A 56,458-nucleotide genomic window follows, 5' to 3' on the forward strand; every position below is an offset into this window, starting at 1 on the left:
GAACAGGCCGATCCGCTCGGTGCCGAAGGCCCGGAATGCCTCGAGGTACGCCAGGCTGGAGGTGGTGGCGGGGATGCCGGTGGCGTCGGTGATTTCCCGCACCAGTTCCTCGTCGTGGGCTGATCCCAGCCAGGAGCCGGAGGTGCCGTTCCAGGCAATGACGTCCACATCCGCCGTCGCCAGGAGCCGGGCAGCCTCGCGCATCACGGCGGGGTCGAACTGCCGGTCGGAGGAATCATCCAGGGCGATGCGGGTGACGGGGATCCGGGTGAAATGGACGGTAACGTCGGTGCGGGAGCCCAGGATCCGGTAGGTCTGGGGCTCAAGGCAGGTGTTGGAGGACGGCGCGATCATGCCGATACGGATGGGGCGGGTTGTTGAGGGCACGGGGACTCCTAGAGGGCTGCGGCGGCGTGGGCGGGGACGGCGGGAGTGGCCTGGTGCTTTCGGAAGCCGTTGCGGGGGATGAAGCGGCCGGCGGCGCCGGGGTCGTGGAAACCTTCGCTGTCCAGCACCACCCGGCCGTTGGAAACAACGACGGCGGGCCAGCCGGTCAGGGCCTTCCCGTCAAAGGGCGAGAAATCCGTTCCCATGTGCAGGGCGGTGCCGTCCACCACACGTTCTTCTGCAGGGTCGAAGACCACCAGGTCGGCGTCGAATCCTTCGGCAATGCGTCCCTTGCCCGGGACAGCATTAATCCGTGCCGGGGCAGCCGAGAAGGCTTCAACGAAGTCCTCCACTGAGGCGCCGGCGGAGGTCATGGCCGTAAACGTGACAGGCATCCGGGTTTCCACACCGGGCAGGCCGTGTGGCATGGCCCGCACGTCGTCGGTGCGCTCCCGTTTCTGGGACAGGTCGTAGCAGGAGTGGTCCGAGGACATCGTGTGGATGGCCCCCGAGGCGAGCCGCTCCTTGAGGGCGGCCACCGTTTTGGCGTCGCGCATGGGCGGGCAGCAGGCGAACCATTCCGGGAAGGCTGACCCGTAGACGGAGTCATCCAGCGTGACGTAGTGCGGGCAGGTTTCCGAGAAGGCATCCAGGCCCCGGGCCCGTGCCTCCGTCACCAGGTCCACGGCGCCCGGTGTTGACTGGTGGACGAAGTAGACGGGAGCGCCGGTGTATTCGGCCATCGCCAGTGTTTCCTTGACCGAAATTTCCTCGGCGAGTTCGGGCCGGGTCCGGTGCAGGTGCGTGATGCCGATACGTCCGTCCTGGGCGTGCTGCTCCGTGCAGTCCGCAATGATCGGATCGTGCTCCGCATGGATGTACGTCAGCCCGTCCAGGCGGACCATCTCCCGCATGACTTTCAGGATGGTGTCCCCGTCCGCCATGGTGGTGCCGCGGTTGGTGGTGTACATCTTCACCGAACGCACCCCCTCGGCGGCGAGTTGCTCCAGCTGCCACGGCACCGTTTCGTCCCAGCTGATGACGGCCCCATGGAGGGCCACATCGCACCTGGATTCGGTGGCCAGTTCCTTCTTGTGCAGGACGGCGGCAAGGGGTGTTTCCTGGGCGTCGCGGGGGATGCCGAAGTCGATGATGGTGGTGGTGCCGCCCCACAGGGCCGCGGTGGAGGTGGTGCGGTAGTCGTCCAGGGTGCGGAACCGGCCCGTTACCTGGGCTACGTGGCAGTGGCCATCCACTCCGCCGGGAATCACCAGGCGGCCGGCGGCGTCGATGATCCGTGCAGCGGGCGGCACGGCTTCGGTTGCGTCGAGGAGTTGGGTGATGAGGCCGTCCTGCACCAGGATGTGGGCGTTCCGGCGGCCGGAGCTGTTGACTACGGTGGCGTTGGCAATGACGAGGTCTGGCTGGCGGGACATCGGTGTCCTCTTTCTCGAAATGAGGCGTCGGGGTTAGGCGGTTGGTGCCGGATGGGCGGCGTGCTGGCGGGCGGAGAGGGCGGCGTCCAGGTTTTCGCTTAGTCCATTGCGGCCCTTGACGGGCGGCGGAGCGAAGGCGCCGGCGCGGTGTGGTCCGGACTGGAGCCCTGCCACCGCCTCGGCCATCCGGATGCCGGCGGAGATCCCGTCCACCACAGGCACGGGGATCTGCCCTGCGAGTTCCCGGGCGAGTCCCGCGAGCGGGGCTCCGGCGAGGATAACGACGTCGGCTCCGTCCTCCGCGACGGCCTGCCGGCTCAGTGCCAGGAGGGTTTCCTTGAAGTCCTGCTGGACGGAGCCGATGCTGTTGAGCGATTCGTTGATGGACCTGATGGAGGCCAGCCTTCCGGCCAGGCCGAACCGCTCCACGCAGTCGCGGTACCAGGGTTTGATCCGGTCCGAGATGGCGATGATGGAGAAACGGTGGCCCTGCAGCGCAGCCGCGCACAGGGCAGCCTCGGTGATGCCGACGACGGGAACGCCAGTGAGTTCCTTCAGCGCCGGCATGCCGGGGTCGCCGAAGGCTGCCACCACAACGGCGTCCACGGACTCGGCTCCCGGGCGGGTGTGCTCCGCGATGATTTCGGCCACGGCGCCGGCGGCGAGCAGGGATTCAAAGCGCGTCTCGATGTACTCCACGCCGTGGCCTGCGGTACGCACCAGCAGTTCGGTGCCGGCCGCGGCCGAGCGGAGGGCCTCGGATTCGATCAGGGCGGTGACATCGTCGCTGATGTTGGGGTTGATGACCAGGAGTCGCATTATTTCTTCCGGTGGAGTTGGGGTTCGGTTTTCTGGAAGTCCTCGGGAAACTGCTCGCGGTACTTGCCGATATGGGACGCGGATTGTGCTGCGGCCCGGTCCGGGTCTCCGCTGGCGATTGCCGCGTACAGCTCGCGGTGTTCGTGAATGAGTTCGGGCAGGTCGCTGACATGGCGGAACAACCAGTGCATCCGGCCCTGAAGGGGCTCCAGGGCCGACTTGAGGAAATTGTTGTCCGCGATGCCGGTGATGGCATCGTGGAATTCACTGTTGGCCCGGTGCGCCTCCATGACGGCCCCTTTGGCCAGGAAGCCTTCGGCGCTGTCCAGGAGTCCCAACAGGTAGGCGAGGTCCTTCTGGGTGGCCCGTTGTGCTGCAAGCCGGCACGCCAGGACTTCCAGGGACTGGCGGACGTCGAAGAGGTCTTCCACATCCTTGGGGCTCAGTGAGCTGACTTCGGCTCCGCGCGCCCCGCGGTCGCTGATGAGGCCTTCCTGGCGGAGCATGCGCAGCGCTTCACGGACCGGCAGCCGGGACACGGAGAATTCTGCTGCGAGGTCGCGTTCCACCAGCCGGGTGCCGGGAGCGTAGTGTCCTTCAAAAATCCGGGTGCGGAGGGTGTCCCGGACAGTCTCGCGAAGGGGGCGGTCCTTGTCCTGGGTCTCTTCTGCGGTCAGCATGATGCTCCATTTTCGATTCTTGGTATGACACGGCTCCCGGCAGCGGGGCGCGGATTGCGTATTGCCTCGGATGGCCAGCTTAGACAGGAAGCCGCTTGTTGTAATTCAGGGTCAGGACGGAAGCGCCCATGATGATTGCGGATCCCACGAAGTACAGCAGCGCCCAGGTGTAGGAGCCCGTGGCGCCAACAATGAGTCCGACGGCGATGGGTGTGACGAAGCCGGAAATGTTGCCGCTGAAGTTCATGGCGCCGCCCAGCACGCCGGCGTTGGTGCGCCCGCCCAGGATGGAGGGGATGCTCCAGAACAGGCCAACCCAGCGCAGGAAGAACATCACCAGGGAGAGCAGTACGACGGCGGTGGTGGGGTCTGCAACAACCGTGACGCCCACCAGGCCGCCGATGACCACGGCGCTGGAGATGCCCAGGAGCGTGCGCATGACGAGGTTGGCCGAGGCGCCGGCTGCCCGCCATTTATCGGCGATGGTGCCGCCGATGATTTCGCCGACGAAGCCTGCACCGAAGATGACGAAGGTGGACCAGCCGATGGTCTTCAGGTCAAAGCCCTTGGCCTGGGCCAGGTAGAGCGGGCCCCAGGTCAGCAGGCCGTAGAACACGCCGTTGAATCCCAGCCAGCCCAGGCACATCGCCCAGAAGGAACGGAACTTGAGGTAGGGGAGCAGTGCCCGCTTGCCCTGACCGCCGTCGAGCTTTGCCTCGGCGTCCTCTGCCGCGTGCGAGGCCTCGATGTAGGCGGCTTCCGCCTCGTTGACGCCGCGGTGCTCGCGGGGGTTGTCGCGGACGTACCACCAGACGGCCAGGCCCATCAGCACGGTGGCGGCACCGGCGACGACGAAGGACCAGCGCCAGCTGCCGGTGGAAGCGATCAGGGCTGCAATGATGATGCCGCCAAGCCCGGCGCCGAGTGGCGCACCGGCGTCCAGGATGGTGGCGCCGCGCCCGCGTTCGGACTTGTGCATCCAGATCGCGTTGAGTTTGCCGCCGGCAGGCATTACACCGGCTTCGGTGACTCCAATGCCCATCCTGGCGATGAACATGCTGAGGAATCCGCCGGCCATGCCTGAGGCGGCGGTGGCGGCGCCCCAGCCGATGCAGGAGGCGGTCATGACTTTGCGGGGCCCGAACTTGTCGATCAGCCAGCCCACCGGGATCTGCATCACGGCGTAGGTCCAGAAGAAGGCCGAGAGCAGGAGGCCCACCAGTTCAGGAGCGAGGTTGAACTCCTTCTGGATGATCGGGAGCGCAACGGAAATCGAACCGCGGTCTATGTAATTAACCGCAACCAGGACCAGCAGCAGCAGGAAGAGCTTCCAGCGGACGGCAGTGCGCCGTTGCACGCCGTCCTTGCCGGGTTCGCTTGATGGTTTGCCGGTAGTGCCTTCGGCAGCTGCCGGCGTTGTTTCAGTGTTGGGGATGGACACAGCTTCTCCTTCACGGGGAAGTTTACGGATAGGGAAAGTACGAATTGTGTGTGCGGACCGGGATGGCAAGGTGAAAGGCCCGCAGAGAGTAAGACAGGATCAGTACGGCGATCCGGAGCGCCGGACGGATGATCTCTTTTGGGATCCCAATTTGGGATCCCAAAATCAAAGGTAGGAGTGACCCGCGCCACTGTCAAGGGTTTTCGCATTCTGCGGGTGGAGACCCCGCTAAATACCGATTGTGACTGCCCCAAATCCCAACCAGGTAGCGCCAAGTGTCGTTATGAAGCTCGAAAACGACACTTAGCGCTACTTAGTTGGGCGGGCGGCTAGTGGGGAGAGCCCGCCCGCCTGTGCGCCAGGATTTCGGCGAGCTCTGCGAGCCGGTGGGCGCGGGCCGATTCCGCCGGCGTGAACGGTTCCCCGGGCCGGACGAAGGTGATGGGGCCATGCCAGGCGGTGGGGATCTTCAGGAGGGTCCCGGCGTCGTGCTTCTCCAGCGCCGCCTCCGCAGGGGTGAGGATCCTTGCCTGCAGCAGCTCGGCCACCGCCAGCGGAAGCTCGTCCGGCGCGTCCGCGATCCGGGCGGCGAGGCTGAGAGCCTTGGTCTGCCCGTCGGCCATGGCGAGGGCGGTGGTGGGCCAGACATGGGTGCGGGTGCCGCCGCCGTCCTCCAGCGCGTCCAGGAGCTCGCGTTCGCCCAGGTGTCCCGGAGCCGAAAGGACAAACTCGTCCAGGACACCGCCCGCCACCGGGTGCACGTGGATGCTCAGGATGTTGGTTCCTGTCCTGGCCAGCGCCCGGGTGAGCTTCTGCAGGGAACCCGGCTCGTCGGGCAGGACGGTCCGGGCCCGCCAGAGGGCAGCGGCCGCCCCCAGTTTCCGCCGGTGGCGCAGCGCCGGCGCGTGCAGCCAGCCGCGCAGGATCCGGGCTGCCGACGGCTCTGCCACCCAGATCACCAGCACGGTGGCAGTAAGGGTGAGCACCAGCACCTTGGCCACGTACGGCAGGTGGGTCTCCACCACCACGGCGTGCACCAGGAGCTCGATGGGCAGCATCACGGCCACGTTGGCCAAGGTCAGCCGTGCTTTGGGAGGTTCGGGCATCATGCCGCAGACTTCGCAGCTCAATTCTGCCGCGGGCGTGTTCCGTGCGGGAGGCTTCATGCCTCAAGCATCGGACGGGGCTGTTTCGGTGGTGTTGCCCCATGGTTCCATTCATGGGAACGCCATATCCGGCTGCGGAGGGCTGCGCCGTAGGATTTAGCAGGAACGTCAGCGCGGCCGCCCGATAGAAATCCACCCGCCCCGCAGGAAGGCGCCGCCCCTTGAAGCTGCTCGCCGAGATGTTCACTATTGGTCCCGGCAACAAGGACCACCACCCCGCGCTCCGGTGCGCCGTGGGAGTCTTCGTTCCGCTCCTCACGCTGGTGTTCCTGGGGCGGCTGGACCTGGCCATCTTCGCGTCCTTCGGCGCCTTCACCGGCATCTACGGCCGCGGCGAGCCCCACGGCACACGCTTCGCACTTCAGTTGCGCGCCGGTCTGCTGATGCTGACCGTCATCCTGCTGGCCACGCTCGCGGCCCGGACTGCAACAGCCCTCAACCTCGACAGTGCCGGCACGGCCTGGCTCCTGGTTCCCGCCACCACCCTCGTGGCCGGCGCCTGTTCCCTGATCATCTCCTGGTGGCGGATCCGTCCCGCGGGCTCGCTGTTCCATATCTTCGCGTTTGCGGCCATCGCCTCCATTCCCAACCAACCGCCGCTGTGGCAGGCCATGCTGGTGGCCGTGCTCACCTCTGCGTTCTGCCTGCTGATCGGCTTCTCTGCCAGGGTCCTGCCCAGCCACCGGACCCCGTGGGTCCGGCCCCGGCGCGTCCGTCGCACGCCCAACGAGAAACGCGCGGCCTGGCTGGAGGGCCTGGGCTACCTCATCGCCGCCGGACTCGCCGGCTCCCTGGCCACCTGGGCGGGGGAGCTGCTGGGGTTCGGGCACAATTACTGGGCCATGGTCGCTGCCGTGGTGCCGCTGGTGGGGCACACCACCCGGCACCGCGTCCGCCGCGGCATCCAAAGGATCATCGGCACCATCCTTGGACTGGTGATCCTGGCCGGGATTGTGCTGCTGCACCTGGAGCCCTGGCAGACCGTGCTGGTGATGGCCCTGTGCCAGTTCGGGGCCGAAATGTTCATCATCCGCCAGTACCTGCTCGCCCAACTCTTCGTGACGCCCCTTGCCCTCATTTCCACCCTACTCGTGGTGCCGTCCCCGCCCGACATCCTGCTCCGGGACCGCATCATCGAGACGGTGATCGGGGCCGCCGTCGGCATTTCCGTAGTGCTGGCGCCGGGAGCCTGGCGCCGGTTCCGGGAACGTACGACGACGGGTCCCGGCAAGGTGGCTCAGTCTCCGCCGGCGCGGCAGGGGTAGGCTGGAAGCAGTCCATTGAACGGAAACGGGGTGCGTGGTGGCCAATTCCCCTTCCGGCGACTCCGTGGTGGACCGGATTGTCCGCCTGATCGCGGCTTTCCCCCAGGACGTGGGCGCGCTCCAGCTCTCCGAACTCGCCGAACGCGCCGGGCTGCCACTGACCACCACCCACCGCCTGGTCCGCCAACTCGCCGGACACGGACTGCTCGATACCGGCCCCGGCGGTACGGTCCAGCCGGGACTCCGCCTCTGGGAGCTCGTGAACCGGACGTCCCCGGCGCTGGCGCTGCGCCAGGCCGCGATGCCGTTTATGGAGGACATCCAGCACGTCCTGAACCAGAACGTGAACCTGGCGGTGCTGGACGGCTGGGAGGCGCTTTTTGTGGAGCGGCTGTCCCGGCGCGGTTCGGTGGCCAACCGCGCCCAGGTGGCGGGCCGGATGCCGGTCCATATCTCGTCCGCGGGGCTGGCATTGATGGCCCACCAGGACAGGTCGCTCCAAGCCGAATACCTGGACCAGTTCGTTGATCCCGACGGGAAGCTCACCAAGGAGGACGTCCGGACCCTGCTGGCCGAAACGTCCCATCAGGGCTTCGCCCAACTGAAAGGTGTGGTGGATCCGGACACTTGGGGGATTGCTGTCCCCGTGCTCAACCGCAAGCAACGTGCGGTGGCATCGCTCGGCGTCGTGGTTCCTTTGCGCGAGATGCGCCTGCAGGCGCTGGTGCCGGCGCTGCAGACAGCTGCCCGCGGCATCGCCCGCCAGCTGGCCAACTCCTAGCGGACCATTCAACGGAATTTCCGTGTCGGGAATCACCGTCGGTGGAGCACACTGATGGCCAGACCCACCAACCCGGCACCGCCCCCGCGGAGCCCCGCAACGAAGCGAGACACGCCATGCCAGCACGCAAGACCATCACCACCCAGGTGGCCATCATGGGAGCCGGGCCCGCCGGGCTGATGCTCTCCCACCTGCTGGCGAAATCGGGCATCGAGTCCACGGTCATCGAAGTCCGCAGCCACGAGGACATCGCCCACACCGTCCGCGCCGGCATCCTGGAACACGGCACCGTCAACCTGCTGGTGGACAGCGGAGTCTCGGACCGGGTGCTGCGCCAGGGCGACCGGCATGACGGCATCGAACTGCGTTTCAACGGCGAGAGCCACCGCGTGGACTTCAAGGACCTCGTGGGCGAATCCGTGTGGCTTTACCCGCAGACGGATGTCTTCCTGGACCTCGCCGCACGCAGGAAGGACGACGGCGGCGACGTCCGCTACAGCGTCACGGACACTTCCGTCCATGATCTTGAGGGCAAACCCAAGGTCTGGTTCACCGACGCCGACGGGGTGGAGTTCGAGATCCAGGCGGACTTCCTGGTGGGCGCGGACGGTTCCCGCAGCCACTGCCGGTTCCAGATTCCGGAGGCGCACCGCAAGTGGTACTTCCACGAGTACCCCTTCGCCTGGTTCGGGATCCTCGCCGAAGCGCCGCGCAGCTCGGATGAGCTGATCTACGCCAACTCGGACAACGGCTTCGCCCTGATCAGCCAGCGCACCGAGACGGTGCAGCGGATGTATTTCCAGTGCGATCCCAAGGAGAACGTGGCGGAGTGGGATGACGACCGGATCTGGGCCGAGTTCCGCAGCCGGGTCAACGGCAACGGCTTTGAGCTGAAGGAGGGGCCGGTCATCGAGAAGATGGTGCTGCCGTTCCGCAGCTTCGTCCACACTCCCATGCGGCACGGCAACCTGTTCCTTGCAGGGGACGCCGCGCACACGGTTCCGCCCACCGGGGCCAAGGGGCTGAACCTGGCCATCCATGACGTCAAGGTGCTCTTCGAAGGGCTGGACAGCCACTACAACTCCGGCTCGGACCGGCTGCTGGAGACCTACAGCGACCGCGCGCTGGAGCGCGTATGGAAGGCCCAGCAGTTCTCCTACTGGATGACCACCATGCTGCACACCCCCGCCGGCGCCGGCGACTTCTCCCGCGCCCGGCAGCTGGGTGAACTCCACTCTGTGGTGACGTCCCGGCACGGCATGGCCTACCTCGCCGAGGCCTACACCGGCTGGCCGGGCGCGAGTTAACCCAGCAGCCGCCGGACTGCTGCAGCGATGGCTGCAGCATCAGGCTGCTCATCGCGCCTGACGGTGAGCAGATGGAGCAGCACGCCGTCACCGTAATCAGCCACGTCCCGGGCACGGGCCGGTGCGTCGGCCATCCCCAGCGCGGCGAGGGCCTGTTCCAGTCCGCCGACCAGCCGGAAATGCCCGGCTGTTACCGACTCGGGCTTGTCCAGCGAGAGGGCCAGCCGGGCGCGGGTGAGGCCTGCGTGCTGGCCGGCCAGGGCGGTCACCAGGGCGGACAGTTGACCTGCCAGCTCCTCAATGTTCTGCGGGGGACCGGCCGGCCCCTGGTCCTGGAGGAGTGCCGCGTCCAGCTGCTCCAGGCGGTCCAGAACCGCTTCAACGAGGGTGGCGCGGTTCCGGTAGTAGTTGGACGTGGTGCCTTCCGTCAGGTTCGCTGCTGCATCAACCGCCCGGTGGGTGAGGCCCTTCATTCCCTTGGCAGCCACCACCGTGAGGGCAGCATCCAGCAGTTGGGTCCGGCGGTCAGGCATGCGCTCAGTGTAGTTGCCTCTTCCGGTTCACTACAAAAGTAGTAAAATCGCTGCCATGGAGACCATCTCGATTGTTGGCGGCGGCATTGCCGGCCTGGCGCTGGCCTCGTGCCTGGACCCGAACCGCTTCGAGGTGACGGTTTACGAGAAGCGGCCGGAGCTGCCCAGCGTGGGGAATGCGCTGGGAATGTGGCCGAATGCCCAGCGGGCCTTGGCCCGGATTGGCGTGCTGGAGGAGGCCCGGACGGTCAGCCCGGTGATTGGCAGCGGCTCGGTCCGCAACGCCGCTGGCGAGCCCTGGGTCACCGTAAGTGCCGGGGACATGTTCGCGGTTTCCCGCATCGAGCTGCTGCGGCTGCTTGATGCGGCCGTCCCCGCTACCGTCCGCCGGGTCACGGACCATGTCCAGGCGCTTCCGGACAAGGGCGGCCTGGTGGTCGGGGCTGACGGCGTGCACAGCCTGGTCCGCCGCGAGGGCTGGGGCAGCCGCAGCGCGGCCAAACTCACGCCCTATCTCGCCCTGCGGGGGACCCTTCCCTCGACAGTCAGCCCGGACGTGGTCGGCGAGTACTGGGGCCGCGGCGACTTGTTCGGCGTCGCCTCCGCAAGGGGCGGAATGTTCTGGTACGCCAGCTACCGGTCCACGCTTGGCCCTTACGGCATCGACGCGGCGTCAGCCCTGGAGCAGACCCGGGAGCGCTTCGCGGCGTACGCGCCGGCCGTCCGGGAAGTGCTGGCCGCCGCTACTCCTGAGGCCTGCCTGGTGCAGCGCATCTGGACAACTCCGGGCGTCCGTTCCTTCGTTCGCGGCAGGACCGTGCTCATCGGTGACGCTGCCCATGCCATGGCCCCCACCCTCGGACGTGGCGCCTGCGAATCGCTGGTGGACGCGGTAACACTGGCTGACCTCCTCAACACGCTGCCTGAGGAGCAGGCACTTCAGGCCTACGACCGGCAGCGCCGCCTGCGGACCCGTGCCCTGAGCGTGGCCTCCTCCGCGCTCGCGCGCGTTGCGCTGGCAGAAGGCGGGCAGCCCCTCCGGGACCGGCTGCTCAGCCTGGCGCGACGGCGGCAGCTGCGTGCCGCCGTCGGCAGCGGTTCTGCAGGCTGATCAGCGGACGGGAGCGGCGGTCTTCGCTGCGTCGTCGTCGGACATCATGCCAAGTGCGGGGCCGGGAACTGCCGCGGGAGGAGGCGCTGCACGCAGCCGCTTTTTGCCCAGCCCTTTCCGCCCGGACCGGCCGTACACCAGGTACATGGTGATACCAGTGATGACCATGAGCAGCACCGTGTAGACAAAGGTGTTGGCCACGCCCTCCACACCTTCTGCTCCGTCAGTGTTGGCCTTGATCACCAGGCCCAGGGGCTGGACGAGTGGGTGGGCGAGGAAGATGGCGGTGTCGTAGTCATCCAGCAGGCTGTTGAAGTTCAGGGCGGTGATGGCGGCGGCTGCCGGCAGCACCAGCGGCAGGAGGATCCGGCGGAACACGTAGAGGGTTTTGGCGCCCATGATGGCCGCCGCCTCCTCAAGCGAGGAATTTACGGAGGCAAAGGACGCCTTGAGCATCCGCAGCGTAAAGGGGATCTTGACTGTCACAAAGGCGATCAGCAGGATTACCGTGGTGCCCGTGAGGACGGCGCCGCCCACCAGCGGATTGGGGTGGTCGTAACTGATGATCAGGCCCAGTGCGAGCAGTGCCGAGGGCAGGATCCACGGTATGTGCAGCAGGTATTCGAAGGCAGTGGACACCCAGTTCCGATACTTCTGCAGCAGGCGGGCCACGAACAGCAGGCCGCCGACGGCGATCAGGGCTGCCAGGGCGCTGTACACCACACTGACGACGAACGGCCGCAGCCCGGATTGCTGCGTCAGGACCCGCGCGTAGTTCTCCAGCGTCAGGCTGTTCAGGGAAAGCTGCCCGGTCTGGATGGCGGCGCCGTCGGCAAAGGAATACAGCACAATCAGGAGTACCGGCAAGGTGTATACGGCAAAGAGCAGGTAAGCCAGGGTGTGGACCACCACGTTGGCTACCGGGTTGGTGATCTGCTGTTTCTGCAGCGCCGAGGACACCTTTGACACCGAAAAGTACGTGCCCCCTTTTTCGAGCCGGGACATCACGGCGAGCATCAGGATGGTGGCCACGCCCAGGATGACCGCCAGCAGCGCGGCGAGGTCGCGGGAGGTGGGGCTGTTGGTGAAGGTCAGGATCATCGGCGTGATGGTCTGGAAGTCCCGGCCGCCCAGCACCTGTGGGGCGCTCAAAGCGCCGAGGCCGGTCAGGAAGGACAGGATGGTGACGGCGAACAGCGTGGGCTTGAGCATGGGCAGGACTATCCGGCGGAGGATGGTCCAGGTGGAAGCGCCAAGGTTCCTGGCCGCCTCTACGGTTTGGTAGTCGATGCCCTTCAACGCGTTGGCCACAAACAGCATGTGGTTGGTGGTGGTGGCAAAGGTCATCACCACCAGGACCGCGAAGAAACCCGAGAACCAGCCCGGGTCCAGGCCAGGGAACACCTTGACCAGCAGGGACGTGACAATGCCTTTGTCGCCGTAGATGAACTTGTACCCGGCCGCCAGCACAATGCCGCCGTAGATGAACGTCGAGGCGTAGCCCAAAAACAGGATCCTGGATCCCCTGATCCGGAAGTAGTGCGTCACCAGGACAATGAAGACTCCCACCAGGTTCACCGTGATGGACAGTGCCACGGCGAGCAGGAAGCTGTTCCCCAGGGCTTTCATGGCCCGTTGGGAGGAGAACAGTTTCTCCGCGGCCCGGCCGGAGAAACTGCCGTCCGGGAAGAACGTCGCCATCAGGATATTCACGTTGGGCCACACCAGGAACGCGGCGATGAACCAGGTGAGGACAACACCCACCACCAGGACGAAGGGGGAGCGGGCCATGCTGCGGACCGGCGTGCCGCTCATGGCAGCGGTACCGCCTGGTCTTCCCGCTCCAGCGCCCTGCCGGTCGCAGGGTGGTACTGCAGGACGTGTTCAGGCCGGAGATACACCGTGGCATCACTTCCCGGCTCCGGCTGCGGCCCGCCGTCCTCCCGGACCAGGAGGCGGATATCCGAGCCGTGGCTGCGCACCACGTAGCGGCTGTGCAGGCCGTGGTAGGTGCGGGACAGAACCGTGCCGGGAAGTCCGACGGCGGCTCCCCCTTCCGCCCCCGAATGCAGGGACGCTTTTTCCACCCGCAGGTAGGAGCTGGCGTCCGTGCTGAGCGCAGATCCCGAGCGGCGGTTCACCTCCGCGACGAACTCCGGAGTCAGCGCCGAGCTGTCGCCGATGAAGTTGCAGACGAACTCGGTCGCGGAATGGTCGTAGATCTCCTGGGGCGTGCCCACCTGCTCCACCACGCCCTTGTTGAACACCGCCACCCTGTCGCTCATCGCCAGCGCCTCGTCCTGATCGTGCGTGACGTAAACAGTGGTGATGCCGAACTGGCTTTGCAGGTCCTTGAGCTGCTGCCGCAATTGGTGCCGCAGCTTCGCGTCCAGGTTGGACAGGGGTTCATCCAGCAGCAGGATCTTGGGCCGCAGGACCAGTGCACGCGCCACGGCCACCCGTTGCTGCTGGCCTCCGGACAGTTCTGCTACGTTCTTGGCCAGCTGATCATCACTGAGCTCCACTCGCCGGGCGATGTCCCGGACCATACGATCGCTGTCCGCCAGATTCTCTTTCCGTACGCGCAGGCCGAAGGCAATGTTTTCCCACACGCTCATGCTGGGGAAAAGGGCATAGTTCTGGAACACCATGCCCACCTGCCTCCTGTCGCTGGGAAGCCTGGTGACATCCTTGCCGTCCACCCGCACTGTGCCCTTGGATGGCTGGATGAAACCGGCCAAGGTGCGCAGCGCCGTCGTCTTTCCGCAGCCCGACGGTCCCAGCAAGGTGAAAAACTCGCCGGGCCGGACGTGCAGGTCCAGGTTCGGGATGGCGGTGAAATCGCCAAAGGAAACTTCGATGTTGTCCAAGCGGATCATGGCTAACCTGTCTGGTGGAACCGGAACCGGAAGCGGGCGGGGCGGACCCCGGTTATGTCATGTACTCGAGCTCGATCTTCTCCACCCAGGCGCCCATGTTTTCCTGCACGAATTCCCAGTCGATGTCCTGCTGCTTGAGGTCGGCGAAGAAGTTCACCACGTCCGGGTTGGCTTTGGCCTGGGCGGTCTTGTTCACCGGCATGGAGTTGAACTTCTGCGCAAACTCTCCCTGCACGTCCGAGCTGCCGAACCAGTCGATGAACTTCTGCGCCTCATCCTTTTTCTTGGTGCCCTTCACTAGGGCTATCTGCTCCACGGCAAGGGGAACGCCGACGGAAGGGATCACGGTCTCAACGTTGACGTTGAAGGACTTTTCGCGGTCGGCAATGATCGATGACGGCATCTGGCCCATATCCACTTCGCCGGAGGCGATGCGGGCAAAGAGGTCAGTCTTGGCAACAGCGGGGCTGCCGTTCTGGAAGTACTGCTCCACCTGCTTCCAGCCTTCATCCGAAATGCCCAAATCACCGGAGTCATCGCGGTAGCGGCTAAGGATGCCTGCGAAAACCAGCTGCGCTGTGGCAGTGCCCAGACCCGTCACGCGCTCGTAGCGGGCCTTGAATTCGTCTTTAGTCCAAAGATCAGTCCAGTCCCGCGGCGCGGCATCCTTGGAAAATTTGTCGGAGTTGTAGCCCAGGAGGATGGCCTGTTTGACCAGGGGCCAGTAGGCTTCACCGTCCGCCAGTTCCTTATCAACGTCCCCGGCCCAGGCCGGCTCGTACGGTTCCAGGACGCCTTCGGCCTTGATCTGGGAGAAGTACATGTTGTTCAATCCGAACGCGATATCCGCAATCGGATTGTTCTTCTCGGCGATCAGTTTGTTTGTGGCGTCCGCGCCGCCTGCGCCCACAATTTCGATCTTGAAGCCTGCTTCCGCAGCCTTTGCGCTCAGCCAGTCGCCGCGGCCTTCGCCGTTGGAGTTGGTGTAAACCACCAGTGTTTCGCCGGAACCACCGGCGGCAGCCGGTGACGAATCGGCCGGGGCAGCGGGGGACGTTCCGCCCCCGCCGCATCCCGCGAGCAGGGCAACGGCGACGGCGGCGGCAGCCAAAGTGTGGAATTTACGCACGATCAGGACTCATTTCTGGACTGGAATCGGAGCATGTCCGGCCAGCCTATAGCTGGGCATGGCGAAAATCCGGCTTTATTGCTATCGATTCGATAAACAGCCGGACTGTCCACTGTGGTCTAGCTCGAGAAACGGCTGGCGCTCCGCGCGTAAACCTGGGGTTAACTCTCGTTGCTGCCGGCCGCCGTCGTGCAGTCCAAGAGTCAGTCCTGTTGGAGCGCGTCCGACAGGTGGTGCGTGGGAATCCTGTCCCGGTCGTAGGTGATTTCGGTGTAGCCGTGCGGCTCCGGCTTGCCGGAGGCGTCGAGGTTGACGAAGACGATCTCCTCAATGGTCAGGATGCTTTGGCGTGTGATCATGTTCCGGACCTCGGCCCGCATGGTCAGCGACGTCCGGCCGAAACGGGTGGCGGCCAGCCCCATCTCGACCAGGTCGCCCTGGACGGCGGAGCTGACGAAGTTGATTTCCGAAATGTACTTCGTGACCGCGCGGCCGTTGCCGAGCTGGAGGATCGCATAAATGGCAGCCTCCTCATCGATCCACTTCAGCAGGCTGCCGCCGAACAGCGTGCCGTTGGCGTTCAGGTCCTCGGGCCGGACCCACTTTCGGGTGCGGAAGGTGATGTCTGCTGATTCCATAGGCAGAGGTTAGCTGAGGAGCGTCGGCGCCAACGAGTATGACGGCCAGGTCCCGCTGCTACGCCATTGCTGTGTGCGCTGCGCTGCGCGCATGGATGGTCTTCGCGTAGCAATATGAGTGTTCAACGCCTACGTAGGGGCCAAAGTTGGGAACGGGTTCAAAGCCGGAGTTCTCGTAGAAGTTCCGTCCGTCGGGCTGGGCGGAACCGGCTTCGGCCTTGATGCGGGTGATTCCCTGTTTGAAGGCTTCGGCTTCCAGGGCAGCAAGGATGGAGCTGGCCACGCCCGAGCCGCGGGTGTAGGGCAGGACGTAGAGGCGCTTGATTTCCGCCGTCGTCGGGTCAAGGAGCCGCAGGCCGCCGCAGCCCACGGGCTGGCCGGAGCCTTTGTCGTACGCCACGAGGAACACTGCGCAGTCAGCGCTCGACGGCGGCGGGCCGGGTTCGTGGTCCGGCGTGCCAAAGCGGGCGTCGAGTTCGGCCTGCTGGGCGTGGCGAAGGTCGGCGCCCACCGGGTTGGACCAGGCGACCTGCCGGATGTTCAGCCGGGGATTGGTCTGCATGTCTGCCTCGATTCGCCGAAGGGATATGCCTAACAAGGCTAAGAGGCGCGGGTTACGCGGGTGTTTCTTTCCCGTAAGCGGCCGGATAACGCTGCCCCCTAATTCGCTTGGCTGACTAGTTATTAGTTGGTCTAGGATATTTTTATGCGCTCCACAGGCAATGAAGGCTCCGGATATTGGTATGGCCCGGACGGGCAGCTGGACTACAGTGCGGCGGTGCTCAAGTCGCTGCGCGACTATCGCGCGGCCGAGACCGCTGTCCGACGGTCCACGCGCGACTCCATGGGCATGGGGGAGACGGACATTCTCGCGCTGCGCTACCTCCTGCGCGCCCAGGCTTCAGGCAGGAGTGTGGCCCCCAAGGACCTGAGCCAGTTTCTGGGAATCACCAGCGCTTCCACCACTTCGCTCATCGACAGGCTTGCAGCGAGCGGCCACGTCCGCCGTGAGGCGCACCCCACGGACCGGCGCTCGGTAGTAGTGGTCCCCACACCAGAGTCGGACCAGGAGGTCCGGGTGACTCTTGGTGCGATGCACCGGCGCATGATGGCGGTTGCGGAAGGGCTCAGCGCTGAGGAGGCCCGGGTGGTGGTCGACTTCCTGCAGACCATGACCGAAGCCCTCGAGCATCTCGATGAAGGGCATAAAGAAAGTAACTAGGCGGGCTAGCTAGATGGCCTAGCAATATGTATGCTTACGATCAGTTCCTGAACCCCAGCAGACCGGAGTCGTGAGTGCGTTGGTTACTTTTACTGAGCTTGGTTCCCCTGACATCTTTGCGGGCCGGACATCGCTGAACGGCTTTCCGACGACTGATGGGCCCGGCGGGCTCGCCGCCGTCCACTGCGGTACCAGCATGGAGCTGGTTACCCCGGCGGTGGGCCCGGCCGCCGTCGGCTACACCTTTGGACCGGACGACGGCGGCCCTGTTCAGCTGCCGCCCGTGTGGCGCTGCGGCTGTGGCTTCCAGCTGGACGCAGGTCTGGGTGCAGCCCACATCCCCGCCCTGTCTGCATGAGCACCCATGCCCTGGTGGTGGGGCAGAAGCAGGCCACGCTCCTGTCCGGGGCAACCGTGGCGGCTCGCTACGAGCTCAAGGAACGGCTGGGCCGCGGTTCGCTCGCTGAAGTCTTCCGCGCCGTTGACCGTGAGGGCGGCCCGGACGTAGCCGTCAAGGTGGCTGTGGGCGACTCGAGGAAACACTTCGAGCGGACCACGAACGAAGCCGCCGTCCTTTCTGGATTGGACCATCCGTCGATCATCAGATTTATCACCCAGGGCGTGATGCCTGCCGGGACACCGCTGGCCGGCCGTCCCTTCCTGGTCGAAGAACTGGCCCTGGGAGCGAGCCTCGCCGAAGTGATCCACACGCACCCGCCCCAGGCCCCAGATGTCGCCGCCTGGGCCTCCGGCCTCTTTGGAGCGCTGGCCCACCTGCACGAAAAGGACCTGGTGCACCGTGATATCAAGCCTGCCAACCTGATGCTGAGCGGTCTTCGGAGAAGTCCTGTGCGCATCATCGACTTCGGCATCGTTGCTGCGGCGGGTTCGCCTCCCGAACCTGGCATCTCATCGGGAACGGTGCACTATATGAGCCCTGAGCAGGCTGCAGGCGGACCGGCGCGGACCACCTGGGATGTCTATGCCATGGGACTGGTGCTGCTGGAGCTGCTGACCGGAGCCAAGGCTTTCCCCGGCACAGCCATCGAGTCGCTGGTGGCCAGGACCCTCCGAAGCCCCGCCGTTCCGGACTCCCTTGGACCTGGCTGGTGCAACCTGCTCCAGGCCCTGACGGCCATGGACAGCGCTGCACGGCCGACCGCTGCCGAGGCCGCCGCAATGGCCAGCCGGCTGGTACGCACACCACCTGCGAAGGCGAGCGGTCCCTGCAGGAAATTGACCGTGTTCCCCTCGCGCCGGATCGGGCAGCCGGCTTAGGGCTCCGCCACGTTCTTTCCAGTGGGATCCTCGGCGGTGGGATCAGCAAGGGCCAGGCCGCCCACGGGGCTGCCGTCCCAATGGAGGAGCTTCCAGCCGTTGCCCGGATCGCCTTCCAAGGCCACGATTCCGGTGTTGGTCAGTACGTGCTTGGCAGCGAACTCGTGGTCCGCGCCGTCCGCCCGGCGTCCGGCCCAGGTGCGAATGGCCGCACCGTGGCTGACCACGGCCACGGTGGCCTCCCCGCCTGATGCCCGTTCCAGAACGGTTGCGATGGCGGCGTCGAAACGCCCGAAGAATTCGTGCCCGTCAGGACCTGCAGGCATCCGCCGGTCAAGGTCTCCTGCGGCCCAGGAAATCACCGTTCCCATGTACCGCTTGTGCGATTCGTGGTCCGTCAGCTTTTCCAGCGACCCCGCCTCGATCTCGTGCAGGCCGTCCAGCACCTCCACGTCCAGGCTTTGCCTCCGGCCCAGGGGCGCCGCGGTGATCTGCGTCCTGATGAGGGTGGACGCGTACAGGGCGTCGATCCGCTCATTTGCCAGCGCCCGGGCCAGGGCTTCCGCCTGCCGTTCACCGAGTTCGGTCAGCCCGGGGCCGGGGTGGGCCGTGTCCAGTTGGCCAAGCACGTTGCCGGGGGTTTGCCCGTGGCGGATGAGGAGCAGCTTCATTCCTCCAGTTTCGCACCTGGCAGCGTGCCTCCCGGCCAGTCCACTGGGAAGGCCCGCTCAGCAGAAGGCGCCGGACCCTTCAGGGCCCGGCGCCGCCGTCGTACTTCTTGGCTGCTGCCGCCGGATTACGTAAGGTGGTCCACCAGCTGGTCCGCGATGCCCGTGTACTTGCCGGGCGTCAGTTCGAGCAGGCGCGCCTCGGCATCGGCTGACAGGCCGAGGCCCTGGACGAATTCCTGCATCCGGGCAGCATCCACGCGCTGTCCGCGGGTCAGGTCCTTGAGCCGCTCATAGGGATTTTCCATGCCTTCGACGCCGGCGATCGCCTCGGCGCGCATCACCATCTGGATGGCTTCGCCCAGGACTTCCCAGTTGGTGTCGAGGTCCCCGGCCAGCACGTCCTCGGCTACATCCAGGCGTTCCAGGCCCTTGGCGACGTTGGAGATGGCCAGCAGGGAGTGGCCGAACGCCACACCGATGTTGCGCTGGGACGAGGAGTCGGTGAGGTCGCGCTGCCAGCGGGAGGTGACCAGGGTCGCGCCCAGGGTGTCCAGCAGGCCGTTGGAGATCTCCAGGTTCGCCTCTGCGTTTTCGAAGCGGATGGGGTTGACCTTGTGGGGCATGGTGGAGGAGCCGGTGGCGCCAGCCACGGGGATCTGCGCGAAGTAGCCGATGGAGATGTAGCTCCAGATGTCCGTGCAGACGTTGTGGAGGATGCGGTTGAAGCGCGCGACGTCGGCGTACAGTTCCGCCTGCCAGTCATGGCTCTCGATCTGCGTGGTGAGCGGGTTCCAGGTCAGTCCCAGGGCCTCCACGAAGGACTTGGACACCTGCTGCCAGTCCGCGCCGGGAACGGAAGCAACATGGGCCGCGTAGGTGCCCGTTGCGCCGTTGATCTTGCCCAGGTATTCAGTCTTGGCAATGCGGTCAAGCTGGCGGGTCAGGCGATGCGCGATGACCGCCAGTTCCTTGCCAAGGGTGGTGGGGGTGGCGGGCTGGCCGTGGGTGCGGGATAGCATGGGCACGGCACGGTTTTCCTGCGCCATCTTGCTGATCTGGTCCACCAGTGCGCGTGCGGCAGGCAGCCACACGTCCTCCACAGCACCCTTGACGCCCAGCGCGTAGGAGAGGTTGTTGATGTCTTCTGAGGTGCAGCCAAAGTGCACCATGGCCGTCAGGTTTTCGATGCCGATGGCGGGCAGGCGGCGCCCGATGTAGTACTCCACAGCCTTCACGTCATGGACAGTGACTGCCTCGATTTCGGCGAGTTCCGCCACTGAGGCGGCGTCGAATTCGGTGACGACCGCGCGGAGCTGCTCCTGCTGCTGCTCGGTCAGGGGACCGGCGCCCGGGAGGACGTTGTTGCTGGTCAGGTGGATGAGCCATTCAACTTCGACGGCGACGCGGTCGCGGTTGAGGGCCGCCTCGGACAAGTAATCAACGAGGGGCGCGACGGCAGACTGGTAGCGGCCGTCCAGCGGGCCAAGCGCGATTTTTTCCGGGGACGCGGCGAGGGCCAGGCGTCCTGAGGGCGTACGGGTATCAGCTGTGGCGGCGGTTTCAGGCATGTGCTGATTCTTTCATGAACTGCCGTGGCAGCTTTAGCTGGTTACTTGTCCACATAGCCGACGCCGGTGGTTGGGTACCCGCGTTGTCCTCCGTAGCGTTCATGCCAGGCGGATCAGCGGGGCCGCCTTGCGTAGAAAGGTGGTCGGTTGATGGGCAGCCAACTGGCGGAGGCAGACCTGCAACAGGAGATGCTGCGCGTCTCGCAGGTGAGGGCATTGGCCGAACGGGTGGCCGTCTGCGTTGTCCGCGGTGAGGACGTTGTGGACAGCTTCAGGGACATCCAGCTGCTGCAGTGGGAGTCCCCGGCAGGCCGCGCATACCGGGACGCGGTTTTGCTTCAGTCGGCAGCCCTGCGCCGTGCGCTTGAAGCCTTGATGGAGGCCAGGGCTGCGGTGGAGCGGCACAGCCAGGAGACCTTCACTGCCGGCTGCACGTCTCCGGCTGCGCGCTGATGTCTGAGGTGATGCCCTCAGGCAGCGGCTCCATCCACCTGTCCGGCCCTCCCGACGACGGATTCCTCACCATCCGCGGTGGTGTGGGCGGCATCAGGTTCCAGCTCGAAGAGCTGACGGGCGGCGCCGAGAAGCTCGATGAGCTGGCGGACAAGCTCTCTGGACTGGAGGTTGAAATCCGCCGGATCTGGGAGGACCTGGTGCCTTTCCAGGACTTGCCCCGATGGTCGGGCAGCCTGGCGATGAACGCCGTCGACGAGTCCGAGCGGTCCATTCAAAAAGTACGGACTGAGCTGCAGCGCATCAGCAGCCACGTTCGGGCCTGCAAGCAGGAGTACGAAGTGGCGGAAGCCGTGGCGGGGACATACAGCAGCCCCGATCGGCCACTCATCGCCGCTGAGCTGGAGATGCAGTCAGACTTCTGGCGGACGGGATTCCTGAACAGAACGGCTGTTGAGAACCTGACTGCGCTGGCGGTTCCCGCTACTCCCCTCGCCAAGATGCTGGTGGAGGCTGCGTATCCAGGAATGAGGCCGCGGCCCATTGAAGTCCAGCCGCAGGAAAGCATTCCCATTGATTTCGATCCTTCTCCCGCGGGTCTGCTGGAACGTATCCGGCTGATTGAAGCGCGAGGAGCCGGTTTCATCGAGGTGGTCGAGGTCGAGAACGCAGGACAAAAGGCATACGTGGTGGTAATTCCCGGCACGCAACTGAACACACCGGACGAGAATCCATTCGGCTTGAGCGGAATAGTCGAGGGCGTTGGCAACCGTTCCGGCAATGTGAGCGCGGCGGTTCTTGAGGCGCTGAAAGCGGCCGGCGCCCAAAACGGCGCCACGGTGGTGGCAGTGGGCTACAGCCAGGGTGGGATCCACGCGATGAACCTGGCTGCGAACGAATATTTCCTCAGCGATTACGACCTGAAATACGTGCTGACAGCAGGGTCACCCGTGGCAGGAATCAGGCCCGATCCCGGCGTCAGCACCCTCCATCTGGAGCATCGGACCGACTGGGTTCCCGGCACCGACGGAGCACCCAACAGGGACGCCAGGAACCAGGTAACAGCGACTATGAACAATAATTTGTACGCCCAAACAGGGGAGCGCGTGGGTATTGGTCCGGGTCACCAGCTCAGCAGCTACCAGGACGGAGCCCGGGCAGTATCAGCCAGCAATGATCCCTCACTGCTGGCGTCCACGGCCGCACTCGGTGCGGCATTGGGAGCGGGCGGAACAGCTACGGCCACACGGTTCTCCCTGTCCCGGACCAAGGGTCCCACGGAGAATCTCCACACGGCGGACAACCGAAGGCAGGAGCGCGGGTACGGCGGACGGTAGCGGGCGCAGCACCGTCGCTGAGTTAGCTACCGCCGGGTTCCGGTAATCCTGCCGGCCACGAGTGAGACCAGGGTGATGATGATCGCCGCCAAAACGGCGGTCCAGAAGAAGGAACCGATGGTGAAGTGCACCGGAGTGTAGCTGCTGATCCAGGAGGTCAGGTAGAGCATCGCAGCATTGATCACGATGGTGAACAGGCCGAGGGTCAGGATGGTAAGGGGCAGTGCCAGGAGGCTCACCAGGGGGCGGACCAAAGCATTTACCAGGCCGAAGATGAGGCCGATGAACAGGTAGGCCAGGACAATCCCGATGGTGTCCGTCCCCTGTGTCACGCCGGTCTTTGCCACCGCATCCGCTGTGGCGGAGCTGGAGATCTCCAGCCCTGGCAGTATCCAGCCCGCCACCCAGAGGGCGAGGCCATTGATCAGTACCCGGGCAATCAGTCTCATAGGGCCATGGTTTCACACCGCCCTGAGGGTTGGCTCAAAGACAGAATGCCGGCCGCGGGCTCCCGGCTCGCCTTTCAGGTGCCCGAATCACTCAACCTGATCCCCGGCACAATCCAGCCTTCCCTCCGGCATCGGGAGAAGTAGGCTGGTCTCCATGACGTCATCAAACGCCCTTGCCGGGGGTATCCAGCCGCGTCCTGTGGTGGCAAGGCTGCCACGCTATGCCGCGGGCAAACCTCCCGTGGCCGTGGAGGGACTGGCCAGCTACAAGCTGTCGTCGAACGAAAACCCGCTGCCTCCCATCCCGGCGGTTGTCGAGGCCATCGCGAGGCAAACGGACTTCAACCGCTACCCCGACCCGTTGAGCACCCGCCTGCGCACCGAGCTGGCCGGATTCCTCGATGTTCCTGCCGAGGATATTGTCACCGGCGCGGGCAGCCTGGGCGCGCTGAACCAGCTGCTGGCGGCGTTCGCGGGGCGGAATGAAGACGGCAAGCCGGATGAAGTGGTTTACGCCTGGCGCTCCTTCGAGGCCTACCCCATCAGCGTTGGCCTCTCGGGTGCAGACGGTGTTCCCGTCCCGCTGACCACCCAGGGCCGCCATGATCTCAAGGCCATGGCGGCGGCAGTCACAGCCCGAACCAAAGTCATCCTCCTGTGCACCCCGAACAATCCCACCGGTCCTGCCCTTCGTGCAGCTGAGACCGAGGCCTTCATCCGCTCTGTCCCGGCCGACGTGGTGGTGGTCATCGACGAGGCGTACCAGGAGTTCGTGCGCGAGCCCGGCGCAGTGGACGGGATCAGCCTCTACCGCAAGTACCCCAACGTGGTGGTGCTCCGTACCTTCTCCAAGGCACACGGTCTGGCAGGCCTGCGCGTTGGCTACAGCATCTCCAATCCGGAGCTGACGCAGCACCTGCGGGTCGCAGCCACACCCTTTGCCGTGTCGCAGATTGCGGAAACGGCAGCAATTGTTTCCCTCCAGAATTACCCCCAGGTTGTAGAAAGGGTACAAAGGCTGGTGGATGAGCGGGACCGGGTCACCGCAGGGCTGCGCAGCCTGGGCTGGGCTGTTCCCGACGCGCAGGGAAACTTTGTCTGGCTGGATCTCGGCGCCGACAGCATAGGGTTCGCCGAACTGGCGGCCGCACAGGCACTGTCGGTGCGGGCATTTGCCGGCGAGGGAGTAAGGGTGAGCATCGGTGAGGAAGAGGCGAACAGCCGGTTTCTCGCGTTGTGTGCGAACTATACAAAGGCCCCGCGCGCTTCCTAGCACTTAACAAGTAGCTTTGCGCTTAGTTACTGAGGATAAAGTTAGGATCAGTAAGCCAACATATATGCCGTAAGGGGAATCTATTCCCTTTACGGCATATATCCCAGCGACATTGCATTGCATCCGGATGCGGCAAGCAAGGAGACGGTATGGGCACACATCTGCCTTCCACCGAGTTCGACGGAACAGCTGTAGACGATCAGCGCGAGGCTGATGCCGAAGCAGTCATGGGTGAGCCCCCGGCACCGATGGTCCAGCTCCTCGGCCCGGACGGGAAGCTGGGCTTCGATCCCGTGTTTACGGACTACGCCAGGAAACTGACCCCGGAGGTGCTCCGCGGACTTTACGCTGACATGGCCGCCATCCGCCGGTTCGATGTCGAAGCAACTGCCCTGCAGCGCCAGGGCCAGCTGGCCCTCTGGGTTCCACTGACAGGCCAGGAAGCCGCGCAGATTGGTTCCGGCCGCGCAAGCCAGCCGCAGGACTACATCTTCCCCACCTACCGTGAACACGGTGTTGCCCTTACCCGCAACGTGGACTTGGCCGAGCTCCTGCGCCAGTTCCGGGGTGTTTCCAACGGCGGCTGGAACCCCAAGGACACCAACTTCCACCTGTACACCCTGGTCCTGGCAGCACAGACACTTCACGCGGTGGGATATGCCATGGGAATCCAGCGGGACCAGAAACTGGCCGCCACTGCCGCCGGAACCGGAAATCCGGCCGCTGAGCCGGCCGCGGCGGTAATCGCCTACTTCGGTGACGGCGCCAGCTCTGAAGGCGACGTCCACGAATCCATGGTGTTCGCCTCCTCCTACAACGCCCCCGTGGTGTTCTTCTGCCAGAACAACCACTGGGCGATCTCTGTCCCCACCGAAGTGCAGACCAAGGTGCCGCTGTCCAACAGGGCCAAGGGGTACGGCTTCCCCGGTATCCGGGTTGACGGCAACGACGTCATCGCGGTCCACGCCGTCACGGAATGGGCCCTCGAGCACGCACGCCAGGGCAAGGGACCGGTCCTGATTGAGGCCTTCACCTACCGGGTGGGCGCGCACACCACAGCGGACGACCCCACCAAGTACCGGCAGGCAGCAGAAGAGGACGCCTGGAAGGCCAAGGATCCCCTGGCCCGCCTGGAGAAGTACCTGCGCTCCGAAGGCATGGCGGACCAAGAATTCTTCGCCAAGGTCAAAGCCGATGGGGATGAGCTCGCCGCCTACGTCCGCCGCACCACGCACGACCTCGAGACCCCGGACATCCGCACCGCCTTTGCCAACACGTACGCTGAAGCCCATCCACTGGTAGCCGAAGAACTCGCATGGTTCGAGGAATACTCCGCCGGGTTTGCAGGTGAGGAGCCGGCAGCAAATCAGGCCCGGCAGGCAGTAACCGCCCAGGCGTCCCCAAAGGCAGGCCACTGATGACCACCATGACCATTGCCAAGGCCATTAACGAAGGCCTCCGCACCGCCCTGACGGACCACCCCAAGTCCCTGCTGATGGGCGAAGACATCGGCGCCCTGGGCGGCGTCTACCGCGTGACGGACGGCCTGATCGGCGAGTTCGGTCCCGACCGCGTCGTGGACACTCCGCTGGCCGAATCCGGCATCATCGGCACGGCCATCGGACTGGCGCTGCGGGGCTACACCCCGGTATGCGAGATCCAGTTCGACGGCTTCGTATTCCCGGGGTTCAACCAGATCACCACGCAGCTGGCAAAGATCCACTCCCGCAGCAACGGCAACCTCAGCGTCCCCGTGGTCATCCGCATCCCCTACGGCGGGGGCATCGGATCCATCGAGCACCACTCCGAATCGCCCGAGGCGCTCTTCGCCCACACTGCGGGGCTCCGGATCATCACCCCGTCCAACCCCCACGACGCCTACTGGATGATCCAGCAGGCAGTCCAGTGCCAGGACCCCGTGATCGTTTTCGAACCGAAGCGGCGCTACTGGCTCAAGGGCGAGGTTGACGTTGAGGCTCCCGGCGCGGCCGGTGACCCCTTCAAGGCCCATGTCCTGCGAACCGGCACGGACGCCACCATTGTGGCCTACGGACCGCTGGTTCCGGTGGCCCTCGCGGCAGCCAACGCCGCAGAGGAAGACGGACACAGCCTGGAGGTCATCGACCTGCGCTCCATCTCGCCCATCGACTTCGACACCGTCACCGCGTCGGTCCAAAAGACCGGCAGGCTGATTGTGGCACACGAGGCCCCCACCTTCGGCGGGATCGGCGGCGAGATTGCGGCCCGGATCAGTGAGCGCGCATTCCACTCGCTGGAGGCACCCGTGATCCGCGTCGGTGGCTTCCACATGCCCTACCCCGTTGCCAAGGTGGAGGAAGACTACCTTCCGGACATCGACCGCATCCTCGAGGCGCTGGACCGCGCCCTCTCCTACTGAGGACACCATGACCCTGAACAAGTTCAACCTCCCTGACGTGGGCGAGGGCCTCACTGAGGCGGAAATCGTCTCCTGGAAAGTGAAGCCCGGTGACGCAGTAGCCATCAACGACGTCCTCTGCGAGATCGAGACCGCCAAGTCGATCGTGGAACTGCCCTCACCCTTTGCCGGCACCGTCAGCGAACTTTTGGTCCCCGAAGGCATCACCATCGACGTTGGTACAGCCATCATCAGCGTCAGCGACGAGGTTTCCGGCGACCCCACGCCGGCTGACGTGCGGGCTCCCGAAGCCCCCGTCCAGCCGCTGTACGGCAAGCTCCCCGCGGACGTACCGGAAGAAGCAACGGCCGGCGGCGGCGGGCCGGGCAGTCCCCTGGCCGGCGGTCCGCTGGTGGGTTCCGGACCCAAGGCAGACGCCGTCAAGCGCCGGCCGCGGAAGACCGCGCCCGCCGACGCCCACACGCTCAACGCCCCGGAGGTGGAGCCCGTCCAGCCCCGCTCCTCCAACAGCGACGCGTCGGAACCGGAGAGTGCGCCAGCCGCCGCAGCAGGCCCAACCGGCGAAACCCTGGACCAACGGCCCACGTTCGGCGGTGCCATCACCGGACTCGTCAACAAGGTCCTGGCAAAACCTCCGGTCCGCAAGATCGCCCGCGACCTGGGCATCGACCTGGCAGACGTCGTGGCAACAGGCCTGCGCGGCGAGGTGACCCGCGAGGACCTGGTCAGCTACCAGGCACAACGGGACGCCGAACTGGACAAGGCGGACGGATTCTGGGGCAAGGCCGGAAAGCCCCAGGACCAGCGCATCGAGCAGATCCCCGTCAAGGGGGTCCGCAAGGCGACGGCCAAGGCAATGGTGGACTCGGCCTTTTCGGCACCGCACGTGAGCATCTTTGTGGACGTGGACGCCAGCCGCACCATGGAATTCGTCAAGCGGCTCAAGGCCTCCAGGGACTTCGAAGGCATCCGTGTCTCCCCCCTGCTCATCCTCGCCAAGGCCGTGATCTGGGCGGCTGCCCGGAACCCCAGCGTCAACGCCACCTGGGTGGACACCGCTGAAGGTGCCGCCGAAATCCATGTGAAGCACTACATGAACCTGGGTATCGCCGCGGCAACACCGCGCGGCCTGATGGTGCCGAACATCAAGAACGCGCAGGACCTGTCGCTGAAGGAGCTGGCGCTGGCCCTGAACAACCTGGCCACCACGGCAAGGGCCGGAAAGACCCAGCCTGCTGAAATGCAGGGCGGAACTCTGACCATTACCAACATCGGCGCGCTGGGCATCGACACCGGCACGCCGATCATCAACCCCGGCGAAGTGGCCATCGTGGCCTTCGGAACCATCAAGCAGAAGCCCTGGGTGCTGGACGGGGAAGTGATCCCGCGCTGGATCACCACCCTGGGCGGCTCGTTCGACCACCGCGTGGTGGACGGTGACCTGTCCGCCCGCTTTATGGCCGACGTCGCCGCCATCCTGGAGGAGCCGGCGCTCCTGCTGGATTAGGAAACATTGTCATCAACGCCGCCGCCATCCGTGCCAAAAACCGGATTGCCGGCTGGATCACCGAGGTGTTCCAGCCGCCGGTGGTGGTGAGTGTGCAGCTTCTGGTCAGCCCCCTCACCCAGCCGGGGTTTCCCGGCACCATGGCTTACGGAGCGCTGGCAGCATTGTTCGTCTGCGTCATCCCGCTGCTCCTGCTCCTGGTCCTGGTGCGGCTGGGAAAAGTTGCCGATCATCACGTCAGCGACCGGAAGCAGCGCGCGCCCGTGCTGCTGATGGCGCTGGGATCGATCGTGGCAGGACTGCTGGTGCTGGCGGCTGCAGGGGCGCCGGAGAGCGTCGTTGCCATGGTTCTTGCCGTGGTGGGCGGGGTGGTGGTGTTGGCCGGCGTCAGCCCGTTCTGGAAGATCAGCGGGCATGCGGCCGCGATATCCTCGTCCGCCGTGATTGCCGTCATGATGCTCGGCCCGGCCTGGCTTCCGTTGCTCCTGCTTATCCCCGCCGTGGCCTGGTCCCGCGTGGTGCTGCGGGCCCACACGGTGGCCCAGGTGGTTGCAGGGTCACTGTTCGGCGGCGTGGTGATGGCCGGTATCTGGTGGCTGCTGCAAGGTTGGATGGTGCCTTAGCCCGGGGAACGAACCCGGGAGCCTCAGAAAGTCGAGTAAGCGGTAAGCATTTCGATAGTGGTGGGATCGGCCATGGTTCCAAGGGAAACGGCTGCAGCGATCATCAGCCCGCCTAGTACGGCTCCCGCGCTGCCCAGGGCGGTCAGGAGCTTCCAGTCTTCCCGCAGAACGCTGGCCACAGTGGCCGGCATGTCCAGGCCGGGAACAATCAGGTTGGGCGCGCTGTCCACGCTTCCGTCATCCAGGAGTGCAACCACGGTGCCGTTGCCGCGGTCAACCCGCATAGAGCAGATGTGGTTACCGTGCCGGGCCAGGAGGATGTCGTGGCCTACGAGCTGGCGGCGCTGGAGAGTGAGCAATGGGGCCCCTTGATAATGGAGGAAGGTGGGTGTCCGCGCCGTTGGGGGCTTATCCAATTTTATCGTTGCGCCCACAGCATAAAGGGCGTAAAAGGGCGTGAGAACGGACACCCACCGGGGCGACTTCCGCCACCCCGGGGCGTGTCCGCGGTAACTGTCAGTCGGCGTCGTAGGTGTTGGCGATGTAGACGTCGCAGGGAGCGTTGTGGGCCACGCTGTTGGCAACGCTGCCCAGCACCCGGCCAATACCCTGCATCCGCCGGTTGCCAACCACGATGATCCGCGCTTCCATCCGCAGGGCCTCCTTGATGAGGGCGTCCGCCGGGCGCCCACGGGCTGCGGAGTAGGTCACCTTGATGTCCCGGCCCAGGGATTCGGCAACGGTGCGGGCCACATGCTCAGCGGCGTCGGCGTCGGAAACGATCCACTGGTCGCTGCCGCTGCCGAAGACTTCGGTGCGGTCGCTGTCAAAGGCCGAGACCACGTGAAGTGACGCGCCCAGCGCGGCAGCCAGGTCCCGGGCCGACTCTGCAGCCTTCTTTGCCGTACCGCTGCCGTCCACCCCTACAACGATGATTCCGCTCATGTATTGCTCCTTTGCTTGGTATGCGGGCTTAAGTCCGGTGAGCCCTACGCTACAGCCCGGCGATGGCTTCCCGCAGTACCGGCGCCAGCCGGCGCACACCCTCGGTGATCGCCTCCGGAGGCACGGCGCTGTAGGCGAGGCGCAGTTTATTGGACGGCTCGTCCGACGGCGTGAAGGCGGCGCCGGGGATGAACACCACTCCGGCGTCGATCGCCTTGTGCAGCAGCGGGTAGGTGTCTACGCCCTCGGGCAGTGTCACCCAGACGAAAAAGCCGCCTTCGGGAGTGGTCCAGCTGGTCCCCGGGGGCATGTGCTCCTCGAGGGCATCGAGCATGGCGCGGCAGCGTTCGGCGTACAGTCCGCGGTAGGTCTCCACCTGGCCCTTCCAGTCATACTCCCGCAGGTACGCGGAAACCATCATCTGGTTCAGCGCGGGCGGGCAGAGCGTGACCGATTCTGCCGCAAGGTAATACCGGCGCTGGAGATGCTCCGGAACCAGGGCCCACCCAATGCGCAGGCCCGGGGCGAAGATCTTGGAGAAGGACCCCAGGTAGATAACGTCCCCTGGATTCTCCGCGCGGAGCGGTGGAAGCAGTTCGCCTTCGAAGCGCAGGAGCCCGTACGGGTTGTCTTCCAGGACCAGAATATTCGCCCTGCTGCATATATCCACGATTTGTTGCCGCCGGCTCCGGGCGAGGGTAATGCCGGAGGGGTTGTTGAAGTTGGGGATCGTGTACAGGAACTTGATGTTTTTCCCGGCCAGCTGCAGGGCCGCGATCCTGGCCTCCAGCAGGTCCGGGACCAGGCCGTCCTGGTCCATCTCCACCGTTTCCACCTGGACCTGGTACGCCTCGAAGGTATTCAGGGCGCCCACGTAGGTGGGGTCTTCCACCAGGACCACATCTCCGGGGTTGCAGAAGACTTTGGTGGCCACATCCTGCGCGGACTGCGATCCTGCGGTGATCACCACGTTTTCGGGCCGTGCGTCCAGGATGCCTTCTGCCGCCATCACGTCGCAGATCTGCTCACGGAGTTCCTGGGTGCCTTGCCCGCTGCCGTACTGGAGGGCGGTCAGGCCGTCCGTGGCGATGATGGCGGCAGCGGTGGCGGCCAGCCGGTCGAGGGGCAGGGACTGCAGGTAGGGGCTTCCGCCGGCAAGCGAAACAAGTCCGGGGCGCAGGGAAATATCAAAGACATCCCGGACGGCGGACTGGCGTATGTTGGCTGCGCGCTCTGAGAACAAATCCTCATGGCGGTGGGCGGACGTGGCCGCCCGCTCGATGGCATCAATGGCTTCTGCGGGCAGCGTCCGTGCTGCGGCGTCCAGTGTCTCATGGGTCACATCCACAGGATACAGCCGGGAGTTGCCGACTAGGCAACATCCGTTTATTTGAAGCTCGATCGGTGGACAACGTGGAGGAACAGGAGCACGTGGGCCGGTCAGTCCAGGCGCAAGGCTTCGGCAAGCCCGCTGCCGTTGACATAGATTTCGGCACGGATAGCTCCCACGGCTGCCACCGCCGTTTGGGTCAGTTGCGCTTCCACCCGGGGGATGTCGCAAACCCCTCCCAGCCGGAGTGTTCCCGCCAAATACACCGTGACGGTGGTGCCATCGAAGCTGCCTGACAGGAACTTCAGGTCGGAGTTGGTCAGGGCGTTGTAGGTCTTGCGTGCCGGCTTGGGCAGCACTGCTTCGGTTGGTGCTTCGAGCAGTGCCCCCACTGCGGCAGGCAGAGGCTCCTCTGCGGCGGGACTGGTGCGGGCCACCCCCACCAGGCTGTCATTGCAGCCGAAGCGCACGCCGTTGGTTCCGCCGTCGTCCAGCAACACGTAATAGGCCGTCACTGCCTGCACCGCCGCTGCCCTGCCTGAGGGGGCCGGCGCGGATGTCGCAGGACTTTGCGACGCCGGTACTTCCGGTGTGCCAGGGACGGGCGCCGGGGTGCCGCCGGGCCCGGTCCCGGTTGAGGCGGCAGGAGCCTGGGCGGCTTGGGTTTCCAGCGCTTCGAGCGTGGGCGCACTTTGGGGCGGCGGGGGGTCCTGTGGCTGGGGCTGGGGAGCGGGGTCAGCAGGCACGGGGACCCCCACGGGGCCGGGACCAGGGTCTACCAGTGGGGCCGGGGAGGACGGGGCAGGAGCGGGAGGAGCGGGGGTGCAGGAGCTGAGCCACAGCGGAAGGGCGAGGGCTGATGCCGCCACCACAGCACGGACCACCGCCACCCGTTGTCCATCACTGCGCCTGCCTGCCATGCGCGCACCGCAATCCCGTCCCGGTACTTTCCGTGGATTAACGTTACGGCGGGCGCATCCGGCAAAGAATGTCCGGGAGGTACCGGTTGGGACAAGAGTTGGTCACGGCGGTGCCGTTCCCGCCATCAGGAATCCGGTCGCCCCGGCCATACCTTGCCGGCCCACGGATCGTAGTCGGCGATGAGCTTCTCCTGCCTAGGCCGCTCCGCCTCGGGGATGTGCTGCAGGTTCACGCGGACGCGGTACCAGAGGGAGCTGGAACCGCGCATTCCATCAACCAGCACATCCGCCGGATGCAGGGCAGGCAGGAGGCCGGCATGCCGTGACTTCCACTCCTCAAGCGCCGCCAGTGCCTCGGGTTTGGTTTTGGTGCGCGCAACCTCGATCAGCGGCATGACCGACTGCCGGCGTCCAGAGCCGTCCCCGCTGCGCGGCGCCTTCTCCGCCGGGCCCAGTTCGGCCGCCAGTGCAAGAAGCCCCTCAAGCGAACCCGCCACGTTGTCTATGCCGGCGTGGGGGTCGCCCACCTCCTCGAAACGTTCGGGAACGGTGAGCACCGTGAACTGTTCGGGCCGCGCGGAGCGCACTTCATCCCAGGCCAGCGGCGTGGAAACACGGGCATCCGGCAGGGGCCGGACCGAGTAGGCCGAGGCCACGGTACGGTCCTTCGCGTTCTGGTTGAAGTCGACGAAGACGCTCTCGCCGCGCTCCTCCTTCCACCACCGCGCCGTTGCGAGGCCCGGGGCGCGGTTCTCCACTTCACGGGCAAGTGTTTCAGCGGCAAGCCGCACATCACGGTAGGACCACTGCGGTGCAATGCGCACCAGGATGTGCAGCCCGCGGGACCCACTGGTCTTCGGCCATCCGGCCAGCCCGACGTCGTCGAGCACTTCCTGCGCCACGTAGGCGACGTCTACAATCTGCGACCAGTCCACCCCCGGCATGGGATCCAGGTCCACCCGCAGCTCGTCCGGGTGCTCGAGGTCCTCCGCGCGGACGGGATGCGGGTTGAGGTCCAGGCAGCCAAGGTTCACCACCCAGGCCAGGCCTGCGGCATCGCGGATCACGGCTTCTTCGGCTGACGTTCCCGACGCATAGTGGAGCGTTGCGGTGTCGATGAATTCCGGGTGGTTTTCGGGTACGCGCTTTTGGAAGAACGGCTCGGCGTCGATGCCCTTAGGGAACCGCTTGAGCACCATGGGCCGGCCGCCGGCGCCGCGCAGGGCTCCGTCCGCCACGGACAGGTAATAGTTCACCAGGTCCAGCTTGGTCAGCCCGGGCCCGGGGAACACCACCTTGTCGGGGCTTGAGACGCGAACCTCGGCGCCGGCAATGTCAAGGATCCTGGCCGGGGCTTTCGAGGGGTTCATGGCGTCACGCTAGCAACGATCCGGCGCGTCAGCCAGAGTTGCGGGCCTGCCGGGTTAAACACGAGATGCCCGGCGCGAAGTATCGCGCCGGGCATCCGGGAAGGCTGCTTAGGCGGCAGGCTGGACGGCTGCAAGGGCATCAAAGACGCCCTTGATCTGCTCCACAACCTCTGCGTCGTCCTTCGGGTGCAGTTCAGCAAAGCGCACCATGGAGCCCGGAACGGCGAGCTTGACGTCCTCGAGGACCTGGGCGCCGGCGATTCCTGCGGCCTTGCGGGCCTCGTCCTGGGCCCAGACTCCGCCGTACTGGCCGAAGGCGGTGCCGACGACGGCGGTGGGCTTGCCGGCAAGGGCGCCCGCACCGAAGGGGCGGGACAGCCAGTCGATGGCGTTCTTCAGCGCGGCAGGAACGGTGCCGTTGTGCTCGGGGGTGACCAGCAGGACGGTGTCCGCCTCATTGGCCGCGGCACGCAGCGCGGCAGCAGCGGCGGGAACCTGGCCTTCGACGTCGATGTCCTCGTTGTAGAAGGGGATGTTGCCCAGGCTTTCGTGGATGACAACCTCCACCTGCTCCGGTGCGTTCAGCTGGATGGCTTCAGCCAGCTTCTGGTTGGTGGACTCGGCGCGCAGGCTGCCGACGAGGGTAAGGACGGTGCTCTTGGTCATATGGACTCCTGGGGTAGGGGCGGCGGGAGGGGACCGCCGGCCGGGTAAACAAGAGAGGCTCGATGCCTTCATCCATCTAAACGGACTATGGTCCGGTTCTTATTCCCCGGGTCTAGAATGTGGGATGTGAGCTCCATCTCAATGCGCCCCGAACTTCCGTCAAAGGGTGCCGCGGAACGCAGCGATGCTGCCCGGAACCGGGAGCGGCTGCTTGCGGCAGCCCGGGAACTGATCAGCGAATGCGGAGCGGCAGGGCTGACGATGGACCGGCTCGCCGAGCAGGCGGGGGTAGGCAAGGGCACCGTCTTCCGCCGTTTCGGCAGCCGCGCCGGGCTTATGCTGACCCTGCTGAGCGAATCCGAGGCAGCTTTCCAGGAGCGCTTTATGTTCGGGCCCCCGCCGCTTGGCCCTGGAGCGCCGGGCCTGCAGCGCCTCATCGCGTTCGGCGTGGAACGCATCGCCTATACCGTGGAGTTCGGTGAGCTGGCGCTCGCAGCCCAAAACACTTCCCGCGCGGAGTTCGAGCCTCCGGCCGCCGCCCTGTGGCACCGGCACATCGAACTGCTGCTGCGTGAGGAGGGGCTCGAAGCGGACCCTTGGCTGATGGCACGCTCACTGGCCGCTACCCTCGCCCCGGACCGCCTCCTCAACCTCCTCAAAGTGCACGGCGTGAGTACGGAGCGGCTGGCTGCTTCGTGGCAGGATCTTGTCATAAGGGTTGTCAGCGGCGCGTAGATTACGCCCTCTCAGGCGCCCTCGTCCAGTCACACCGACTTCACAAACGTATTCATAACAATCTGATACGTGCAGTTATGTTTGCGCGCATGGGCCCGTATTTTGCGGGGCCGCTTGTGATAGTTTCCTCTTCGAATGTGACCCGCAACATAGTCCATGGGACTGGCCCACCAGCCGGCGGGTTGCCAGCTATCCGCTGGCAAAGGACCCGGCGAGGCGGTACAACCCCCGCTACCGCCGGGAAAACGGAAGGATCCAGCACGTGATTGTTGATTTGCCCGATACCCTGACCACCCTGCCAACTCCCTGGTGCCCCGACGTCCGGCTGGCGGCGGCGAAACAGAACTAGGCCCATGCTCAGGTACCTCGCAAAGCGCGGCATCACGTACGTTTTTATGATCTTCCTGACCACCTCGGCGGGATACTTCCTGGCGGTCAGTTCCCTGAAGCCGGCCTTGCTGGAACAGGAACGCATTCCCCGCCCCACTCCCGAACAAGTGGCGAACTCCATGCGCCTCAAAGGCCTGGACCCGGACCTCAGCCCATGGGAGCGGTACGTGGAATGGCTCACGGCCATCGTCACCCGCTGGGACTGGGGCCGCAGCCCCAACGGAGCCTACATCAACGCCGAGTTTGGCGACCGCGTCTGGATCTCCACGAGGCTCTTCCTGGCCTCCATCATCCTGACGCTCGTCATAGGAGTGGCGCTGGGGGTCTATTCCGCGGCGCGGCAGTACAAGTTCCAGGACCGCGTCATCACCTCCTACAGCTACCTCGCCTACATCGTGCCTGCCCCCATCGCCTACTTCCTGGTGCAGCTGGGTGCCATCAATATCAATGAAACTGTGGGGGAGCGGATCTTCTTCGTCACCGGCATCTCCACCCCCGGAACAGCGCCCGGGTGGGCGCAGTTCGTGGACATGCTGGCGCACTACGCCGTCCCCACCATCGCCATCACCCTCGTGGGCTGGGGCTCCTACCAGATAGCCCAGCGGCAGTACCTCCTGGACAACGTCAACGCAGACTTTGTCCGGACCGCCCGCGCGAAGGGGCTCACCCGCAACCAGGCCATCTCCCGGCATGCACTGCGGGTTTCGTTCATCCCCGTAGCCCAGAGCATCGCCTTCACCATCCCGGCCATCTTCGCCGGCGGGTTCTTCGCGGAGAAGATCTTCGCCTGGCCCGGCGTGGGCTCCTGGAGCATCGACGCCATCTCACTGCAGGACGTCAACGCCGCCACCGCCACGCTGGCCTACGGCTCCGTCATTTTCGCCCTCGGGGCCATCCTGGCGGACTTCGCCACTACCCTTGTTGACCCGAGAGTGCGGGTGCAGTAACCATGACCAACCTCAACGCCGTCGACCCGGCAGCTGTCGCCCAGGACGCGCACCTGGAAAACGCCGACGTCATTATCGGCAAAAACACCATTATCTTCCGCCGCTTCCTGCGCAACAGGACTGCTGTGGCGGGTCTGGTCATCTTCCTCGCCCTGACCGTTTTTTCGTTCGTCGGCGGGTACCTCACCCAGTGGGACAAAGAGACGATCGATCCATTCAACATCGGTATGCCGCCCTCGGCCGAGCACTACCTCGGTACATCCCAGGCAGGCATCGACCTCTACGCCATGACCGTTGAAGGCACCAGGATCTCCATCCTGATCGGCCTGGTGGTGGGGCTTGTGTCGGTCCTGATCGCCGCCGTCTACGGCTGCACCATGGCGTACTTTGGCGGCAAGGCGGACAAGGTGATGCTCTTCGTCCTCGAGGCGCTCATCATGATGCCCGCCCTGCTGGTGGTCGCAGTGGCCACGAGCGGCGGAGGCGCAGGGCTGAAACGGGACCTGCCCTCCTGGCTGCTGCTGATCATCGTGCTGCTGGTTTTCAGCTGGATGGGCACCGCCCGCCTGATCCGGTCCCTGTCGATGTCGCTGATGCAGCGGGATTACGTCAAGGCCGCCCAATACATGGGGGTCCCGCCGCGGCGCATCGTCTGGCGCCACCTGGTCCCCAACATCGGCTCGCTGCTGGTCCTGGATGTCACCCGCGGCGTCACCGGGGCCATTCTCGCCGAGGTGGCTTTCTCCTTCATCGGCATCGGCATCAAGGTCCCGGACGTCAGCCTGGGTGTCCTCATCGGCGGAGCCACCTCACAGGTGCAGACTTTCCCGTGGATGTTCTGGGTCCCGCTCACAGTGATGTTCCTCCTCACCGGCTCGCTGGCCATGATGAATGACGGACTGCGCGATGCCTTTGATCCCAGCTCCAGCTCCAGCGGCAGCGCACGGAAGCGCAAAGCCCGGAATACCAGTGTGAAGAGGAACGCCTCATGAGCAGCGAAATCACCGCCGGGCCCGCTGAACAACCCCAGTCAACGGTGGAACGGCTGCACGTCGCGGGGCTGCACGGTCCCACCGACGCCGTCCTGTCCGTCCGTGACCTCAACGTGAGCTTCAACACCGAAAACGGCGTGGTGCACGCCGTCCGGGGTGTCGATTTTGACCTCCTGCCCGGAAAGACGCTGGGCATCGTGGGTGAATCCGGCTCCGGAAAATCCGTGACCTCGTTGGCGATCATGGGCCTGTTGCCCGCCACGGCGGAAATCACCGGCTCGGTCCGCCTCCACGGAAAGGAGCTGCTGGGCCTCAGCGACAAGGCGATGTGTGCCTACCGCGGCAACGAACTTTCCATGGTGTTCCAGGACCCGTTGTCCTCCCTGACGCCGGTCTACACGGTGGGCACCCAGATCATCGAAGCGCTCACTATCCACCATCCCGGCATGAGCAAGCAGGCCAAAGAAGCCCGCGCCGTCGAACTTTTGGCCATGGTGGGTATTCCCAGTCCCAAGGACAGGCTGAAAGCCTTCCCCCACGAGTTCTCCGGCGGCATGCGCCAGCGGGTGATGATCGCCATCGCCATCGCGAACAACCCTCGTGTATTGATCGCGGATGAGCCGACGACGGCCCTTGACGTCACCATCCAGGCGCAGGTGCTGGAGGTACTCCATACCGCGCAGGAGGAGACGGGCGCCGCCGTCGTGATGATCACACACGATCTCGGCGTGGTGGCAGGCATGGCGGACGACATCATGGTGATGTACGCCGGCAAGCCGGTGGAAACCGGAGCAGTGGAGGACATCTACTACAACCCCCGGATGCCGTACACCATGGGTCTGCTCGGCGCCGTACCACGGGTGGACGTCGCGGAGAAGGCCTCGCTGGTCCCCATCGAAGGCATTCCGCCCAACCTGATCCACACACCCACCGGCTGCTCGTTTGCGCCCCGCTGCCCCTTGGCTTCCGAGGCCTGCCTTGACGGTGAACCGGCCCTCGCGCCGGTGGCCGGAAGCAGCCTGCACCGGGCCGCCTGCATCAAGTCAGGTTCACTCGGCGGCGAGGTTGACGTCCATGACATCTTCTCGGCCCCGCCTGTCCCGGTGTCCGAATTCGATTCCATCCCCCGCGGGGAGCGCACCACAGTCCTGCAGCTGAAGGACGTGCGCAAACACTTCCCGCTGACGAGGGGCGCCCTGCTCAAGCGGAGGATCGGCACGGTGAAAGCCGTGGACGGGCTCAGCTTCGACATCCGTGAGGGGGAATGCTTCTCTATCGTGGGTGAGTCCGGTTCAGGCAAGACCACCACGCTCCTGGAGATCATGGAGTTCCACAAAGACCAGGACGGCGAAGTGGTGATCGGCGGCCTCAGCAACAAACAGGCTGCCGACGCCCGGACCAAGAGCGCCATGCGCCGGGAACTCCAGATGGTGTTCCAGGACCCCACCGGCGCCCTGGATCCGCGCTTCACCGTCTACGAAGTCCTGGCCGAACCGCTCCAGAACGCCGGCATGGACCGGCAGGCCATCAAGAAACGCATCATGGAGCTGATGAAGCTGGTGGGTCTCCAGCCGGACCACGTCAACCGCTTCCCCAACCAGTTCTCCGGTGGACAGCGCCAGCGCATCGGCATTGCCCGGGCCCTTGCGGTGAATCCGAAACTGGTGGTCCTCGACGAGCCCGTCTCGGCCCTGGATGTCTCGGTCCAGGCCGGGGTGATCAACCTCCTGGACAAGCTCCGCGCCGAGCTGGGCCTCAGCTACCTGCTGGTGGCACACGATCTGTCCGTGGTCCGGCACATTTCCAACCGGGTTGCCGTGATGTACCTGGGCAAGATCGTGGAGATCGGTGAAGTGGACCGGGTATTCGACAACCCGCGCCACCCCTACACCCGTGCCCTGCTCTCGGCCATTCCGGTGCCGGATCCCAGGGTGGAACGGACCAGGGAGCGGATCATCCTGCAGGGCGACCTGCCCTCGCCGCTGGATGCGCCCAAGGGCTGCAACTTCGCCACCCGCTGCCCCGTGTTCGCCGCCCTGCCGGCTGCGAAGAAGGAAAAGTGCCTTACCCTCGAACCCCCGCTGGAAGCAGTGGCACCATCCGCGGCCGCCCAGGCACTGGCGGCCAACCCGCTGCCCGTCCTCGACCAGCGCTTCGCCTGCTTCTTCCCGGACGGGGAACTGGACGAGGACATGCTGGTAGTCCACGACCCGGCGGACCACCATGCACCGTAGATTTGTTCCATCCAGCACCAGCGTCACCAGCATCACCACCGGCAACAACGAAGGGAACACCATGAGGAATCTGACCAAGATCGGCGGAGCGGCAGCTATTGCTGCGGCTCTGACCCTGACTGCCTGCGGCGGTGGCGGCGCCACCGGGCCGGAAACGGCCAAGGGCCAGGAAGCGGGAAGCGACCTGTCCAAGCTCATCAGCATCAACGAGAAGCCGGCAGCCGATCTTGAAAAGGGCGGAAAAGTCACTCTTCCGCTGGGCAGCATCGGACCGGACTTCAACGGCTTCTCCAACAACGGCAACAGCTCGGACAACTCCGCGCTGATGGCCCCGATCAACCCCGTGGCGGTCACGGGTGGCGGAATCGGCGGCTGCTGGAAGGTGGACTTCGAAGGCAAGGCCACGCCCAACAAGGATTTCTGCGAATCCGTGGAGAGCGAGGTGAAGGACGGCAAACAGGTCGTCACCATCAAGGTCAACGACAAAGCCGCCTTCAACGACGGCACTCCCATTGACATCAAGACTTTCCAGAACACCTGGAACATCCTGAAGAGCCCGGATGCCGGCTATGACATCGTCTCCTCCGGGTCCTACGCCTTCGTCGAGTCGGTGGAGGCCGGCAGCAGCGACAAAGAAATCATCACCACGCTGTCCCAGCCCACCTACCCTCTTGAGGACCTTTACTTTGGCCTCATCCACCCGGCCGTGAACACCCCGGAAATCTTCAACGAGGGGTTCGTTGGCGAAATGCACCCGGAGTGGATGGCAGGACCGTTCAAGGTGGACCAGTACGACGCGGCCGGCAAAACCGTGAGCCTGGTGCCGAACGAGAAGTGGTGGGGCAACAAGCCCGTGCTGGAAAACGTGGTGTTCCGCCAGCTTGAAACCAGCGCCCAGATCGCCGCCTTCAAGAACGGCGAAATCGACGCCATGTCCGCCAACACCATCGCCCTCTACAAGCAGCTCGAGGGCACCAAAAACTCCGAGGTCCGCCGCGGCCAGCGGCTCTTCGCCGGCGGCATGAACATCAATGCCCAGAAGATCACCGACGTGGCAGTCCGCAAGGCAATCTTCGCGGCAGTTGACCGTGAAGCCCTCCGCAAGGTCCGCTTCAACGGGCTGAACTGGGAGGAGCCCAGCTCCGGTTCCATGATGCTCCTGCCGTTCTCCGAGTACTACCAGGACAACTACCCCGTCAAGGAAACCGGCCCCGATGCCGCCAAGAAGGTGCTCACCGACGCCGGCTACACCGCGAACGCCAGCGGCATCATGGAAAAGGACGGCAAGCCCGCCGCCTTCAAGATCAGCAACTTCGGTGATGATCCCACTACCCTGGCCTTCACCCAGACCCTGCAGAAGCAGCTGCAGGCCGGTGGTATGGACGTCGGCATCGACCAGCGTGCTTCCGCCGACTTCGGCAAGGTGATCGGCGGCCGCGACTTCGACATGAGCGTCTCCGGCTACACCGTTGGCGCCGACGCCACGTCCGCCGTCAAGCAGTACTACGACTCCAAGACCAACGAAAACGGCCTCGGCGACGCCGAACTGGACAAGAAGATCGCGGAACTGACCTCCATCGAGGACAACGCCGAGCGCAACAAGGCAGCCATGGATGTGGAGAAGGAACACATGGCGAAGTACTTCTCCATGGGCGTGGTCATGAACGGGCCCCAGATCTCCTTCGTCCGCACCGGCCTGGCCAACTACGGACCGTCCCTGTTCCAGAGCCTGTCCCAGGTTCCGGACTGGACCACCCTCGGCTGGGAAAAGAAGTAACCCCGCCCCCGGGACGCTCTCTCACTTAATGTGGGTTTTCCCGCAACGCCCTCTCACTTTCTTTAGGGAAGTGAGAGGGCGTTGGCGGTTAAGGGGCATTAAGTGAGAGAGCCTGCGGGAGTAGCGTAGTCCCATGACCGGAACTGCTGAACGCACCATCCGCACCGCCGTCGTCGGCTATGGCCTTTCGGGCAGCGTCTTCCATGCGCCTTTGATCGGGGCGGATGCGCGCTATTCGCTGGACGTCATCGCCACTTCCAATGCAGAGCGGCAAAAGGCGGCCACTGCCCGCTACCCCGGCGTGCGGACAGTGCACGACGGCGATGCCGTCCTCGCGCACGCCGCGGACCTTGACCTGGTGGTGCTGGGCACCCCGCCCGCCACCCATTACCCGCTCGCCAAGGCGGCCCTGGAAGCCGGGCTGGACGTGGTGGTGGACAAGCCCTTCGCAGTGACCAGCGAAGAAGGGCAGGAATTGGTGGAGCTGGCCCGGGAGCTCGGCCGCGTGCTGACGGTGTTCCAGAACCGGCGCTGGGACGGCGATTTCCTGACGCTTCGCAAGCTTGTGGCGGCAGAAGCCGTCGGAAAGGTTGCACGGTTCGAATCGCGGTTCGAGCGTTGGTCGCCCACCATTGCCAAGGCCTGGAAGGCGCGTGCCACGGCGGCGGACGGCGGCGGTGCTTTGTACGACCTCGGGAGCCACCTGATCGACCAGGCCCTCCTGCTGTTTGGCCCCGCCACTGTGGTCCACGCCGAGCTGAAAGCCCGCCGGGCGGACGAGCGGGCGGACGACGACGTTTTCCTGGTTCTGCGCCACGAGTCCGGGGTGCTCAGCCACCTCACCATGAACATGCTCTGCGCCCAGCAGGGCGCCCGCTTCCGCGTCCTGGGTTCCGTGGGGGCCTTCACCAAGAACGGCGTTGATCCGCAGGAGCCCTACATCGTGGCCGGCGGCAGCCCCCTTGATGCGGAGTACGGCGAGGAGGCGCCCGAGTGGGCAGGGCTGCTGGGCCGCGACGGCCACCTGGACGCCCTGCCCACCGAACGCGGTGCCTACCCGGAGTTCTATCGGATCCTGGCGGAGAAGATCCTCGACGGCGGCGCAAAATCAGACCTGCCCCTCCCGGTAAACCCGGAAGACGCCGTCGAGGCCCTCAAACTCATAGAACAAGCACGCGAAGTGGCTTAAAAGAAGAACGGTGGTTGAGCTTGTCGAAACCAGGTCCGACAAGCTCAACCACCGATTGGTTAGGCCGAAACCAGCTGGTGCCAGTCGGAGACGAGCGGCAGGTTATGCGCCTCGGAAACGGAGTGGTGCGCCACGTGGCCGGCGGCGATGTTGAGGCCGGCGGCGAGGGCGGGGTCGCGGTCGAAGGCTGCCTTGACGCCCAGGTTGGCCAGAGACACGGCGTACCGCAGGGTCACGTTGGTCAGCGCGTAGGTGGAGGTGTTGGGGACGGCGCCGGGCATGTTGGCCACGCAGTAGAAGATGGTGTTGTGGACCTTGTAGGTCGGTTCCTGGTGCGTGGTGGGGTGGGTGTCTTCAAAGCAGCCGCCCTGGTCCACGGCGATGTCCACCAGCACTGAGCCGGGCTTCATCCGTGCCACGAGTTCATTCGTGACCAGTTTGGGGGCCTTGGCGCCGGGGATCAGGACGGAACCAATCACCAGGTCTGCGTCCACCACGGACTTTTCGATCTCGTATGAGTTCGAGGCCACCGTCTTGAGCCGGCCCTGGTACTGGGCGTCAAGTTCGCGCAGGCGGTTGATGTTGATGTCCAGGATGGTCACGTCGGCGCCGAGGCCCAGTGCCATCGCTGCGGCATTGGTGCCGGCCACGCCTGCGCCCAGCACAACCACCTTTGCCGGGCGGACGCCGGGAACGCCGCCGAGCAGGACGCCCTTGCCGCCGGCGGGAGCCATCAGGGATGCAGCGCCTACCTGGACGGAGAGCCGGCCGGCCACCTCGGACATGGGGGCCAGCAGCGGCAGGGTGCGGCCTTCCTGGACGGTTTCGTAGGCGATGGCCGTGACGCCGGAGTTGATAAGTTCGCGGGTGAGCTCGGGCTCGGCCGCGAGGTGGAGGTAGGTGAAGAGGATCAGGCCCTTACGGAAGCGGTGGTACTCGGCCTTGATGGGTTCCTTGACCTTCATGACCATGTCCGCGCGGGTCCAGACGTCGTCCGCCTCGTTAACGATTTCGGCGCCGGCGATGGCGTATTCCTCGTCGGTGATGCCTGAGCCCAGGCCTGCGCCGCGTTCCACCAGCACGGTGTGGCCGTGGGTGCCGAACTCGTGGACGCCGGCGGCGGTGATGGCCACCCGGAATTCGTTGTTCTTGATTTCTTTGGGGACGCCGATGATCATCGTTGGCTCCGTGTTCTCTGCTGGTAAGCCGGAAAAGTGGGGAAGGATTTCGTGTTTCCACGATAAATCCGGTTGTGAGCCAGCCGACATCACGTGGAGGAAGCGGTCATGGAAAAACACCGGAATTACAAGGATTTTGCCTCTGCAGCCTCGACGTTTGTTCAGCTGCAGAGCGTCAAGTGTCGCCTCATGTCCGTTCGTGCCGGATGCCTTGCAAGCAGTAGTGTTGCCCCATGCAGCAACAGGGTGTGGAGCAACTGGTGGAGCTGGTGGCACAGAAGCTGGGCCGCGGCCTTTCCCTGGAGGATCTGGACGGTGTGCTCCTCGCCTACAGCTCCAACCAGTCCCATGCCGACCGCGTCCGGGTGAACTTCCTGCTCAGCAAGAAAGTGCCGGCTGATGTCAGCGCCTGGCAGCTTTCGCACGGCATCGCCACCGCCGTCCGGCCGGTGGCGGTTCCTGCCAACCCGCACCTGGGCATGCTGGGCCGCGTCTGCGTCCCGCTGATGGTCCGCGGCTTCAGGGTGGGTTACCTGTGGGTGCAGCAGGACTCGGTGGAGGAAAATCCGACGGCGATTCTCACCCAGTTGCCTTCCGTCGCCAGCGAACTCGAAATGCTCTCAGCGCTGTTGCTGGATTCCAACACTGCTGAATCCGAATTCCGGCGCGGGCGTGAACGGGAATTCCTGGCCGCCTGTGCAGGGGAAACCAACGCCGTGGCGGCGGTGGGAGGCTGGAAGGAAATCCAGGGCCGCGGGCCCTGGCAAATGGTGACGGTGCTGGACGCCGATGGCGGGGCCGAAGGACCGGATCCCATTGCCGCCACCCTGATCCACCGCGCCGCCGCACTGCAGGCGACAGTTGGTGTGGACGCGGCACTCTTCAGTGCCGGAGCGAAAACCCACTCCGTGGTGCTGTTCCGCGAGTCGTCGGGCAGGGCGAACCATGCACAGGTCCTGGTGCACTATCAGCTCGAGCTGGCCAAGCGCTCCGGCCGCCCCGTGCAGCGGATCATCCTGGGCATCAGCGAAGGATTTACCAGGCCGCGGGAACTGGCCGAGGCCTACCGGCAATCCAAGCTGGCGGCCCAGGCCGCAGCAGTGGATCCGCAACTCGGGGAGCTCGTGGACTGCCGGTCCACCGGCGTCTATCAGCTCCTGGCTTCGGCGGGGGGAGGGGCAGGCGCCTGGGTGGATCCTGGCTCGGTCTACTTCCGGACGCTGGAGGACCACGACCGCAACGGCGAACTCATCCCCGTCCTGGAACTGCTCTACGACAACGACGGTTCCGTCCAGGACGTGGCCGCAAAACTCCATCTGCACCGGAGCAGCATCTACAACCGGCTGGGCCGGATCCGGCAACTGCTGGGCGTGGATCCGCTGAAGGGCATGCCCCGGCTGGAACTCCACGCTGCGCTGAAGATGCGCCGCTGGGCGGCGCGCCCCCGGATTTAAAGCTGGGTTCCGCCGTCGGCTTCTGAGCCTTGCTCTCCGGCAGCCTTGTGCCGGTCCTTTTTCTGCTCCTCGAGCCACGCCATGATGGCCGTGCGCGGAATGCGCCGGTGGCTGCCGCGGTACTCGACCGGGATCTCGCCGCGGTCGGTCATGTTGCGCAGGTAGGTGTGGGAGATGCCCGCCAGCTCCGCCGCTTTGGAGGTGGTCAGCATGTCCTCCACGCTGCTTACCGTCACGGCCTCACCGCGGCTGAAGCGCCGCAGGAGGTCGACGACAGCGTCCCTCGCCAAGGGCGGGAGGCGGTGGACGGTGCCGTCCACAAAAACAGTAATGTCATCGCTGCCGGCGAGGGCCCGTTCCAGCTTCCGGGCCTCCTCGGGCGGGAGCGCGGCGGCCATCCTGGGAGCAATCAGTGCCATGGCCACAGCCTAGCGGGCCGGCCCGCACCCTGCAGGGCGGCAGGCTTTGAACCGCCTATATTGCTCCGGCGGTATGCTCGCTTGATGGCATTGAATGGTGGCAGGGCCGTAGAAGCCGGCGGATTGCAGGGAATGCTGTATTCCTCCGTCCAGCGCAGGCACGGTACAAAGGGAATCCCCGATACCGGCGCGCGCCCCACCTATGTCCTGCTGCATGGCATTGGCGTTTCCCACCGATACCTGGCGCGCCTGCACCAGGAGCTGGTCAAGGCAGCGGACGTCTACTCCTTCGACCTCCCCGGCTTTGGCAAGTCGTCACGGCCCGGACGGCAGCTGCAGGTGGAAGACTTTGCCGAGTTTGTCAGCGCTGTGCTGACCGACGCCGGCGTCGCCAGCTACGTGCCGGTGGGCCACTCCATGGGCACCCAGTTTGCGGTGGAACTTGCCCTGCGTGAGCCTTGGCGGGTGGCCGGAGCCGTGCTGATGGGTCCCGTGGTGGAACCCGGCCGGAAATCGGTGGCGCAACAGGCCCTCGCGCTCACCCGGGACGCCATGTTCAGCGAGTCCCCGACTTCCAACGCGATTGTGTTCAGCGACTACTTCCGCGCAGGCCCGCGCTGGTATCTCACAGAATTGCCGGTGATGATGAGGTACCCGCTGGAGGAGCGGCTGGCCGGCGTCAGCCAGCCGGTGCTGGTGCTCCGCGGCACCAGGGACCCCATTGCGCGGCGTCCCTGGTGCGTCAAGCTCTCCGGTGCCGCCCCGCAGGGCAGCATGGGCGAGATTCGGGGGCAGGGCCACGTCTTCCAGCACACCGCCCCGGCTCTCGCCGCCCAGGCCATCAACGGCTGGGTGCGCGCCCTTAACGGATTCGACGTTACGGCCTGACGTTCCCAGGCTTTTGCTGCCGCCGGGGCTAGAGCCCCAGCTCCTCCAGCACAGGCAGCTTTTCGCGGACCCACGCCCGCGCCTCGGTGGCACTCGGGGCTGACAGCGCCAGCTTGGCCAGCTGCTGCGCCTCCTCCAGGGTCACCGTTTTGAGCACCGCAGCCACGGCGGCCAGGGAACGTGCCGTCATGGACAGGGTGCTCACGCCCAGGCCGGTCAGTACGACGGCGAGGGCGGGATCGGCGGCCGCCTCACCGCAGACGCCAACGGGTTTGTTGTTGCCCTCCGCGCGTGAGCCCTCAACTGTCAGCCCCACCAGGCGCAGGACTGCCGGCTGCCAGGGCGTGTTGAGGTTGGCCAGCGGGCCCAGCTGCCGGTCGGCGGCCATGGCGTACTGTGTGAGGTCGTTGGTGCCAAGGCTTGCGAAGCCCACTTCCCGCAGGATGGCTTCGGCCGTCAGTGCTGCGGAGGGAACCTCCACCATCACGCCGGGCGTTTTGATCCCGGCGTCTGCGCACATGGAGGCAAAGCGGGCAGCCTCTTCCGCCGTGGAGATCATGGGGGCCATCACCCACACATCCGCTTCAGACTGTTGCTCGGCGAGGGCGATGGCTTCGAGCTGCCGGTCCAGCACGCCGGGAGTAGTGAAGTCGGTGCGGTAGCCGCGGACGCCCAGGGCGGGGTTGGGCTCGGTGGAATCGGTGAGGAAGGGCAGCGGCTTGTCGGCCCCGGCGTCCAGGGTGCGCAGGACAACCTTCTTGCCCGGGAAGGCATCAAAAACGCTCTTGTAGGCCGCGGCCTGCTCCTCGACAGAAGGTTCGGTATCACGTTCCAGGAAGCAGAACTCGGTGCGGAACAACCCCACGCCCTGGGCGCCCAGCTTGGCTGCCGCCACAGCATCCTTGCCGCCGCCCACGTTGGCGAGCAGCGGCACCTGGTGCCCGTCCGCCGTCGTACCTGTCCCCGTGAACTCGGACAGTAGGGACGCCGTGGCCGCCCACGCTTCCGCGGCCGCGCGCAAGGATTCGTCAGGCTCGGCGATGACGGTTCCGGCGGCGCCGTCCACATACACTTCCGTGCCGTCCGGGACCTCGTCCACCCCTACCGCCGCAACCACAGCGGGCAGGCCCAGGGAGCGGGCGATGATGGCGGTGTGCGACTGGGGGCCGCCGCCTGCCGTGACGAGAGCCAGGACCTGGTTGGGATCCAGGGTGGCGGTGTCTGCAGGGGCAAGGTCGTCGGCCACCAGGATGAAGGGGGTGGCGGAGGCGGGGATGCCCGGCGCGGGAACTCCCCGGAGCTCGGCGACGATGCGGGCGCGCACGTCCAGGACGTCCGTGGCGCGTTCGGCCATGTAGCCGCCCAGGTTGTGCAGCATTTCCGAGACGGAGGAGCCGGACTCCCAGATGGCGCGCTCGCCGGAGGTGCCGCGGGCAATGAGCTTGGAAGCACCCTTGATCAGCATGGTGTCCTTGGCCATCAGTGCCGTGGCTTCAAGGACAGCCTTGCCGTCACCGGTGGCATGGGCTGCGCGGGACTTCAGTTCGTCATGCACGGCCTGGGCGGCTGCCTTCAGGGCTGCGGTGGCTTCCTCTGCGGTGGTGTCCGGTGCCAGCTGCTCGCCGGCCGGAGGTTCACTGATGGGTTTGGGCATCTGCCGGACGGTGCCGATAACGCGGCCTGGACTGACGCCTACTCCTGGGAAGTTCTGCACTGAAGGTCCTCATTCTCTGCCGGTTTGCCAGGCCCGCCAATATGTCCGGCGCCATGCCGGTCCACCGGCGGACTGCTACGTCCGCCAGGCGGGAAACGTGCCTGAAAAAATTGTATGTGATTCAGTTCATATAGCATTGCTATAGGTGCTAGGGTAGCGGTTATGAGTTTGGATGGCCAGCTTCCCCCCAAAATGCGACTGCTTCGTGCAGCGGCGGAGTTGTTGGCAAAATCCGCGGGAGCCCCCGTTTCCACCCGCCAGATTACGCAGCTGGCGGGGGTATCGGCTCCCACGCTTTACCACCACTTCGGTGACAAGGAAGGTCTGTTCGACGCCGTCGTCGCCGCAGGGTTTGAAGAGTATGTAGCGGGTGAAAGGGATTTCGCCCCCTCCGGACAGCCGCTCGAGGATATCCGGAGAATGTGGGACAACCACGTGCAGTTCGGGCTTAACCAGCCGGAGCTGTACCTGGTGATGTTCGGCAATATCCGCCCGGAAAGCCGCCCGGCCATCGTTGCAGACGCCGAGGCTCTGATGGAGGAGATGCTGAACAAGGCAGCGGCGGCGGGCCAGCTGAACGTCCAGCCCCGGGAGGCAGCCAGGTCCATCCTGGCCGCCAATGTGGGCGTGACGCTGATGCTGATTGCGGAGCCCGCCTCCGAACGGAACCTCGAACTGTCCACCATGACCCGGGACGCCATGATTTTTGCGGTGTCAGCCGAGCCCGCCAGCGGGGCGGCGCCGGAGGACACCGGAAAGTCCTCGGTGGTGGTGGCCGCGATCGCCCTGAACGCCGCACTTCAGGCCTCGCACTCAGACCAGCTCTCCAGCTCGGAACTCAAACTCTTCCTCGAATGGCTTCACCGCATCTCCACAAGCCCGGCAGGCTGAAAAACGCCAGAACGTCCAGCAGTACGTCGTCGTAAATATCGGACCATCCTGCGCAGCCGCAGGAATGACGGTTAGGAAATCACATGGCAACAGAGACAGTTGCAAAACCCCGCACCAGCGCGCGCGTGCACGTCCAAAAGTTCGGGACCTTCCTGTCCGGAATGATCATGCCCAACATCGGCGCCTTTATTGCCTGGGGCCTGATCACCGCCCTCTTCATTGAAAAGGGCTGGATCCCCGTCCCCGAACTGGGCGGCTTTGGCACCAACGCGGCGGGCAAGCCGAACACCGGCCTCGTGGGGCCAATGATCACCTATCTGCTGCCGCTCCTGATCGCCTACACCGGCGGCCGGATGGTGTACGACGTACGCGGTGGCGTGGTTGGTGCCATCGGCACCATGGGTGTCATTATCGGCGCCGGCATTCCGATGTTCATCGGCGCCATGATCATGGGCCCCCTGGGCGGCTGGACCATGAAGAAGATCGATTCGCTCTGGGACGGCAAGATCCGCCCCGGCTTCGAGATGCTGGTCAACAACTTCTCGGCGGGCATCTGGGGTGCCATATTGGCGCTGCTTGGCTTCTACGGGATCGCCCCGCTGGTTTCGGCCTTCAGCACCGGCGCCGGCAACGTGGTCCAGTTCCTGGTCAACAACGGCCTGCTGCCGCTCACCAGCATCTTCATTGAGCCGGCCAAGGTCCTTTTCCTGAACAACGCCATCAACCACGGCGTGCTCACCCCGCTGGGCATCCAGCAGTCCCTCGACCAGGGCAAATCCATCCTGTTCCTGCTCGAAGCCAACCCCGGCCCGGGACTTGGACTCCTGCTCGCGTACATGTTCTTCGGAAAAGGGGCAGCCAAGGCCTCCGCTCCCGGTGCAGCCATCATCCACTTCCTGGGCGGCATCCACGAGATCTACTTCCCGTATGTCCTGATGCGCCCGCTGCTCATCCTGGCAACAATCGCCGGCGGCATGACGGGCATCGCCACGCTCGCCATCACCAACTCCGGCCTGGTGGCTCCATCCGCCCCCGGCTCCATCTTCGCGGTGCTGGCCCAGACATCCAGGGACAGCTACCTTGGGGTGATCCTGGCGGTACTCCTGGCTACGGCAGTCTCCTTCCTGGTGGCCTCGGTCATCCTGAAGACCACCAAGCACAGCGATGAGGTGGACCTCAACGACGCCACCTCCCGCATGGAGCAGATGAAGGGCAAGAAGAGCTCTGTGGCTTCCACCCTCACCGGTGCCCGCGCAGCTGCCGGGGCAGGCGGAGTGGGCGTCCTCGCCGGCCCGGTGCGCAACATCGTGTTCGCGTGCGACGCCGGTATGGGCTCCAGTGCCATGGGCGCCTCCGTGCTGCGGAACAAGATCAAGGCTGCCGGGTTCCCGGACGTCAAGGTCACCAATGCCTCCATCGCCAACCTCAACGACACCTACGACGTTGTGGTCACCCACCAGGACCTCACCGAACGTGCAAAGCCGGCAACGTCCAGTGCTGTGCACTATTCAGTGGACAACTTCATGAACAGCCCCCGGTACGACGAAATCGTGGAGCTGGTCCGGGAAAGCAACACCGAGGGCAGCACGGCAACCGAGGGCCCGGATGCGGGTGCGGGGACCCCCGGCGGCGCGTCAGCCTCACAATCTGCAAGGGGTCCTGCGGCCGGAGCAGCAGCGGCCGGTACCACCGCCGTCGGAGGTTCCGAAACCGAAGCCTCAGGGGCGGGCACGGGCGAGATCCTGGCCCGGGAGAGCGTGGTGCTCAACGGCTCAGCCACCACCCGTGACGCCGCCATTGACGAAGCCGGCCGGCTCCTGCTGGCCCGCGGCGCCGTGGATGAGGACTACGTCCGGGCCATGCACGAGCGCGAACAGTCCGTGTCCACCTACATGGGCAGCTTCCTGGCCATCCCGCACGGAACCAACGCTGCAAAGGACCACATCCGAAAGTCCGCGGTGTCCGTGATCCGCTACCCCGATGGCATTGACTGGAACGGCAAGCAGGTCAAGTTCGTGGTGGGCGTTGCCGGCATCAACAACGAGCACCTGCACATCCTGTCCTCCATCGCGAAGGTCTTCACCAACAAGGAACAGGTGGCCCGGCTGGAGGCGGCAACGTCCGAGGACGAGATCCTGGAACTCTTCGGAAAGGTCAACGCATAGTGAAGGCAGTACATTTCGGGGCAGGAAATATCGGGCGTGGCTTCGTAGGCCTGCTCCTGCACGACGCCGGCTATGAGGTGGTGTTCGCCGACGTCGCCGAGGAGCTGATCAACCAGCTCTCGGTGGCGGACAGCTACGCCGTGCACGAGGTGGGCGAAAACCCGGCCGTGCGGACGGTGGACAACTTCCGGGCGTTGAACTCCACCACCCAGGAAGCTGAGCTGGTCGAGGAAATCGCGACGGCGGACATCGTTACCACCGCGGTGGGGCCGCACATCCTCAAGTTCGTGGCTCCCGTGATTGCCAGGGGCATCGTGGCCAGGGAGCCAGGCCTGCCGCCGCTGCAGGTCATGGCCTGCGAGAACGCGATCAACGCCACGGACATCCTGGCCAAGGAGGTGGCCTCCCAGCCGGGGGCCGCCGCCGGGGCGCTGGACGGCAAGGCAGTGTTCGCGAACACCGCGGTGGACCGGATCGTGCCCAACCAGGAAGCCGGCCAGGGCCTCGACGTCACTGTGGAAACCTTCTATGAATGGGTCATTGACCGCACTGCCTTCGGTGGTTCCGCGCCGGTGATTCCGGGAGCCACGTTTGTGGACGAGCTCTCGCCGTACATCGAGCGGAAGCTGTTTACGGTGAACACGGGCCACGCTTCGGCCGCCTACCTCGGGTTCGAAGCGGGCCTGGAGAAGATTTCCGATGCCATGGCGGACCAGGACGTTGCCGAGGACGTGCGGGCCGTGCTGGAGGAAACCAAGCAGCTCCTGGTCAGCAAGCACGGCTTCAGCAACGACGAACAGGAAGCCTACGTCCAGAAGATCCTGGTCCGCTTCTCCAACCCGTACCTGCCGGACACGGTCAACCGGGTGGGCCGCGCCCCACTGCGGAAGCTGAGCCGGCACGAGCGCTTCATCGGCCCGGCTGCCGAACTCGCCGAACGGGGGGTGGTTCCGGAGGCCCTGCTTGGCGCCATCGCGGCAGCCCTGCGCTTCAACGACCCCGCCGACACCGAGGCAACCGAGCTGGCTGACATCCTGGCGGCGAGCAGCCCCGCCGACGCCACGGCCAAAATTACGGGTCTGGAGCCGGAGCACCCGCTGTTCAACGCCGTGGCCACGCTCGTAGAAGAACGCCAGGCGGAGATGACCCGCACTCCCGCCTGACCGCAGTCCCCATCACGACGCCGGCACCCACCTGGGTGCCGGCGTCGTTCTGTGTGATCTCTCCCACTTAGGCCCAAATACGGCCCCTTCCGCTTTGAAGTTAGCCTGCCCTTACTAATAGGCTCTGGACTATTACGCAACGTGGTTGTGATGTATTAGTCGACTGGAGAACAACGTGAAGAAGAAGCTTTCGAGCTACCTGGGGGCACTGGCTGCGGGAGCGGCGCTCTTGACCGTAACGGCATGCGGAGGAAACGCGACGGCCACCCCGGCCGAGGAAGCCACCACCATCACCGTGGAGCACGCGCAGGGCAGTACCGCCAACGTGCCCGTCAACCCGGAGAAGGTCTTCACGTTCGACCTCGGCGTCCTGGACACCCTCGATGCGCTCGGTGTCGAGCCTGCCGGAGTGCCCGAAGCCGCCTACCCCGAGGCGCTGGCAAAGTACTCGGACGCCAAATACGCCAAGATCGGTTCACTGAAGGAGCCGGACTTCGAAGCCGTCAGCGCCGGCGGCCCGGACCTCATCATCATTTCCGGACGCACCGCCGGTGCCTATGAGGAACTGAGCAAGATCGCCCCCACCATCGACCTGTCCATCGATGCGGCCCAGCCGATGGAAAGCTTCAAGGCCCAGACCGAAAAGCTTGGAACCATCTTCAACAAGTCAGCGGAAGTGGAAAAGCAGCTCGCGGCAGTTGATGCCACCGTTTCTGACACCAAGTCCAAGGCGGCCAACGCTGGCAAAGGCCTCATCGTCCTGACCTCAGGCGGCGAAGTCACCGCCTACGGGGCGGGCTCCCGGTTCGGCATCATCCACGACGTCCTCGGGGTACCTACGGCCGCCGACGTCAAGGTGGACGGCAGCCACGGTGAGGCCATCTCCTTCGAGTACATCAAGCAGGCCAACCCGGACATCCTGTACGTCATCAACCGCGACACCGCTGTGGGCACCGAAGCCTCCGCCGCCAACCCCATCCTGGATAACGAACTGGTGCAGTCCACCAATGCCGCCAAGAACAACAAGGTGGTCAACCTTGACCCCGCCGGCTGGTACGTGGTGGGCTACGGCCTGAACAACGTCAAAGCGATGGTGGACGCAGTCGCCGCCTCCGTGGCGTAACGCCCAGGGTTCCAGACTCCCATGACCGCCACCGCCGTGCGCCCCCTCGCGCCGGCAACACGCAGCCGGGCCCGCCACAGTGCAGGCCTGGCTGCGGCCGCAGTTGCTGTTCTTGCCCTCGCCGCCGCCAGCATGTTCGTCGGCGTCAGCGATGTTTCCCTTCCCGCCCTGTTGTCAGGGGATCCGGCCACGGCGGAGGTCTTCTGGATCTCCCGCGTGCCGCGCACGCTCGCAGTGCTGCTCGCCGGGATGGCCGTGGCCGTTGCCGGCCTGATCATGCAGCTGATGGCCCGGAACCGCTTCGTGGAGCCGTCCACCGTAGGCACCGTGGAGTCCGCCACCCTGGGGATCCTGGTGGTCGCGGTCTTTGCCCCGCAGGCTCCGGTGCCCGCCAAAATGGTCGTGGCCAGCGGCTTTGCGTTGCTGGGGACTGCGCTGTTCCTGGCCATCCTGCGCCGCCTCCCGGCCCGGAACACCCTCCTTATCCCGCTGGTGGGCATCATGCTGGGCGGAGTCATCGGGGCGGTCACCACTTTCTTCGCCTACCGCTACGACCTGCTGCAGACCCTGAGCAACTGGATGATCGGTGACTTCTCCGGCGTGCTGCGGGGCCGCTATGAGCTGCTCTGGATCGTCGCCGTCCTTATGCTGCTGGGCATGCTGGGCGCAGACCGGTTCACCGTGGCCGGAATGGGTCAGGACTTCACCACCAACCTTGGCCTGAATTACGGCCGGACCATGCGGCTGGGCCTGGTGATCGTCTCCCTGATCTCGGCCGTAGTGGTAACGACAGTGGGCGCCGTGCCCTTCCTGGGGCTGGTGGTTCCCAACATCGTGTCCCTCATTTTTGGCGACAACCTCCGCCGCGCCGTCCCGTGGACCGCCCTGTTCGGCGCCGCGTTCGTGCTGGTCTGCGACATCATCGGCCGGACCATCCGCTACCCCTACGAGGTGCCTGTGGGCATGGTGATGTCCGTGCTGGGCGCCGTCATCTTCCTCGTCCTGATCCTGAGGAAGCGCAATGCCTGAAAGCCCAACGCTGCAGCCGCCGGTGAAGGAACGGCCTGCCTCCACGGCTCCGGCCGCAGTCGGAGGGGCGCATCGGCTCAAAGCTGCCGTCCGGAACGCCTCACCGCGCCTGGTGACGGGCATCCTGCTCGTGGTGACTGCCGCCGTCGTCTGCTTCTTCCTGTTCTTCGAGCTCAAGGGCAACGTGGGCTACATCCTGCCGCGCCGGGCCATCAAGGTGGCAGCCATGCTGCTGGTGGCCGTGGCTGTGGGGGTTTCGACGCTCCTGTTCCAGACGGTCACCGCGAACCGGATCCTCACTCCGTCCATCATGGGTTTCGACTCGCTCTACATCCTGGTGCAGACGGTGATGACGTTCACCCTTGGCGCTGCCGCGGTGGTGGCCGCCCCGCCCATGCTCCAGTTCGGGGCTGAGGTGCTGCTGATGGTGGCGTTCAGCGCGCTGCTGTACCGCTGGATGTTCACCGGTGCCACCCGTTCCCTGCACCTGCTCCTGCTGGTGGGCGTCATCCTGGGCAGCCTGTTCCGCGGCCTGTCCTCGCTGCTGCAGCGGCTGATGGAGCCCAGCGAGTTCATCATCCTGCAGGACCTGTTTTTCGCGAGCTTCAACAACGTGGACCCGGCGTTGCTCGGGGTTTCCGCCATCATTATTGCCGCCGTCTGTGCCGTTGCCTGGCGGGCGCGGCACACGCTGGATGTCCTGGCTCTGGGCCGTGACGTGGCCATCAACGTGGGTGTGGACCACCGCGCGGTGGTGATGCGGGTGCTGCTGGGCTGCTCCTTGCTGGTGGCGGTGTCCACCGCTCTGGTGGGGCCGGTGACCTTCTTTGGACTGCTGGTGGTGAGCCTGGGCTACCAGCTGTGCCGCGGCTTCAGCCACGCCTGGCTGCTGCCCATCGTGGTGCTGATCGGCGCCGTTGCTCTGGTGGGCGGGCAGCTGCTCCTGGAGAAGGTGTTCGGCTTCGGCACCGCGCTGAGCGTGGTCATCGAATTTACCGGCGGCATTCTCTTCCTATACCTCCTCCTGAAAGGGTCGCTGAAATGACCATCGCGGTCCGGAACGTCTCCAAGAGCTACGGCGGCCAAGCGGTCCTTGACGACGTCAGCTGCGTGATCCCCGAGGGTGGCGTCACCTCCATCATCGGCCCCAACGGGGCGGGCAAGTCCACGCTGCTCTCGCTGATCAGCCGGCTGCAGCCGCTCGAGGCAGGCGTCGTCACAGTGGCCGGGCTGGACGTCGCCGCCACGGACAGCCGGGAGCTGGCCAGGACCATGGCGATCCTCCGTCAGGAGAACCACCTGACCATGCGGCTCACCGTCCGGGACCTCGTTGCCTTCGGCAGGTTCCCGCACTCCGGCGGGCGGCCCACCGTGGAGGACCTCGCCAAGGTGGAGGAAGCCATCGCCCACCTGGACCTGACCCCCATGGCGGACAAGTTCGTGGATGAACTTTCGGGCGGCCAGCGTCAGCGGGCATTTATCGCCATGGTGCTGGCCCAGGACACCCGGTACCTGCTCCTGGACGAACCGCTGAACAACCTGGACATGAAGCACTCGGTGGAGATGATGCGGCTCCTGCGCCGGCTGGCTGACGAGTTCGGCAAGACCATCGTCCTGGTGGTCCACGACATCAACTTCGCGTCCTGCTACTCGGACACCATCCTGGCCATGAAGGACGGGCGCCTGGTCCACCAGGGCAGCCCGCGGCAGATCATGCAGCAGGCCATGCTCCGCGACGTCTACGACATCGACATCCGCATCGAGGACATCGACGGCAACCGGATCGGCGTCTACTTCGCCTGACCCTCCCCGACCCCCGCTCACCTGTGGCCGCCTTCCTCCCGACGCCCGCTCACCTGTGGCCGCCTTCCTCCCGACGCCCGCTCACTTTCGTGCGAGGCTGGGCTGGTGACCTAGAGCCAAGCTGCCATGCCCTTCCTCCTGACCTCCGACGTCGACGGCGGGACCTTCCGCCTGCGCGGCGCCTTACGGGCGGACCTGCCGGCCATCGTGAGCCTGCTCGCGGACGATTCCCTGGGTTCCGGGCGCGAGCGTGCTGCGGACATGGCGCCCTACGAACGCGCCTTCGAGGCGCTCGACGCCGACCCTTCCCACCTGCTCATCGTGGGAGAGTTGCTCCCGGGCGGAGGAGGGGACGCGGCTGTTGTCGCCACCTTCCAGCTCAGCTTCCTGCCCGGCATATCACGGCAGGGGGCCTGGCGCTCGCAGATCGAGGGGGTGCGGGTTGCGGACAGCCTCCGCGGCAATGGCATCGGCAACGTGATGGTGCAGTGGGCTATCGACGAGTCCCGCCGCCGCGGCTGTGCGCTGATGCAGCTGACCACGCACAAAACGCGCCTTGCCGCGCATAGGTTCTATGAGCGGCTCGGGTTTGAAGCCAGCCACCAAGGCATGAAGCTGACACTCTGAGCCTTGACCCTTAGGTAGCCTAACTGTTAGGCTACCTAACGATGAACAAAAGAAGCGATCACGAGGAGCTGCACGCGCTTGCCGGCGACTTCCGCGAGGCTCTCCGCCACAGTGTGTACTTGGTGCGCCGGCTCGATGCCGACGGTGAACTCAGCGCA

55 protein-coding genes (2 of these 55 cut by a window edge) are annotated in these 56,458 nt (G+C 65.4%); 31 read left to right on the plus strand and 24 right to left on the minus strand.

The genetic code is table 11. The features are described 5' to 3' along the window. The 6 genes from BMX78_RS11540 to BMX78_RS11565 form a co-directional block, all read right to left on the minus strand. Nucleotides 1-387 carry the 5' portion of a maleate cis-trans isomerase family protein gene (locus tag BMX78_RS11540; protein WP_091419509.1) on the minus strand. It extends 357 nt beyond the left edge of the window, so only the first 387 of its 744 coding nucleotides appear in the window; the start codon lies at nt 385-387; the stop codon falls past the left edge of the window. A gap of 8 nt (nt 388-395) precedes the next feature. Further along, on the minus strand, nt 396-1,823 hold the full coding sequence (locus tag BMX78_RS11545; RefSeq protein WP_091419510.1) for an amidohydrolase family protein: 1,428 nt from the start codon (nt 1,821-1,823) through the stop codon (nt 396-398). Between the two features lie 33 nt (nt 1,824-1,856). After that, nucleotides 1,857-2,642 carry an aspartate/glutamate racemase family protein gene (locus BMX78_RS11550; protein WP_091419511.1) on the minus strand — a complete coding sequence of 262 codons (786 nt, stop codon included), beginning with the start codon at nt 2,640-2,642 and terminating at the stop codon, nt 1,857-1,859. Continuing rightward, nucleotides 2,642-3,322 carry a GntR family transcriptional regulator gene (locus tag BMX78_RS11555; RefSeq protein ID WP_091419512.1) on the minus strand — a complete coding sequence of 227 codons (681 nt, stop codon included), beginning with the start codon at nt 3,320-3,322 and terminating at the stop codon, nt 2,642-2,644. The genes BMX78_RS11550 and BMX78_RS11555 overlap by 1 nt, the downstream gene beginning before the upstream one ends. A 79-nt stretch (nt 3,323-3,401) precedes the next feature. Further along, complete coding sequence (locus BMX78_RS11560) at nt 3,402-4,763, minus strand: MFS transporter (protein ID WP_091419513.1); 1,362 nt, start codon at nt 4,761-4,763, stop codon at nt 3,402-3,404. A gap of 329 nt (nt 4,764-5,092) precedes the next feature. Continuing rightward, nucleotides 5,093-5,929, minus strand: a complete 837-nt coding sequence (locus BMX78_RS11565) for an ACT domain-containing protein (protein ID WP_091419514.1) — start codon at nt 5,927-5,929, stop codon at nt 5,093-5,095. Nucleotides 5,930-6,090: 161 nt separating this feature from the next. Here BMX78_RS11565 and BMX78_RS11570 point away from each other — a divergent pair, with 161 nt between their 5' ends. The 3 genes from BMX78_RS11570 (at nt 6,091) to BMX78_RS11580 (ending at nt 9,282) form a co-directional block, all read left to right on the plus strand. Beyond that, entirely contained in the window at nt 6,091-7,194 is a 1,104-nt protein-coding gene (locus BMX78_RS11570; RefSeq protein WP_091419515.1) for an FUSC family protein, read from the plus strand. Nucleotides 7,195-7,231: 37 nt separating this feature from the next. Continuing rightward, the gene (locus tag BMX78_RS11575; protein WP_091419653.1) at nt 7,232-7,975 is read left to right on the plus strand and encodes an IclR family transcriptional regulator; all 744 of its coding nucleotides are present in this window, start codon (nt 7,232-7,234) and stop codon (nt 7,973-7,975) included. Nucleotides 7,976-8,091: 116 nt separating this feature from the next. Further along, on the plus strand, nt 8,092-9,282 hold the full coding sequence (locus tag BMX78_RS11580) for a 4-hydroxybenzoate 3-monooxygenase (protein ID WP_091419516.1): 1,191 nt from the start codon (nt 8,092-8,094) through the stop codon (nt 9,280-9,282). On the opposite strand, the gene BMX78_RS11585 is transcribed toward BMX78_RS11580, so the two are convergent. Continuing rightward, the gene (locus BMX78_RS11585) at nt 9,279-9,815 is read right to left on the minus strand and encodes a TetR/AcrR family transcriptional regulator (RefSeq protein WP_091419517.1); all 537 of its coding nucleotides are present in this window, start codon (nt 9,813-9,815) and stop codon (nt 9,279-9,281) included. The two genes, BMX78_RS11580 and BMX78_RS11585, sit on opposite strands and share 4 nt — an antisense overlap. Nucleotides 9,816-9,870: 55 nt before the next feature. On the opposite strand from BMX78_RS11585, the gene BMX78_RS11590 reads away from it, so the two are divergent. Continuing rightward, nucleotides 9,871-10,926: an FAD-dependent monooxygenase gene (locus BMX78_RS11590; RefSeq protein WP_091419518.1), complete on the plus strand. Its 1,056-nt coding sequence runs from the start codon at nt 9,871-9,873 to the stop codon at nt 10,924-10,926. Here the strand turns inward: BMX78_RS11590 and BMX78_RS11595 are convergent, their stop codons facing one another. The 5 genes from BMX78_RS11595 to BMX78_RS11615 form a co-directional block, all read right to left on the minus strand. Then, a complete protein-coding gene (locus BMX78_RS11595) occupies nt 10,927-12,741 on the minus strand; it encodes an ABC transporter permease (RefSeq protein ID WP_091419519.1) in 1,815 nt (604 codons plus the stop codon). It abuts the gene before it with no gap. Next, nucleotides 12,738-13,805 (minus strand): ABC transporter ATP-binding protein, encoded by a 1,068-nt coding sequence (locus BMX78_RS11600; RefSeq protein ID WP_091419520.1) that lies wholly within the window; start codon nt 13,803-13,805, stop codon nt 12,738-12,740. Before BMX78_RS11600 ends, BMX78_RS11595 begins: the two co-directional genes overlap by 4 nt. A gap of 52 nt (nt 13,806-13,857) precedes the next feature. Then, nucleotides 13,858-14,934, minus strand: coding sequence for an extracellular solute-binding protein (locus BMX78_RS11605; RefSeq protein ID WP_091419521.1), 1,077 nt, complete (start codon nt 14,932-14,934; stop codon nt 13,858-13,860). 203 nt (nt 14,935-15,137) lie between these two features. Next, nucleotides 15,138-15,572: an acyl-CoA thioesterase gene (locus tag BMX78_RS11610; RefSeq protein WP_091419522.1), complete on the minus strand. Its 435-nt coding sequence runs from the start codon at nt 15,570-15,572 to the stop codon at nt 15,138-15,140. A 58-nt stretch (nt 15,573-15,630) separates the two neighbouring features. Beyond that, a complete protein-coding gene (locus tag BMX78_RS11615) occupies nt 15,631-16,134 on the minus strand; it encodes a GNAT family N-acetyltransferase (protein WP_091419524.1) in 504 nt (167 codons plus the stop codon). Nucleotides 16,135-16,278: 144 nt separating this feature from the next. Between BMX78_RS11615 and BMX78_RS11620 the strand changes: the two genes are divergently transcribed. The 3 genes from BMX78_RS11620 (at nt 16,279) to BMX78_RS11630 (ending at nt 18,072) form a co-directional block, all read left to right on the plus strand. Beyond that, a complete protein-coding gene (locus BMX78_RS11620; RefSeq protein WP_091419525.1) occupies nt 16,279-16,794 on the plus strand; it encodes a MarR family winged helix-turn-helix transcriptional regulator in 516 nt (171 codons plus the stop codon). 70 nt (nt 16,795-16,864) lie between these two features. Further along, nucleotides 16,865-17,152: a hypothetical protein gene (locus BMX78_RS11625; RefSeq protein ID WP_139204920.1), complete on the plus strand. Its 288-nt coding sequence runs from the start codon at nt 16,865-16,867 to the stop codon at nt 17,150-17,152. Then, the gene (locus BMX78_RS11630) at nt 17,149-18,072 is read left to right on the plus strand and encodes a serine/threonine-protein kinase (protein ID WP_091419528.1); all 924 of its coding nucleotides are present in this window, start codon (nt 17,149-17,151) and stop codon (nt 18,070-18,072) included. The genes BMX78_RS11625 and BMX78_RS11630 overlap by 4 nt, the downstream gene beginning before the upstream one ends. Here BMX78_RS11630 and BMX78_RS11635 read toward each other — a convergent pair. Next, nucleotides 18,069-18,743: a histidine phosphatase family protein gene (locus tag BMX78_RS11635; protein WP_091419530.1), complete on the minus strand. Its 675-nt coding sequence runs from the start codon at nt 18,741-18,743 to the stop codon at nt 18,069-18,071. The two genes, BMX78_RS11630 and BMX78_RS11635, sit on opposite strands and share 4 nt — an antisense overlap. A 125-nt stretch (nt 18,744-18,868) precedes the next feature. Further along, the gene (purB, locus tag BMX78_RS11640) at nt 18,869-20,311 is read right to left on the minus strand and encodes an adenylosuccinate lyase (protein ID WP_091419531.1); all 1,443 of its coding nucleotides are present in this window, start codon (nt 20,309-20,311) and stop codon (nt 18,869-18,871) included. Between the two features lie 150 nt (nt 20,312-20,461). Here purB and BMX78_RS11645 point away from each other — a divergent pair, with 150 nt between their 5' ends. Continuing rightward, entirely contained in the window at nt 20,462-20,764 is a 303-nt protein-coding gene (locus BMX78_RS11645) for a hypothetical protein (RefSeq protein ID WP_091419533.1), read from the plus strand. Next, nucleotides 20,764-22,101 (plus strand): hypothetical protein, encoded by a 1,338-nt coding sequence (locus tag BMX78_RS11650; RefSeq protein ID WP_091419535.1) that lies wholly within the window; start codon nt 20,764-20,766, stop codon nt 22,099-22,101. The genes BMX78_RS11645 and BMX78_RS11650 overlap by 1 nt, the downstream gene beginning before the upstream one ends. Before the next feature lie 26 nt (nt 22,102-22,127). Here BMX78_RS11650 and BMX78_RS11655 read toward each other — a convergent pair whose 3' ends face one another. Next, nucleotides 22,128-22,550 carry a phage holin family protein gene (locus tag BMX78_RS11655; RefSeq protein ID WP_091419536.1) on the minus strand — a complete coding sequence of 141 codons (423 nt, stop codon included), beginning with the start codon at nt 22,548-22,550 and terminating at the stop codon, nt 22,128-22,130. Between the two features lie 154 nt (nt 22,551-22,704). On the opposite strand from BMX78_RS11655, the gene BMX78_RS11660 reads away from it, so the two are divergent. From BMX78_RS11660 to BMX78_RS11680, 5 genes are all read left to right on the plus strand, one after another. After that, a complete protein-coding gene (locus tag BMX78_RS11660) occupies nt 22,705-23,823 on the plus strand; it encodes a histidinol-phosphate transaminase (protein WP_091419538.1) in 1,119 nt (372 codons plus the stop codon). Between the two features lie 149 nt (nt 23,824-23,972). Then, nucleotides 23,973-25,241: a pyruvate dehydrogenase (acetyl-transferring) E1 component subunit alpha gene (gene pdhA / locus BMX78_RS11665; RefSeq protein ID WP_091419540.1), complete on the plus strand. Its 1,269-nt coding sequence runs from the start codon at nt 23,973-23,975 to the stop codon at nt 25,239-25,241. Continuing rightward, complete coding sequence (locus BMX78_RS11670; RefSeq protein WP_091419542.1) at nt 25,241-26,221, plus strand: alpha-ketoacid dehydrogenase subunit beta; 981 nt, start codon at nt 25,241-25,243, stop codon at nt 26,219-26,221. Before pdhA ends, BMX78_RS11670 begins: the two co-directional genes overlap by 1 nt. A 7-nt stretch (nt 26,222-26,228) precedes the next feature. Then, nucleotides 26,229-27,728 carry a dihydrolipoamide acetyltransferase family protein gene (locus BMX78_RS11675; RefSeq protein ID WP_091419543.1) on the plus strand — a complete coding sequence of 500 codons (1,500 nt, stop codon included), beginning with the start codon at nt 26,229-26,231 and terminating at the stop codon, nt 27,726-27,728. Between the two features lie 5 nt (nt 27,729-27,733). Continuing rightward, nucleotides 27,734-28,351 carry a phosphatase PAP2 family protein gene (locus BMX78_RS11680; RefSeq protein WP_091419545.1) on the plus strand — a complete coding sequence of 206 codons (618 nt, stop codon included), beginning with the start codon at nt 27,734-27,736 and terminating at the stop codon, nt 28,349-28,351. Nucleotides 28,352-28,374: 23 nt separating this feature from the next. Here BMX78_RS11680 and BMX78_RS11685 read toward each other — a convergent pair whose 3' ends face one another. The 6 genes from BMX78_RS11685 to BMX78_RS11710 form a co-directional block, all read right to left on the minus strand. Next, nucleotides 28,375-28,710: a hypothetical protein gene (locus BMX78_RS11685; protein WP_091419547.1), complete on the minus strand. Its 336-nt coding sequence runs from the start codon at nt 28,708-28,710 to the stop codon at nt 28,375-28,377. A gap of 157 nt (nt 28,711-28,867) precedes the next feature. Continuing rightward, nucleotides 28,868-29,296 (minus strand): universal stress protein, encoded by a 429-nt coding sequence (locus BMX78_RS11690; RefSeq protein ID WP_091419548.1) that lies wholly within the window; start codon nt 29,294-29,296, stop codon nt 28,868-28,870. Between the two features lie 49 nt (nt 29,297-29,345). Then, on the minus strand, nt 29,346-30,638 hold the full coding sequence (locus BMX78_RS11695; RefSeq protein WP_091419655.1) for an aminotransferase-like domain-containing protein: 1,293 nt from the start codon (nt 30,636-30,638) through the stop codon (nt 29,346-29,348). Between the two features lie 98 nt (nt 30,639-30,736). After that, complete coding sequence (locus BMX78_RS23430) at nt 30,737-31,546, minus strand: hypothetical protein (RefSeq protein ID WP_286138919.1); 810 nt, start codon at nt 31,544-31,546, stop codon at nt 30,737-30,739. A 125-nt stretch (nt 31,547-31,671) separates the two neighbouring features. Then, nucleotides 31,672-32,916 (minus strand): non-homologous end-joining DNA ligase, encoded by a 1,245-nt coding sequence (gene ligD / locus BMX78_RS11705; RefSeq protein ID WP_091419550.1) that lies wholly within the window; start codon nt 32,914-32,916, stop codon nt 31,672-31,674. Nucleotides 32,917-33,024: 108 nt separating this feature from the next. After that, nucleotides 33,025-33,582 carry an NAD(P)H-dependent oxidoreductase gene (locus tag BMX78_RS11710; RefSeq protein ID WP_091419551.1) on the minus strand — a complete coding sequence of 186 codons (558 nt, stop codon included), beginning with the start codon at nt 33,580-33,582 and terminating at the stop codon, nt 33,025-33,027. A gap of 126 nt (nt 33,583-33,708) precedes the next feature. Here BMX78_RS11710 and BMX78_RS11715 point away from each other — a divergent pair, with 126 nt between their 5' ends. From BMX78_RS11715 to BMX78_RS11740, 6 genes are all read left to right on the plus strand, one after another. Beyond that, on the plus strand, nt 33,709-34,317 hold the full coding sequence (locus BMX78_RS11715; protein WP_502686289.1) for a TetR/AcrR family transcriptional regulator: 609 nt from the start codon (nt 33,709-33,711) through the stop codon (nt 34,315-34,317). Between the two features lie 353 nt (nt 34,318-34,670). Next, on the plus strand, nt 34,671-35,654 hold the full coding sequence (locus BMX78_RS11720) for an ABC transporter permease (RefSeq protein ID WP_091419553.1): 984 nt from the start codon (nt 34,671-34,673) through the stop codon (nt 35,652-35,654). 2 nt (nt 35,655-35,656) lie between these two features. Continuing rightward, complete coding sequence (locus tag BMX78_RS11725) at nt 35,657-36,646, plus strand: ABC transporter permease (RefSeq protein ID WP_091419555.1); 990 nt, start codon at nt 35,657-35,659, stop codon at nt 36,644-36,646. After that, the gene (locus tag BMX78_RS11730) at nt 36,643-38,880 is read left to right on the plus strand and encodes an ABC transporter ATP-binding protein (RefSeq protein WP_091419557.1); all 2,238 of its coding nucleotides are present in this window, start codon (nt 36,643-36,645) and stop codon (nt 38,878-38,880) included. Before BMX78_RS11725 ends, BMX78_RS11730 begins: the two co-directional genes overlap by 4 nt. A 61-nt stretch (nt 38,881-38,941) precedes the next feature. Next, nucleotides 38,942-40,657 (plus strand): ABC transporter family substrate-binding protein, encoded by a 1,716-nt coding sequence (locus BMX78_RS11735; RefSeq protein ID WP_091419659.1) that lies wholly within the window; start codon nt 38,942-38,944, stop codon nt 40,655-40,657. A 133-nt stretch (nt 40,658-40,790) separates the two neighbouring features. Beyond that, nucleotides 40,791-41,846, plus strand: coding sequence for a Gfo/Idh/MocA family protein (locus BMX78_RS11740; protein ID WP_091419558.1), 1,056 nt, complete (start codon nt 40,791-40,793; stop codon nt 41,844-41,846). 59 nt (nt 41,847-41,905) lie between these two features. On the opposite strand, the gene ald is transcribed toward BMX78_RS11740, so the two are convergent. Continuing rightward, nucleotides 41,906-43,024 carry an alanine dehydrogenase gene (ald, locus tag BMX78_RS11745; protein WP_091419560.1) on the minus strand — a complete coding sequence of 373 codons (1,119 nt, stop codon included), beginning with the start codon at nt 43,022-43,024 and terminating at the stop codon, nt 41,906-41,908. 233 nt (nt 43,025-43,257) lie between these two features. On the opposite strand from ald, the gene BMX78_RS11750 reads away from it, so the two are divergent. Continuing rightward, on the plus strand, nt 43,258-44,478 hold the full coding sequence (locus BMX78_RS11750) for a PucR family transcriptional regulator (protein WP_091419561.1): 1,221 nt from the start codon (nt 43,258-43,260) through the stop codon (nt 44,476-44,478). Here the strand turns inward: BMX78_RS11750 and BMX78_RS11755 are convergent. Beyond that, a complete protein-coding gene (locus BMX78_RS11755) occupies nt 44,475-44,897 on the minus strand; it encodes a helix-turn-helix domain-containing protein (protein ID WP_091419563.1) in 423 nt (140 codons plus the stop codon). The genes BMX78_RS11750 and BMX78_RS11755 overlap by 4 nt on opposite strands. Nucleotides 44,898-44,981: 84 nt before the next feature. Here BMX78_RS11755 and BMX78_RS11760 point away from each other — a divergent pair, with 84 nt between their 5' ends. After that, nucleotides 44,982-45,785 (plus strand): alpha/beta fold hydrolase, encoded by an 804-nt coding sequence (locus BMX78_RS11760; RefSeq protein WP_091419564.1) that lies wholly within the window; start codon nt 44,982-44,984, stop codon nt 45,783-45,785. Between the two features lie 28 nt (nt 45,786-45,813). Here BMX78_RS11760 and ptsP read toward each other — a convergent pair whose 3' ends face one another. Next, nucleotides 45,814-47,499, minus strand: a complete 1,686-nt coding sequence (gene ptsP, locus BMX78_RS11765) for a phosphoenolpyruvate--protein phosphotransferase (RefSeq protein WP_091419566.1) — start codon at nt 47,497-47,499, stop codon at nt 45,814-45,816. Between the two features lie 162 nt (nt 47,500-47,661). Between ptsP and BMX78_RS11770 the strand changes: the two genes are divergently transcribed. The 9 genes from BMX78_RS11770 to BMX78_RS11810 all read left to right on the plus strand — a co-directional run. After that, nucleotides 47,662-48,390, plus strand: a complete 729-nt coding sequence (locus tag BMX78_RS11770; protein WP_091419568.1) for a TetR/AcrR family transcriptional regulator — start codon at nt 47,662-47,664, stop codon at nt 48,388-48,390. An 83-nt stretch (nt 48,391-48,473) separates the two neighbouring features. Further along, the gene (locus BMX78_RS11775; protein WP_091419569.1) at nt 48,474-50,555 is read left to right on the plus strand and encodes a PTS mannitol transporter subunit IICBA; all 2,082 of its coding nucleotides are present in this window, start codon (nt 48,474-48,476) and stop codon (nt 50,553-50,555) included. After that, entirely contained in the window at nt 50,555-51,718 is a 1,164-nt protein-coding gene (locus BMX78_RS11780) for a mannitol-1-phosphate 5-dehydrogenase (RefSeq protein WP_091419571.1), read from the plus strand. The genes BMX78_RS11775 and BMX78_RS11780 overlap by 1 nt, the downstream gene beginning before the upstream one ends. Nucleotides 51,719-51,893: 175 nt before the next feature. Next, the gene (locus tag BMX78_RS11785; RefSeq protein WP_091419572.1) at nt 51,894-52,841 is read left to right on the plus strand and encodes a siderophore ABC transporter substrate-binding protein; all 948 of its coding nucleotides are present in this window, start codon (nt 51,894-51,896) and stop codon (nt 52,839-52,841) included. 21 nt (nt 52,842-52,862) lie between these two features. Beyond that, nucleotides 52,863-53,870, plus strand: coding sequence for an ABC transporter permease (locus tag BMX78_RS11790; protein ID WP_091419574.1), 1,008 nt, complete (start codon nt 52,863-52,865; stop codon nt 53,868-53,870). After that, complete coding sequence (locus BMX78_RS11795; RefSeq protein ID WP_286138921.1) at nt 53,863-54,915, plus strand: iron chelate uptake ABC transporter family permease subunit; 1,053 nt, start codon at nt 53,863-53,865, stop codon at nt 54,913-54,915. Before BMX78_RS11790 ends, BMX78_RS11795 begins: the two co-directional genes overlap by 8 nt. Then, complete coding sequence (locus BMX78_RS11800) at nt 54,912-55,673, plus strand: iron ABC transporter ATP-binding protein (protein WP_091419576.1); 762 nt, start codon at nt 54,912-54,914, stop codon at nt 55,671-55,673. Before BMX78_RS11795 ends, BMX78_RS11800 begins: the two co-directional genes overlap by 4 nt. A gap of 126 nt (nt 55,674-55,799) precedes the next feature. Next, nucleotides 55,800-56,300: a GNAT family N-acetyltransferase gene (locus BMX78_RS11805; protein WP_091419577.1), complete on the plus strand. Its 501-nt coding sequence runs from the start codon at nt 55,800-55,802 to the stop codon at nt 56,298-56,300. A 41-nt stretch (nt 56,301-56,341) separates the two neighbouring features. After that, on the plus strand, nt 56,342-56,458 hold the beginning of the coding sequence (locus BMX78_RS11810; protein ID WP_091419579.1) for a MarR family winged helix-turn-helix transcriptional regulator. 330 nt of this gene lie beyond the right edge of the window; only the first 117 of its 447 coding nucleotides appear in the window; it begins with the start codon at nt 56,342-56,344; the stop codon falls past the right edge of the window.

It is taken from the genome of Arthrobacter sp. OV608, assembly GCA_900110595.1.
Lineage (GTDB): Bacteria > Actinomycetota > Actinomycetes > Actinomycetales > Micrococcaceae > Arthrobacter.

Coding starts and splice junctions, on each gene's coding strand:
- BMX78_RS11545 (WP_091419510.1), bottom strand. CDS start 1,823: ATGTCCCGCCAGCCAGACCTCGTCATTGCCAACGCCACCGTAGTCAAC.
- BMX78_RS11550 (WP_091419511.1), bottom strand. CDS start 2,642: ATGCGACTCCTGGTCATCAACCCCAACATCAGCGACGATGTCACCGCC.
- BMX78_RS11555 (WP_091419512.1), bottom strand. CDS start 3,322: ATGCTGACCGCAGAAGAGACCCAGGACAAGGACCGCCCCCTTCGCGAG.
- BMX78_RS11565 (WP_091419514.1), bottom strand. CDS start 5,929: ATGAAGCCTCCCGCACGGAACACGCCCGCGGCAGAATTGAGCTGCGAA.
- BMX78_RS11580 (WP_091419516.1), top strand. CDS start 8,092: ATGCCAGCACGCAAGACCATCACCACCCAGGTGGCCATCATGGGAGCC.
- BMX78_RS11585 (WP_091419517.1), bottom strand. CDS start 9,815: ATGCCTGACCGCCGGACCCAACTGCTGGATGCTGCCCTCACGGTGGTG.
- BMX78_RS11590 (WP_091419518.1), top strand. CDS start 9,871: ATGGAGACCATCTCGATTGTTGGCGGCGGCATTGCCGGCCTGGCGCTG.
- BMX78_RS11595 (WP_091419519.1), bottom strand. CDS start 12,741: ATGAGCGGCACGCCGGTCCGCAGCATGGCCCGCTCCCCCTTCGTCCTG.
- BMX78_RS11600 (WP_091419520.1), bottom strand. CDS start 13,805: ATGATCCGCTTGGACAACATCGAAGTTTCCTTTGGCGATTTCACCGCC.
- BMX78_RS11610 (WP_091419522.1), bottom strand. CDS start 15,572: ATGGAATCAGCAGACATCACCTTCCGCACCCGAAAGTGGGTCCGGCCC.
- BMX78_RS11615 (WP_091419524.1), bottom strand. CDS start 16,134: ATGCAGACCAATCCCCGGCTGAACATCCGGCAGGTCGCCTGGTCCAAC.
- BMX78_RS11620 (WP_091419525.1), top strand. CDS start 16,279: ATGCGCTCCACAGGCAATGAAGGCTCCGGATATTGGTATGGCCCGGAC.
- BMX78_RS11630 (WP_091419528.1), top strand. CDS start 17,149: ATGAGCACCCATGCCCTGGTGGTGGGGCAGAAGCAGGCCACGCTCCTG.
- BMX78_RS11635 (WP_091419530.1), bottom strand. CDS start 18,743: ATGAAGCTGCTCCTCATCCGCCACGGGCAAACCCCCGGCAACGTGCTT.
- purB (WP_091419531.1), bottom strand. CDS start 20,311: ATGCCTGAAACCGCCGCCACAGCTGATACCCGTACGCCCTCAGGACGC.
- BMX78_RS11645 (WP_091419533.1), top strand. CDS start 20,462: ATGGGCAGCCAACTGGCGGAGGCAGACCTGCAACAGGAGATGCTGCGC.
- BMX78_RS11650 (WP_091419535.1), top strand. CDS start 20,764: ATGTCTGAGGTGATGCCCTCAGGCAGCGGCTCCATCCACCTGTCCGGC.
- BMX78_RS11655 (WP_091419536.1), bottom strand. CDS start 22,550: ATGAGACTGATTGCCCGGGTACTGATCAATGGCCTCGCCCTCTGGGTG.
- BMX78_RS11660 (WP_091419538.1), top strand. CDS start 22,705: ATGACGTCATCAAACGCCCTTGCCGGGGGTATCCAGCCGCGTCCTGTG.
- pdhA (WP_091419540.1), top strand. CDS start 23,973: ATGGGCACACATCTGCCTTCCACCGAGTTCGACGGAACAGCTGTAGAC.
- BMX78_RS11670 (WP_091419542.1), top strand. CDS start 25,241: ATGACCACCATGACCATTGCCAAGGCCATTAACGAAGGCCTCCGCACC.
- BMX78_RS11675 (WP_091419543.1), top strand. CDS start 26,229: ATGACCCTGAACAAGTTCAACCTCCCTGACGTGGGCGAGGGCCTCACT.
- BMX78_RS11690 (WP_091419548.1), bottom strand. CDS start 29,296: ATGAGCGGAATCATCGTTGTAGGGGTGGACGGCAGCGGTACGGCAAAG.
- BMX78_RS23430 (WP_286138919.1), bottom strand. CDS start 31,546: ATGGCAGGCAGGCGCAGTGATGGACAACGGGTGGCGGTGGTCCGTGCT.
- ligD (WP_091419550.1), bottom strand. CDS start 32,916: ATGAACCCCTCGAAAGCCCCGGCCAGGATCCTTGACATTGCCGGCGCC.
- BMX78_RS11710 (WP_091419551.1), bottom strand. CDS start 33,582: ATGACCAAGAGCACCGTCCTTACCCTCGTCGGCAGCCTGCGCGCCGAG.
- BMX78_RS11720 (WP_091419553.1), top strand. CDS start 34,671: ATGCTCAGGTACCTCGCAAAGCGCGGCATCACGTACGTTTTTATGATC.
- BMX78_RS11725 (WP_091419555.1), top strand. CDS start 35,657: ATGACCAACCTCAACGCCGTCGACCCGGCAGCTGTCGCCCAGGACGCG.
- BMX78_RS11730 (WP_091419557.1), top strand. CDS start 36,643: ATGAGCAGCGAAATCACCGCCGGGCCCGCTGAACAACCCCAGTCAACG.
- BMX78_RS11735 (WP_091419659.1), top strand. CDS start 38,942: ATGAGGAATCTGACCAAGATCGGCGGAGCGGCAGCTATTGCTGCGGCT.
- BMX78_RS11740 (WP_091419558.1), top strand. CDS start 40,791: ATGACCGGAACTGCTGAACGCACCATCCGCACCGCCGTCGTCGGCTAT.
- ald (WP_091419560.1), bottom strand. CDS start 43,024: ATGATCATCGGCGTCCCCAAAGAAATCAAGAACAACGAATTCCGGGTG.
- BMX78_RS11750 (WP_091419561.1), top strand. CDS start 43,258: ATGCAGCAACAGGGTGTGGAGCAACTGGTGGAGCTGGTGGCACAGAAG.
- BMX78_RS11755 (WP_091419563.1), bottom strand. CDS start 44,897: ATGGCACTGATTGCTCCCAGGATGGCCGCCGCGCTCCCGCCCGAGGAG.
- BMX78_RS11760 (WP_091419564.1), top strand. CDS start 44,982: ATGGCATTGAATGGTGGCAGGGCCGTAGAAGCCGGCGGATTGCAGGGA.
- BMX78_RS11770 (WP_091419568.1), top strand. CDS start 47,662: ATGAGTTTGGATGGCCAGCTTCCCCCCAAAATGCGACTGCTTCGTGCA.
- BMX78_RS11775 (WP_091419569.1), top strand. CDS start 48,474: ATGGCAACAGAGACAGTTGCAAAACCCCGCACCAGCGCGCGCGTGCAC.
- BMX78_RS11790 (WP_091419574.1), top strand. CDS start 52,863: ATGACCGCCACCGCCGTGCGCCCCCTCGCGCCGGCAACACGCAGCCGG.
- BMX78_RS11795 (WP_286138921.1), top strand. CDS start 53,863: ATGCCTGAAAGCCCAACGCTGCAGCCGCCGGTGAAGGAACGGCCTGCC.
- BMX78_RS11800 (WP_091419576.1), top strand. CDS start 54,912: ATGACCATCGCGGTCCGGAACGTCTCCAAGAGCTACGGCGGCCAAGCG.
- BMX78_RS11805 (WP_091419577.1), top strand. CDS start 55,800: ATGCCCTTCCTCCTGACCTCCGACGTCGACGGCGGGACCTTCCGCCTG.